Raw genomic sequence first — 43,516 nt, 5'->3', positions numbered from 1 at the left:
ACTTTTTCAACAGAATCGGCCAGAAGCAGTCATTCGAGCGTGTCTATAAAATGCGGGACGACTCAGTTGATAGCCGCATGCCATACGAATAGGCTTCGCCCATCACACCACTTGCACAAAGGATTTGAAATGCACCGCAGCCGCCTTGCCTTGGCCCTGATGACCTGTCTCGCAATACCCGGCTTCGCCTCTGCCGCAACTGCCAAAAAGGGCACAACGAAGACTGAACTGCCTGATTGTTCAGCCGTAACGTTCGATGGGTCCAATCTCACAAAGGAAGAGAACGACTACTTTTTCTCTAACCAGAAGGACATTTCGACAGCACAGATTCTGCGCTTCGCGCTTGGTAGCGATGCGATTTTGGCCGACTTCTACGCACGCCGGAAAGGCACAGACTTCAATGCCGATGTTCTTAAAATCAAGGATCTAGCTAAGCAGAAAGGGCTTGCATTGCAGATGACCCATGACCTTACCGTGGCTGAAAATGCGTTCATTGAGCAGAACAAGAACCATAAGCGGACCAAGGACACCGCCGATACTCTCTTCTGCCGTATAGACGCCATTGGCGACACCGCGACGAACAGCTACAACACCTATGCCACAAGCTACCTCAAAGGGCTTAAAGCGAAGCAGGAAGCCATGCATGGTCAAGTAGGCTACTTCGATGTGACGGTTAATGACTGCACCATCAGCAAATCCATCGACACCGGCAACCGCTACTCCGCCGTGAAGCCAGATCCTGATGCGCGATTCCTCACCGTGAACGCGACCTTCAAGAACACTGACAACGAAGGTCGGCTACCACTCGAAGGCAGCTTGTTCATCAGCAAGGATGACAAAGATTTCAAATTCGATACGACTGAAACCATCATGAGCGATGGCTACGGAATCCGTTTGCGGTCGCTGAACCCTCTCATCAAGCTCAACACGAAGATCGTCTACAAGGTGCCTAACGAACTGTCTGGCGAGGTTTATTGGAAGCCCGGTAGGAATGCCGAGGATAAGAAGCTCTGGTGTACCTACCTCCCGTCAGCCTGATTCGTGCCATAGCCAGCCATCTGTTGGTTACGGATTTATGTTTACAATTTGGCAGACTGCTGCTGGACGTGAGGGGCTGCTACGGGTCGTTCTCTGCCGATCATGGTTAGGAAGCGTGCTGGTCAAATCCAATGCAAACGCCTGGTCAAGTGGAGTGCAATTTCGCACAACAACGCGGATTGAACTGATCGTGCGTGCCCCTTCGGGGGCGGCTTTCGTGAATCAAGCCCTGGCGATGAAGCTGCCAGGTCTTGCCCCTTCGGGCTTCAATCCTCACGCCTTCGCCCATTCCGGGCTGCGCGCTCCGCTTACCTCCGGCCTTCGTCCTGCGCGCCGTCCTGCAGGACGACTTGCCCGACCTTCCACGTTCACCAGGTGGCTCATCATCATCGTTCGGTAGCGGATCGCCCCAATGGCCTATCCGCCGCCTGGCCTTGCCTGCAACGGGCTTTCGCGGCATATCCTCGGCCCGGTGAAGCTGGGCCTGCGGTATTCCACGGTCCCATTGCACGCGGCCAGGCTCTGGATAGTCCGGGCTTACCGCGACCGACCGACGCTGACGAGCAGACCACCAGCGGCAGCGCGTTCCAGATCGAGGGGGTTTGCTGCGCCCGCTTCGCGGACGGCTGAAAAGCGTTTGTTTACCGCTCTAACACTCGGCCTCGGAGCAGCCCGCGAGAGCGGCGGCGTCAAGCAAATCGCCGCTTTTCTCGCACGCGAGAATCAAGGGTGTGCGTGTTGCCGGGTTGTCAGATCGAGGCCGACAGCGCGCATGACGGCGAGCATGGTTTTTAGGGTTGGATTGCCCTTGTCACTGAACGAGCGGTAAAGCTGCTCACGGGATAACCCGGATTCTTTGGCCAGCTCTGTCATGCCTTTAGCTCGGGCAACAACGCCTAGCGCTTTGGCAATGTAGCCAGCGTCGCCGGTTTCAAAAGCATCGCTCATAAAAATGGCAATGCTTTCAGGATCGGTCAGCGCTGCCGCTGGATCATATTCATAGATTGGCTCTTTCATTCGTCCTCACTCCACTGACTGGCAAGCATCTTGGCGGTTTCTATATCGCGTGCCTGGCTGCTTTTGTCGCCGCCGCACAACAACAGCACAAGCTCATTGCCGCGTTGCTGAAAATAGACCCGGTAGCCGGGGCCGTAGTGAATACGCAACTCGCTAACGCCCTGACCGACCGGCTCAACGTCACCCAAAAGGCCGTTGGCTACCCGGAAGACCCGCGCCGCAATGATCGCCTTTGCGCGGTGATCTTTGAGCTTGCGTTCCCACGTCATGAACGTGGCGGTTTGTTTGATCGTTTTCATAGGCTGATTGTAGTTTATAAATCACGGCAAGGCAAGCACTTTATGTACAATAACATTTTACAAATAGTTGACGTTATGCGCTGCATTTGAGATACTTACCACGTCGAAGCAACACCGCCTCGATAGCCCGGAACCAGCGGCGGCAACCGCTCCGGGAATTCTGCGAAGGAGATTCAAAAATGCGTCTATCCAGTAACTTCCGTAACCCTTGCATGATCCGCAGCGATGTAGCCTTGAGCAATGAACAGATTGCCAGCGTTGCACCTTCGATCTTTGCCGAAGAAGCGCACGACAGCCGCTCCGATCGTTACCTGTACATCCCAACGATCAAGGTGCTCGACGCACTGCGCGCCGAAGGCTTCCAGCCATTCATGGCGTGCCAAACCCGCGTTCGTAACACCGACAAGCGCGAACACACTAAACACATGCTGCGCCTGCGCCATGCCAACACCATCATGGACAAGGAAGCGAACGAAATCATTCTGCTGAACAGCCATGACGGAACCAGCAGCTACCAGATGATGGCGGGTATGTTCCGGTTTGTTTGCGCCAATGGCCTGGTAATCGGCGATTGCTCGATTGATCAGAAAGTACGGCACAGCGGTCGCGGTGACGTAATCAGCGACGTGATCGAGGGAGCCTATGAAGTGCTCAATCAGTTCGACGCCGTGAACGATCAGCGCGAGTGCATGAAGCAAATCAAGCTGCGCCCGGACGAGCAAGAAGCCTTCGCCATGGCCGCGCTGGCCTACCGCTACGACCCGAAAGAGGGACCGGCGCCGGTGACGTCCAGCCAGTTGCTCAGCCCGCGCCGTGTCCAGGACTACGACAACGACTTGTGGACTACTTTCAACCGCATTCAAGAAAACTCGATCAAGGGGGGCTTGCGAGGCCGTAACAAGCAAGGGCGCCGGGCGACTACCCGCGCCGTTGGTGGCATTGACCAGGACGTGAAACTGAATCGCGCCCTGTGGGTTCTGGCCCAGGCCCTGCGCACTCAGCAGGCCGCTTAATCACCCAACCGGGCGCCTAGTGCGCCCGGTTCTTGTGCGGTAGGAGATACAGCCATGTCCAAAGTTTTCTATGTACCCGGCCAAACTTCGATAATCGACTATGCCCGCGAGATCGGCCCGAATATGTGGGCAACCCGCTGCAGAATGCTGATGCTGCCCGAGCTGCGTGTCTGCCACCCCGGCGCAGTGCTGGGCGATGAAGAGGCGTTCTTGCTGGCCCAGGAAGCCGCGTTAGGTACGCAGCCCCAAGAAATCACCGAGGCGCGCTATGACTACGCGCTGACCCGTCTCCCGGTGTTGGACCTCGCCGCTGACGGCAAAACTTACTCGTTCAAGCTGGAAAAATACGAGGCTGGAAATCTGACGCGCATCTACGCGCTCTGTCATGGCCGCTACTGGACGTTCCTAGGACTGGCCACCCTCACGCATCAGATGATTATCCAGCGCGTCACCATGAGCGCTACGGGAACCCTGTTCGCTGATCGACAGGCTCACGGTTCACCACCACACTAAAACGCTAAAAGCGCCTGGCAGATCTGCGGGCGCTTCACCTACGGAGAAAACGAATGCAGCCAAAGTACACAGCCGCCCAATGGGAACAGGTTTCCCCGGCCTTTCGCGGTTTGGCTGTCGGCACTGTTGAGATGGCCAAGGCGGTATTGGTTGACGGTGTGCGACCTTCGGATCTGGCGCGACAATCTGACGTGTCCCGCCAGCTTGTCTATGCCGCCGTGCAACGGGTTCGCAAGATCCTGGAGGAACACCAGGCGCAAGAGTTGGTGCCGGTGATGGTTTGGCTCCCGCCTGAGCTGGCCGAGCAGGTTCGGCAAATGGCAGCGCCTTATGACCAGCCAGCAGGCAAGGGGAAGGCCAGCACGAAATGAGCAAGAGTAAGGACGAGATCCGCGTCGAGCTGGAGCGCATGACGCAGGTTTACCAGGGCGAAAGCACTTTGTACGCGGCACAGCCGTTACCTTCGCGTATGCCGTGGAAAAAACGCCCATCGCTTCTGGATCGTGCATTCAGTGACGAACTGGAAAAAATTAAACGTGATCAACCAAAGGAACCCCACCATGCCGCTGATGATTGATGCTGAACCGCTGCTGTCTTACTTGGCTGCCGTCGATGAAGCCAACGCGCCTCGGTATGTCTAGGCGAAGGCTTATCGCGAGCTGCCGCAACCGGTGACCCAAGCGCAAACCGACCAGTTCCAGGCGGACTACCAGAAGGCCAGCACTGAATGGGCGAACGCATGCGGTGTTCTGGTGCACTGGCTGGGCGTGGAAGTCGAGCGCGCCAAAGCCGGAGGATAGGGCGAGGCGTTACGAATAACGGGGCATTTGTTATATACCATCCCTCATCTAAGCCCACTTCGGTGGGCTTTTTTGCACCGCTGGGGAGTGGCGCTATCAAGTCGAAAGGGCAATTTCTCGCAGGCGAGAACGCACATTTTAAGTAAATTATAATTTTACATATAGTTTACATGATGGGCGAGTTTTGAGATACTAACCCCGTCGAAGCAATACCGCTTCGACACCCGGATCCAGCGGCGGCAACCGCTCCGGGAAGTCTGAGAAGGAGCAACAACATGGCTACTCGCGTATTTGGACCTAGTGTAGAACCTGGCGGCATGGACCACGACGAAGACTTTGCCGCCCTGCGCGCCGAGATCGAGGCAGAGCAAGAAGCCGAAGATCGTGAATTCGCATTGGCCTATTTGGATTGGCTCACCATGAGCGACTTCCGCGCCTTCACCGCTGGCATCCGCCAGGCGGCATGATCCCAAACCCACCGCCCCGGCAACCGACCTGGTTGCCGGACCACCAGTTAGGGAAGGCCGCGATGAGCAACCAATACACCGTAACCTGGACGGTGGACGTCGAAGTAATGGGCGACCACAAAGACGCTGCACAGGCCGTAGCTGACCTTTATTTTCAAGAGCGGATCGCCGCAGGGGAACACGGTAGCGCCTGCTCGTTTACCGTGGCCGGTTCGGATAACTTTCCGGTGGAAATCGACCTTGCAGATAGCTTGTCGGATCTCGAAGGCGACGACACACAATAATCACCTGGTGCGGTGGCCACCGCGCCAGGGATACCCCGCGCTACGTTGAAATCTGACGAATCCGCGGGGCTCTACACCCCCACTTTTTAAGAGAATCTGCGCTCTAACTGGGGAGCCCACAGAATTCGGAAAAAATCGTACGCTAAGGGTTTACAGGTCGGGCGCTTGGTTCTGTGCTGGATCGAGCGGTTCAATCAGCCTCGACCCTTGGTTCTTCACATTTCCGACCCCTCGACCCACCGGGAACCACTCAAAATCCTCAGTCGGGCGGCAACACGCCTTGGCGATCTGTTCGGCGCGGGCCGCTGTCAGGTCCGGTTGAATCCATTCACGGGCGTACTCCGGGGCTAGCACCAACGGCCGTCGATCATGGATATCCACCATGCCGGAATCACTGGCGGCGGTAATGATCACAAAGCCGTTGCCGTCCTGGTGTTCAGTTCCAGGATGAACCTGGGCGAGCGCGGCAAAAAACATTGGTGACTGACGTTTCAGTCTAATGAAGTAGGGTTGCTTAAGCTTGGGCGCGGCGGGGTCTTGCACCCACTCGTACCAGCCTTCAGCCGGAACCAGAGCACGCCCTTGCGGCCAGAGCTGCTTAAAAAACTTGCTAGTGGCTACTGTCTCGACCCGTGCATTTATGGGATCAGGCCTTTTACCCTTGGCCCAAAAGGGGGACCAGCCCCATTTCACTGAGTCGATGTGCAGGCCGCCACTCGCGCAGCGCAGAATCTGCACGCGAGTAGACGGCGCGATGTTGTACCGATCTATTGGGACCGTATCTAAGCCACTGAATAGCTCGCCTTGCGGGGCCAATTCCTCGATAAAAACGGTCATCCCCTCAAATTGCACGAAACGCCCACACATGCTGTCACCTGTCGAAAATTCCCCTACAAAAGATTGACCGCAAGCGCGGCGCTTAGTTAACTGTATATCCGTACAGCTTAGCAAAAGGCACGCATCATGAGCGTCACCATTCTCGGCCCGCTGGCAGAGGCGGGAATTCAACTACCCCTTTACTCGCACAAAGTCCCGGCAGGCTTTCCTTCCCCGGCAGCCGATCATATCGAGCAAAAAATCTCCCTCGACGAACTGCTGAACATTCGGGCACCGCATATGTATCTGGTGCGCATCAGTGGGCGCAGCATGGAAGGTGCCGGAATATTCGAGGGCGATTTGGCCGTGGTGGACAGGTCTATAGAGGCGAAGCACGGGCACATCGTCATCGCCTGCGTGAACAATGAACCAACCTGCAAACGCCTGTGCCTGAAAGGCTCACGGGTGATTTTAATATCCGAGAACAGCGACTACCCGGCACGGCACATTCTGGAAGGTGAAGAGTATTCAACCTGGGGCGTCGTGACTTTTAGCGTGCGCAGCCATGGCCACTAAGCCTGACCCGGTATTCGCGTTGATCGACGCGAATTCTTTTTATGCCAGCTGTGAGAGAGTGTTTCGACCTGACTTGGCCAAGGTGCCTATTGTGGTGTTGAGCAACAACGATGGTTGTGTGATCGCCCGCAGTTATGACGCCAAACCGTTCGTGAAAATGGGTGCCCCATATTTTCAGATCAAGAATGACCTGCGGCGGCATGGAATCCAGGCCTTTTCGAGCAATTATGCGTTGTACGGCGACATCAGCGAACGAGTCATGACATTAATAGAATCTATGGTTCCGGCTACTGAGATTTACTCAATTGATGAATGTTTTGCCGATCTGACTGGGTTACCGGGCGACCTCGATGCGCTGGGCCGAAGGATACGGGCGGCTGTTTACCGCTGCACGGGCATTCCGGTTGGAGTCGGCATCGCCAAAACTAAAACGCTGGCCAAGCTCGCCAATCACACGGCCAAAAGGCTACAGGCGGAAACAGGAGGGGTGGTCAACATCTGTGAACCCTTCCAGCGGGACTGGGTGTTGCGCAATACCGACGTGGCTGAAGTGTGGGGAATCGGTCGTAATATGAAGATTCATCTGGAGGGGATGAATATCAAGTCGGCAATGGACCTGGCTAAAGCCGATCCGTGGATGCTGCGCAAGAAATTCAGCGTGGTGATCGAAAAGACTGCCCGCGAACTGGGCGGCACGCCGTGCCTGGAACTGGATGAACCGGACCCACCCAAGCAGGAAATTTGCTGTAGCCGCGCCTTTGGCAAGCGATTAAAGGAATTGCCACCGATCAAAGAAGCGGTGGCCACGTACATGATGCGGGCCTCTGAAAAGCTTCGTGCCCAACACTCCCTATGCAAGAAAATCCGGGTCAGCATCCGCACAGGGATGTTTAGTCCCGAGGAAGCCAAGTATGCCAACGGGGTGCTGGTTGATCTGCCTTACCCAACTGATGATGTTCGTCTGCTGACCAAGGCGGCTATAGGGGCGCTCGACCAGATATTCCGGGTCGGTTTCAACTACAGCAAGGCCGAGGTGCTATTACTCAATCTGTGCCAGCGCGGTGAATTTACAGACGATCTGTTTTCCACGTCCCAGCCACAAACCGCTGAAAGAGTGATGGGGGTACTGGATGAAATTAACGGACGCTGGGGCAGAGGGACGTTGCGTACTGCGAGCGTGCCGTTCCAGCCCGATTGGGGGATGCGCCGGGAGATGATGAGTCAGAGCTATACCACACGGGTTGATCAGCTTTGGCGTGTGTCGTAACGAACCTGGGGGTGTACGCCGGAACCCCCAACCTAGGGTTTGGGGAGCAACGGAACAGAAAGTGCACTTTGTTGGAAACGACGCCAAGTAGATGCTCGTAGCGAGCAACCCGCGACACGCGCTGATACCCAACCCCGCCGCTGTGCGTGTTCGGCTTCGCCGAAACGGCTCTCGTAAACCAAGCCCCGGCCAAAAGCGCGCCGGGTCTTGGCCCTTCGGGCTTCGATCCTCACGCCTTCGCCCGTCCCGGGCTGCGCGCTCCGCTTGCACCAGGTCAACGTCCCCCACTCGGTTTATATCGTACGATACAGGGAAAAATCCGATAGCCCGGGCCAGCCCGGGCAATGCAACAGCCCGCGTCCTGGATCTGCGCACGACTCAGGAAATCACCCTGCAGTTATCCACCGTCCGGGCAAGAAGCCTCCCGGCCCGTGGATAACTGCATCGCTCGCTCTGGCCTCTGACGGGCCCCGCTCGCTGGGCGATTTTTGTGTGCGCTGGCCGTTGCATCGGAATGCCTTCGGCGACCAAGGGGGGGCCCCCCTTGGATCCGCAAGTTGGAATGGTTCGGGCTTCGCCCGCGATCTGCGCGGGCCTATTCGCCGCTCTCAGCCGTCACCTCTGGCGGGACTTCGACCAGCTCTTTCGAGTCCACAAACGGGACTGCGCACTCAATACATTGAATGCGACCGCTAAGCCCCGGTTTGCCCCATAGATTCAGGTGGCAACTCGGACAGGTGTACTTGCGCTTGTTCTTCGGGTCTTCCTTGCCAGGATCTGGCTGCAGCAAACCCGCCGAAGTCAGCGCCGATATGTCTATCGTTGGGTCTTCTGCCGGGCCTGGCACCGGCTCGCCACCAGGCCCGTAGAGCAGCACTCCCGACATAGGAACCCGCTTGGTTACTACGTCGATCCACGACAACATGCGGCCCTGGTCGATCAATTCCTTGCAGGAAAGATCGAACGGCCCGCCCTCGATGATGTAGTGCGTCATCTGTTGGCCATGACGTTTCCCGCCAGGCTCACCAGTGTCGGACGGCATCAGCCCGATGGACTGCATTTTGTTCGCCCATTCCGCGTTGTGATAACCGGAGCGCGAGCGTCTGCCGAAATGGGCCTGCCACTGGTGGACTTGTTCATGTGCCAACGTCGAAAGCGTCTGCTCAACGCGACGGTGCGCGAAATAGGCAGGGTTCAGCGCAATCTCATCGCTCTTTCCGTCGCCATTCCGGCGAAGAAAGCGCGACTCAGAGTAGTACCCGAACGTGTTGCTTTTGCGCTGCAACGTGAACAGGCAGCCAGGGAGCTGGCCATCAAACAGCACCTCATTGAAGTACGCATAGGCGCCTTCGATTTCTTCGTACAGTTCCTGACTGGCAGTTGCGGTCATGTGTCCTCCTTTTCTCGCACGCGAGAAATCCCCCCTGGCCTGATCGCCTACGGGGGGAGGGTTGTGGCAATACGGAAAGGTTATCCTGTATCGTACGATACAGGATAACCCCCAAAAAAGGGGGCGCACCCCCTCACATTGTTGCCAGTCGATACCCGATGAATGCACCCACGGCACCGGCGACAATCGCTGATACCAACGCCGTAAGCGTGAACGCCAAGAACCAACGGCGCAGCCCTCCGGCTGCGAGGATCAGCGGCGCCGAACTGCGGTTCAGCTCGTTACCGATCCTGGCGGCGGCCTCACGGCCAGCCTGCAGCAACGCGACCTGCTGGGTTTCCATCATTGACTCGAAGTTCAACCGCGTCTGCAGCAACGCCTTGGCCGCGCCGTCCTTGATCGCCTGGTCCAGTTTCGCCCCCAGTTCGCCGTCCACTTCTTCGAGACGGCGCACCAGGGCGTCAATGTCTTCCATCATCTGAACCGCCAACGCTTCGCGGGCGGTTGTCGGATCCTTGGCCATCGCCGTTACTTCCCTTTCCCGAACAGCGCCGCGTACACGTCATCGAGGTTCTTCCAGGCCGACTTAGCCAGGCGCTGAACCGAGATCATCCGTATAGCGTGTTCCTTGTCTTGTTCGGTCTTCGCGTCTTTCAACTGTTCGCGGTATGGCGTGGTGTCTTGCACGACCTCGGAAATGTTTTTCTTGAGCGCACGCAGCCGCTCGAACACCTCGTTGGAATAGATCACCGCGTCAGGGTTGAGGGTGAATTTATTCTCCAGCTTGTGAAAGCCGTACACCGCCGAGAAGGTTTGCGGCAGGTCGTCTGCATCGTCGATCTGCACCTTGTTGAACACGACCAAGATTCGCTTGGCTGGTACGCCAAGCGCGGAAAGCGTCTTGATTGTGTTGATCGTGTCGGCCTGCTGTTTCTTCTCGCTGACTGTGGGCACCAGGAAGTAATCGAACTCTTCTTGCGAGCCAGCGAACTGCCCCATGTACTTGAAGAAATCTTCGACGTTCGACGCCCCCACGTCGACCACCGCTTTGCTTTCTACCATCAGCCATTCTTGCAGCTCGCCGAACTGGCGACCCTTCATGCGCTCGATCTCGGCGGCAGTATCAGAAGCCCCTGCGTTGATCGTCTCAATGGCGAAGCGCGGCGCGTCCATCCGTGGCGACAACAACTGATCGGATACAGTCGTCTTGCCGGTGTTACCGCTGAAATTCACTACGGCGATTTTGCTCATGTGCGTCTCCTTCTGCTTGGGCTCGCACTTTCGTAGCGCGCCAGTTCTGAGGCGTTCACATCATCCCCAGGGTTCATGATTTTGTTCAATTCGGTCGGCGCCATTGGTGCCGGTGGTTCCTCACTTTCCGGCTTTGTATCGTACGATACAGAAACCGGTATTTTGGCTGGTGCCTCTGGCACTGCCGCCGCTGACTGCAAACTCGGCTGGCTTGCCGGTGCTTCGACCGTTCCGGCCTTGACCGACTTGCGATACCGATACAGGTAACTTTTCAGCGTCTCCATGGTGATCTCGATCCCCTGCGCCTTGAGCACATCCAGGATCGCTTGCCGTCTCACTCCGGCCTTCAATTGCTGCTCGATAATCGGCATCACCTGGCGTATTTGTGCCGCCTTGGTTTCCGGTTCAACCGCCTGCAATGCAGTCGCTAGGTCTAGCTTTGCCATATTGCACCCTATATGCACCCTTGTTGCTCTCTGTGTGCATCCTACTCACCCCCTATACATAGTCAAGCTAAACCCTTCTGCAGTCATTTTGAAGCCTTACAGCACCCATATTGCACCCTATATGTACCCTACCCTACGGTCTTCGACCTAAATGATGGATACGCCCTTAACAAGAGCATAATTTTTGATCCTTAACAGGATCAAAATCTTAATACACATTACGCACCTCCCTAGCGGGAGGTCAGCCCAGCATATACAGTGCTTCAAGTGGGTTTTGCCTGAATGCACATGTGATACACATGTATTACAGATATACCGTGTTGGCCATATTTTACTAGTGTTTTTTGTATTACATTTGTTATACATGAACTCGAAGACCTGGACCCCCCCATTTCAAGGGGGGATTTTGACCGCCATGAGGGGGCAATGTGGGGAAGACCGTACCGATACGTTTGAACGATGAGCAGCTGGCCAGGGTCGAGGAATCGGCTGCTTTGGCAGGCTACAAACACCTGTCCACCTACATGCGTGATCGTCTGCTTGAGCCGTCCAAAGTGGACAGCCACCAGGGCGGAATCGACCAGTGGGCAGACCAACAACGAATCATGAGTTTGCTCGAATCACTCGACCAGGCGCAGGCCACTAACCGAACCATTCTGGCCATCGTGGTCTACCTGCTGCGACAGAACAGCACGCAAGGAAAGCTCAACGAGCTGCGCGCCGAACTGTCCGCATTGGGGAGCAACGAGGAAGCATTAGCCGCTCTGTTGCCCGAGTTGGCTAAGGACATTGAACGTCTATCAGGAGAGGACTAGTGCACAAACAAGAAGTCGATAGCGCAACATTGACGGCGGGGATTGCTCTGCCAATCGCCGGTTGGGTCGGCGGCGCCTACCTGGCGCAGATGCCGTTTACACCATTCCCCGGCGCCTTCCGCGAGACATTGCACCAGACACTACAGAACCCAATCATGGCCGGATGCACGGTGGCCACCTCCGTGGTGGCCGGTGCCCTGGTCTACTACCTCAATGAGTATTGCGACGATGGGTTCCGTGGCGAACGGTTCATTGAGCATTTGCGCGGTTCTCGCATGCGAAATTGGCACTACGTGGACAGCAAAGTCCGTAGACGTAACGCCCAAACCAACCGTGAACGCCGCAAAAGTGGGCTGGAAAACATCGAACCGATCATGGTCGGCAAAGTGCCGATGCCACTGCACCTTGAAGATCGAAACACCATGATTTGTGCGTCCATCGGTGCCGGTAAGTCCGTCACCATGGAAAGCATGATGGTCTCGGCGTTGAAGCGTAACGACAAGATGGCCGTTGTCGATCCCAACGGCACCTTTTACTCAAAGTTCAGTTTCAAAGGCGATGTGATTCTCAACCCCTTCGATGCTCGGTCAGCAGGTTGGACGGTGTTCAACGAGATCAAGGGTGTTCACGACTTCGACCGTATGGCGAAATCCATCATCCCGCCGCAGGTGGATCCAGGTGATGAACAGTGGTGCGCGTATGCCCGTGACGTACTGGCCGACACCATGCGTAAGCTCAAGGAAACCAACAACCCGAACCAGGACACGCTGGTAAACCTGCTGGTTCGGGAGGATGGGGACACCATTCGGGCGTTCTTGGCCAACACCGACTCCGAGGGCTATTTCCGCGACAACGCTGAAAAGGCGATTGCCAGTATTCAGTTCATGATGAACAAGTACATTCGCCCGCTGCGCTTCATGACCAAGGGTAGTTTCTCGATCCATAAGTGGGTGACAGACCCGAATGCGGGCAATCTGTTTATCACCTGGCGGGAGGACATGCGCTCGACCATGCAGCCATTGGTGGCCATGTGGATTGACACGATCTGCGCGACCATCCTCAGCTATGAGCCCATGACCGGGAAACGTCTCTGGATGTTCCTGGACGAGCTGCAGTCGCTGGGCAAACTCGAATCGTTCGTGCCAGCAGCCACCAAAGGCCGGAAACACGGCCTTCGTATGGTTGCCAGTCTGCAGGACTGGTCGCAGTTGATCACCAGCTATGGCCAACACGATGCAGAAACGGTGCTGTCTTGCTTCCGTAATTACGTGATTCTTGCCGCATCCAACGCACAAACCTCGGACAAGGCCAGCGAGATCCTTGGCCAGCAGGAAGTCAGGCGTATGCGTGTCTCTTTCAGCAACGGCCGCAGCAACCGCTCGCCAGAGATCAAGAAAGAGCCCGTGGTCATGGACTCCGAAATCTCAAACTTGAAAGACCTTGAGGCTTATCTGAAATTCGGTGAGGACTTCCCTATCACCAAAATCAAGCTGCCCTATGTGAATCACAAAGAGAGAGCGCAGGGAATAGTCGTTGCCGGTCAGGCGGCGTAACGGAGGTTGCATGCTCAACGTCACGCCGATTCGAGGAAACAACCAGTACGCTGCAGCACGCTATTTTTCTGCTGCAGACGATTACTACGCCAAGGAAACACCGGGCGAGTGGCAAGGCGAAGGCGCCGAACGGCTCGGCCTGGTCGGCCCCGTCGATCAGCTGCAACTGGCCAAACTGCTTGATGGCAAGTTGCCGAACGGCGAGCGGATCCACACCACGTTCAATGCCGAAACCAACAAGCGGCGCATGGGCTTGGACATGACATTCTCGGCGCCGAAATCGGTGTCGATGCAAGCACTAGTCGCCGGCGACAAAAATGTCACCCTGGCTCACGACCGGGCGGTGGCCAAGGCCATGCACCACGTCGAAAAACTCGCCCAGGCACGGCGCAAGGAGCAGGGCAAGTTCCTGCGCGAACGCACCGGGAACATGGTCATCGGCAAGTTTCGCCACGAAATGAGTCGCGGCAAGGATCCCCAGCTGCACACCCATGCGGTAATCATGAACATGACGCAGCGCGCCGATGGTAAATGGCGTGCCTTGTTCAACGACGATATTTTCAAGGTTCAGCATGAAGTTGACGCCATGTACAAAGGCCAGTTGGCCTTGGAGCTGCGTGAGCTTGGCTACGAGATTCGCGTACTGGATGGCAAAGGTAACTTCGAGCTGAATCACATCTCCCGGGAACAGATCGAAGCTTTCTCCAGCCGCAGCAAAGTCATTGAGGAAGCGCTGGCCAAGGACGGGAAAACCCGGGCCGACGCGACCACCCTTGAAAAACAAGTCATCTCCATGGCGACCAGACCGCACAAGGACGAACGCGACCGGGATCTGGTGAAACAGTATTGGGTGACGAAAAGTCGCGCGCTGGGAATCGAATATGGCCCACACAGTCGGCTGGATGGCCGCGAATATGGTGAATCTGGCCCAGCGTCAGGCGCAGGCGCTCCATCTGATCCCAACCTACCCGCAGGGCTGACACCGGCCCAAGCCGTTGTGCAGTACGCAATCAATCACCTGACCGAGCGCGAGCAGGTCGTTACCGAACAGGATCTAATGACCGTGGCGCTTCGGCGTGCCGTTGGATTGGCCGATCCCGATCAGGTAAGGGGTGAAATAGACCGCCTGGTAAAACAAGGCACGCTCATAGAGTCGGCACCGGCCTACGCAATGGCGCAGCCCACGGAGAACGCGCCTGTTTTGTCGCCTGCAGGTTGGCAATCTCACCTGCAGGAGTTGAAAGGCTGGACGGACAAGCAGGCAAAACAGTACGTGGCCACCGCCATCAAGCGGGGTTCATTGGTGCCAACCGAAAAGCGCTACACCACGCAGAAGGGCTTGAAACGCGAGAAAGCCATTCTTGCCATTGAGCGCACTGGCCGGGGCCAGGTTACTCCGCTCATGTCTCAGGAACAGGTCGCTAAAGCACTCGAAGGGTCAACCCTCACCGCTGGCCAGCGGCAAGCCGTCGAGGCCATCGTCAGCACGCCAAATCGGTTTGTGGGTATTCAAGGTGATGCGGGGACGGGCAAAACCTACTCTGTCGAACGGGCCGTGCAATTGCTCACATCCGTCAACGAGGCAATGAGCTACGGCAAAACAGAGGATCAACCCGGCTACCGGATCCTCGCGTTAGCTCCGTATGGCAACCAGGTTGCCGCACTCAAAAATGAGGGGATGGACGCTCATACCCTGGCCAGCTTTTTCAACACCAAAGACAAGACCCTGGACGAGAGGACAATCATTGTTCTCGACGAGGCCGGTGTCGTCGGCGCTCGCCAGATGGAACAGCTCATGCGCCTGGTGGAAAAGTCCGGTGCCCGTCTTGTCCAGCTGGGCGACACCAAACAGACCGAGGCCATCGAGGCGGGTAAACCATTCGCCCAGCTCCAGCAGAACGGCATGCAAACCGCCCGGATCAAGGAAATCCAGCGACAGAAAGACCCCGAACTGAAAATTGCCGTCGAGCACGCTGCCGATGGCAATACCCCCATGTCCCTGCAGCACATCAAGCACATTGAGGAACTGCGCAATCCTACCGATCGACACCAGGCGATTGTGAACGACTACATGCAGCTCACTGACCAGGAGCGCAAAGAGGTGTTGATCGTTGCCGGTACGAACAAAGACCGGAAAGAGATCAACACATTGGCGCGCAAGGCCTTGGGACTTGAGGGCCAAGGGACAAAGTTCGACACGCTGAACCGCGTTGACATGACCCAGGCAGAGCGCCGCTATGCCCCGACCTACCAGCAAGGGATGGTGATTCAGCCGGATAAAGACTACAAAAAGGCGGGCTTGGTCCGTGGCGAAATCTACACCGTCAAGCAGGCGCTGCCGGGGAACATTCTTGTAGTGACCGGCGCCGATGGCGAGAGTCGCCAGATCAACCCTCGCCAGGTTACAAAGCTCAGCGTCTACAAGATGGAACGCCCGGAACTGTCCATTGGCGACCTGGTACGCATTACCCGCAACACCCCATCACTCGACCTCACCAACGGCGACCGGATGCGTGTGGTAAGCACAGCCAACGGCATGATCGAGCTGGCGTCGACCAAAGAGCGCGACGGAAAGCCGGAGCGCGTGGTGAAGTTGCCAGCGAACAAACCGCTGCACCTGGAACACGCTTACTCCGCGACGGTTCACAGTGCGCAAGGCCTGACCAATGATCGCGTGATGATCTCCGTCAACACCAAGAGCCGTACCACTTCGCTCAATCTGTTCTACGTGGCCATCAGTCGGGCACGGTTGGAGGCGAGGATCTACACCGACGCTATCGCCGGTTTGCCGGGGGCCATTGCCAAGCGCTACGACAAATCTACGGCACTGGCTCTGCAGAAAGAGCGTGACGCGCAACGTCTGCAGAAAGCACACGCCCCGAAAGCCCTTGTGGACGGGCCAAAAACCGAACGTGCACTCGAACGCGAAAAACGTTCACGGCCCAACAACCCAAGCGACGGCAGGGAACGCACGATGTAGAGCACAAAAAAAGCCACAAGGGGCTTTTTATCGCGTGCGAGAAATCAGACTTAGAAGGGATGCCTACAGAATTCGGAAAAAATCGTATGCTAAGGTTTTCCGACCTGCCGTAGTGGCCTGAATTTCCCCTCTTCCAGCTTGCGGCTTTGCCGCCAGACGTAATCGCCGGTCAGGTTGATGTGCTCCCAGGGCGATGCGCGAGTTGGCGCAGGTGATGAACATGGCGCGAGGTGCCTGTTCGTGGGCGAGCGTCTTGAACAGGGCTGCCTGCTGAGGATAGACCTCGTCGCGAAACCGCTGGAAGCCCTCGACTATGTTCCGCAGGGCCTCTTCGGCACTTTCACCTCCTTGATTGTCATGCTCGTTGCTCATGTTGCCAACCTAGGTCGTCGTAGGGATTTCGCCTGTGCCGATCATTATCCACTGATTGCCGGCGCTTTCATTCCTAGAGGACTGTCGTGACAGCCCGCCGAGTCACACCTCAGAGCAAGGCGGGGTCATACCCTTTCAAGAGATAAAGACGGGTCGTGCTTGCGCTGCGTCAACGAGTCCTCTAGTAGCTGCATCGCTTCGGCCAGCGCTGCGTGTTGGCAGCGCAATTCTGCTAGAAATGATCTGTTTGGCTTCAAATCGGGAAAGTAACGCGCCAGGTCAGGCCGGTATGATTCCATCATGCACTTTACGGCCAAATGAAGGTCTTCCTTAGTCACACCAGACGCGACCGCCAATGTCCCTTGGATCTCGGCCGACGATGCCGTTTCCATCCAGAACAGCAGGTCCAGGTAATTGTTCAGCTCTCGTTCTTTGCGTTCGTCCATGCTGCTAATCCTCAAATGTCCATTTCGTCTGGCGTGTTGACATCGTCTATCGAGCGGCACTGTTCCGCTTTGCACAACAATCCGGAACCCGTCGGTATGATTGAGGCAGCAGCTATGTAGCGTTCGCAGCTGAATACCATTTCCGGCATTCTCGATTTACCTCAATTAAGGATGCCTTGTAGTTTAATTATTTGGCCTAAAATCTTGTTGACTAATAGATTAAATAATCTATTAGTTAATTAACTAAGCGGAACACCTTAATTATTAACGCGCTCGAAAATTTTTTCAATTTTCCCTTTTAATACTTGCGCAGTAAAGGGCTTGATTACGTAACCGTTCACTCCCGCTTGGGCGGCTTTGATGATCTGTTCACGTTTAGCTTCGGCGGTCACCATTAAAACCGGAAGGTGCTTGATACGATCGTCAGCACGCACATAACTCAAAAGATCGATACCGGACATACCCGGCATATTCCAGTCAGTGATTAGAAAATCGAAGCTTCCGTTTTGCAGCATCGGTAGCGCAGACGTTCCGTCATCTGCTTCAAGCGTGTTAGTGAATCCAAGATCACGCAACAGGTTTTTTATGATCCGTCGCATCGTTGAAAAGTCATCAACAATGAGGATTTTCATGTTTTTATTCAACTCAACCTCTAAATAATATTAGCTATGCTCATCAATTAAACGCAATTTTCAACTTAAATAACAAAGCGCGCACTGTCTCGCCGCATTGGCGAGGTTAACAATCGCTCTCCAAAAAACTCCAAGTGCCCGCGCGGGCTCACGGGTAATGGCCAAGCATCTATTTTTTTCGCGATAGACTTGAATGCCAGGGAACACTGAGAACGAGGAAAAGCATCGTATACAGCACGCTGTTTTCTCACAGCCTTGCGCATGCATTCATCATAAGGCACGGCACCAACATATTGTAAGCTCACGTCAAGAAAAAGATTCGTAACACGGGCCAACCTAGCAAAAAGATCGGGCCCTTCTTGGGGACTTTGTGTCATGTTGACGAGTATGCGGAAACGATTCATGCCGTAAGAATGGCTGAGCATTTTAATCAGCGCATAGGTGTTGGCAAGTGAAGTTGGCTCGTCACACACGACCATCAATACTTCGCGGGATGCACGAATACAACTGATAACCGAGTCACCTATACCGGAGGCCGTGTCGATGACCAGCACGTCGAGCTTCTCGTCGACATCGCTAAAGGCTTGAATGATTCCGGCGTGCTGAGCTGGCATTAAATGACTCATCCTTTGGCAGCCCGAAGCTGCCGGAACGATGCTGATTCCGCGAGGCCCTCGCAGAAGCACATCCCGCAGTTCGCACTGCCCCTTGATCACGTGGGCAAGGTTTTTTTGGGGGACTAATCCGAGTAAAACATCTACATTTGCCAGACCGAGATCAGCATCAAGCAGCATGACCTGTCGGCCACGCTCAGCCAATGCCAGAGCCAGGTTTACTGCTACATTGGTCTTACCGACGCCACCTTTTCCACCTGTCACAGCAATGACCTGCACGGGATGCATGCGGCTCATTTCTCTTATCTCCTAGCACTTCGGTGGTGGCCGCCTTCTGTTTTCGACATTTAATACAAGGCGGCTATTCTGATCTGATCGTGGTGAAGGCACTATTTTATCGTTTTGCTTGGGCGAACCAGAGTCGCACTAAAAACATTAACCATCTGCAGCTTTACTTATTTGGAGCCCTTAAAACCTTCACGTCTGGCTAGACAAGGCAAAAAACGTACCAATCTTCAGCTAGCTACGCAAAAGCAATGCGGGCCTTCAAAACAATCCATTCTATCTGCACTACGGTGTTTCCAGCGGCGGAATTTTGACTTATAAGGCGATTTTGCGTGCCATAATTTAAGCGAATAACGTCCAATGAAGGCAGCCACTTGATCAGAAACGAATTGTAAAACCTCGTCGACTTGCACCTTAGCAGCTGTATTTTCTTCAAGCTAACCCCGACAATAAAGCTGGCGCATGAATGATGATCGGTTACTTTTACAAATATTAATTTTCTAATTAAACATCGTTTTTATTTGTCAATTTCCTGGTGTTAGCCAGCCTCTCACATTGTAAGTTTCGTGTAGTTTACTAGCTATTTCTGCGGCTTCTGATTTGCTTCTGTAAGGCCCAACGACAATAAAATTGTTTTCCAATCGAATTGTTGGTAAGCGCATTCCCTTAATCGCTGCGGCAGAATTTTTACGGGTCAACGCGCTAGATAACGTAATCTCTATCACCCAAATTTCGGCGTTTTCGACTAAGCGGCCTTTATTCTCTGAATGTTTTATTAATGCGCTGCATTGAAAGCATAACTGATACGATAGCGGCGTTAAAACCGGCCTGAGAGAGCAGAGATGAAACGGTTTTTCCGATACATTGCTAGCCATTTTTTTTCTGCGAAAAAACATCACCAGCAATCCCGCCAACCCTATAAATCCACCTGCTACCAGCAGGTACCGTAACCAAGCAGTCATGGAGTTTATGTCTCGGGAATCAGCGTTACCTGATATATTTTCTAAATCCGTAAATTTAGATGAGGTGAGAGTGCCTAGATTGCTTTGTAGATCGCCAAATTTCTGACTTAGCACTGTTCTTGTAGAGGCCTCATCAGCATGGTTAATCCCTGATGCACTGTTTAAATGTATATGATTTTTCTCAGAGCACCACACAATAGTATTTTTTGTAAAAAACACCACGCCGAGCACTAATACTTGTATGGCAACCCCAAATATAATAACTTTTGAGCTTAGATTCCACATAAATACTACCTATAGAAGTCTGAAGTAGAGCAGTCTATCCAAGGCCCCACAGCACGGCCTCTTCATCAAAATGATCCCGCGAAAAGCGACACTTTTTCAAAAAATACGTCAAAGCTTTTCAGCGATCAGTGCCTTTAAGACGAGTTTCCTTCTCACAGGCGCACCTCTCCTGCGATCAAAAACTGATTTTGACCATCCATGGGCTTGACAGAGCAAACTTCAGGTAAGTTACTTGGGGCTTTTAACCAACCCTCTGCAGGGTTCGTATTTTCCTGCATCCGAGGGAAATTGAGGATCGTGGACTCATCAGGAATTCGATCCCGATGCAGTCCTACGAACTGGCGCAGAATTGTGGTCTCGTAAAGTGCACCGTGCATCGCAGAATCGCTGTAGCAGAAACTGCTTTGCATTTGGTGAACCCTTAAAATGGCCATTAACGGATACGCCGGACGACCTCCTTCGCCCATCGGATAATGCGACTCGATCAACGCAATCAAGTCTTTCCGGGGCCCGACCCGATCCATTTCAATCAGGAAACGTTCGCGGCGGGTCTGCTTACGCTTACCAGCGTACTCGGCGTCAGAAAAGGACATCTGCTTCATGAGTTCCACAGTTCGATTCGGAGGACGTGCTATATCACCAAGTGCGGAGGGCTTCTTCAGGCTCTCCCCCCAGCGCAGTGGCATCCTAACATCAATCCAGGGGCTGGACGTAATATTGGCGTCAATATAAAGACAAATTTCTAATGAAAGACCGACACCATCGAGGGCTTCTATCCTATCCAGCAACGCCTCGAATTCCCTCTCCTGCATTGGCCAGCTAAGCCAACTCAACGTTGATGCTGCGACGAATGCGGAAAGCCAGCCAGCTGCTGTCTACGCCAGCAGCTGCGTGGCGTCGGCCCGATGATTGTCACCGCATCGTCGTTATAAACGGTGGCCGACAGTTTGCCGCCTCGCCAGGGCTGGCACCGAAGCAACGCAGCTCTGTCGGTAAGGATCGATGCTTGGCTCAGCAAGCGCGGCTATGCATGTTTGCGAACACTGATGGTTCATGGCGCACGCTCTGTTTTGCGTACGGCCAAGTCAAAAGGCGATCGACCTAGCCAGTTGGCCGCCCGCCTAGCCCATCATGGCCCGCATCGAAACGATGCAGTATCTAGAGGCCGAATATACGTAAGCAGGCGGCACGGGGCCAAAGCAAAGTGGCTTGCAATGAGGAGGATTCCATTGACGGCTATTGGTTAATGCATTGAGGCTCTCGATGAGCTCTCAGCCAAGCCATTCAGGTGGAACAAGACGACCGAATCGGTTATCAGCTCTGTCACGATAAAAATAAACTGTTGAGCTATTTTTCAGGGGGCAAGATACATTTTTCACCAATCCTTACCCATGGAGAGCCTGTATATGCTTGTTGTTCCTCTACTGTCTGAGCGTGTAAATGGCCGTACGCGAGTCAGCTGGCGGCAAATGGTTCAGGCCGTCTATGACAGCCCTACCTCAGAACAGGCGTATAGGTACATGTGTCTGGCGGATGGCTATCTCCAAGCCCTCAACGATGCTGAACTGATTGATGACGCTCAGTATCTGAGCTTGTACGACTTTTTGCAGAAAGCTCGAATCAGGCCGATCCCAGAACTGATAGAGTAGCTCGCCAGTCTCGGCTTATAAGATTCAAAATTAGCCTTGCCATCGCTGTGGCGAGAGAGCAGGAAGTTCAGTCATGCCCCAGTTGTCAGACGATCGAGCGAATACAACCTTTGAACCGATGGAGCTGCTCAGTGCCCTCGACCGCTCCATGGCAATTATCGAGTTCGCCCCCGATGGCACTGTGCTGCGCGCCAACCGCAACTACCTGAAAATTTTCGGCTACCAGGAGCAGCAGATCCGTGGCCTTCACCACCGCGCGCTCTGCCAGGCCGACTATGCTAACTCGTCGGCCTTCAATACCTTTTGGAGCAGGCTGCAAGAGGGCCAGTCCATCAGCGGTCAGTATCTGTACCTCAGTTTTGAGGGTCATCTGGTGTGGCTGGAAGCGAGTTACACCCCGGTGTTCGCAGCCGATGGCCAACTACTCAAGATCATCCAGTTCGCCTCGGATGTCAGCACTCGGGTCAAGGCGGAACGCTGCGATAACGAGCGTACGCAGCTGTTCACTCAGATCGCCGAGCGCACTCACAACTCCTTGGTGATAACCAACGCTAAAGGTGTGGTGGTCTATATCAACGAAGCCGTCACCCATCTGCTTGGCTACCAGCCCGAGGAAGTGCTCGGCCAGCCTGCTGCGCTGATGCTCAACATGGTATATCCCGAGCGCAACCCGCTGACTTACATCCGCCAGCACCTAAGCCACGGCCTCCCCTACCGTGGCGAAGAGTTGATCTACAGCAAGTTCCAGCAACCGCTGCTGTGCGTCTTGGGCGTCAGTCCGATCTTCGATGATCAGGGCGCGCTGAGCCATACCCTCAGTGTGATTACCGACATCACCGACAACAAGATATGTGAGGTTCTACAGCAGAAGGCCTTGGAAGCCATGGCCCGCGAAGCGCCCCTGACGGAAGTGATGACACTGATCTGCCAAGCGGTCGAGCGCATCGCACCCGACGTGATTGCCTCGATATTGCGCGTCGATGAGCAAGGTCGTCTCAGGCCTCTCGCTAGCCCGAGCTTACCGCAAAGTTACTCTCAGGCCCTCGATGGCATGGCAATTGGCCCGAATGCTGGATCCTGCGGCACTGCCGCCTTTCGCGGCACGTCGGTAATGGTGAGTGATATTGGCAGCGACCCGCTGTGGGCTGACTACAAGAATCTAGCCCTGCCGCTGGGCTTACGCTCCTGCTGGGCAACCCCGATTAAAGCCAGCAACGACCAGGTAATCGGCACATTCGCTTTCTATTACCGCGAGAACCGCAGCCCGAACAACTTCCACCTGCGCCTGGTGCAGATGTGCACGCACCTGTGCGCCCTGGCCCTGGGGCGCGAGCGCGCGCGCCTGCAGATTAGCCAGTTGGCCTTCTACGACAGCCTCACCAGACTGCCCAACCGAAACCTGCTGCTGGCACAAGCCAATCAGGCGATCGCTAGCGCCAAGCGCCACAACCAGTCGCTGGCAGTGTTCTTCATCGATCTCGACCGTTTCAAGCAGGTTAACGATTCACTCGGTCGCACGGCCGGAGACGAGTTGTTGTGCGTGGTCACCGAACGTTTGCGCGAGCAAATTAGTGATGCCGATCTCCTCGGGCGCCTGTCTGGAGACGAATTCATCGTCGTACTCAACTCCTGTACCCTCGTCCAGGCAGCCGACACCGTGAAGCGCCTGCACGAACTGCTGTCCATACCCTGCCAGATCGCCGGAATCACCTTGACGCCGTCAGCCTGCATCGGCATCAGCCTGTACCCGGATAACGGTCAAGATATGGAGACCCTGCTGCATCACGCCGACCTCGCCATGTGCCACGCCAAGACCAGCGGACGCAAGCGTTTCAGTTTCTTTCGCAATGAAATGAACCTGCTCGCCCAGGAACGCTTGGCCCTCGAGGCGGCGCTACGCGAGGCGGTACGCGCGCAATGCCTGTACCTGCACTATCAGCCTCAGGTTGACCTGAAGAGCGGGCAGATCCATGGCATCGAAGCGTTGGCTCGCTGGTACGACCCGGTGCTCGGCCACATCTCGCCGACGCGCTTTATCCCTCTGGCTGAAGAGTGCGGCCTAATCGACGAAATCAGCCATTGGGCGCTCAACGAAAGCTGTCGCCAGCTCGCAGAATGGAGGCGTCAGGGACTGAATATACCAACCGTCTCGGTAAACCTGTCGTCGACCAACTTTCACAACCTCGATCTGCCGCGATACCTCGTCGAGACGCTCGAGCAACACGCCCTGCTGCCGGGCGACCTGATCCTGGAGATCACCGAAAGCGTGATGATGGACACCAACCTCAGCACGATGCGCAACTTACACGAGGTGCATGCTCTGGGCATCGGCCTGGCCATGGACGACTTTGGCACCGGCTATTCGAGTCTCGGTTACCTGAGGAGTATCCCGCTCAGTGCGTTGAAACTGGACAAAAGTTTCGTGAATGGCATGGAACACGACGTCGCCGCGCAGGCTCTCACCCATGCAGTGATCTGCATCGGAGACAGCCTGAACCTGACAGTAATCGCTGAGGGCGTGGAGACCGAGGCGCAACGCTTTTTGCTCGATGCTCAAGGATGCAAGGTGGGGCAAGGCTACCTATTTTCCCAACCGCTACCACCAGAACTATTGGCGGACTGGTTGAAGACGTCCAGGGTAGCCCTATAAAAATCACCCTACCAGCAAGCTCTGAAAGAAAGCCTCTGATAGAGCATCTCTAAGTACGCCGGCAAACTTAAGCAGACCCACTGCGAGCGCTTCCTGATAGAGATGGATCTCTATCTTGTACGATAAAACCGTAGGTACCCGCTGCACTGCATCGAACAAGCGATGGATGGCACCCCTTTTATCCTGGTACTGGAGGAAGGGCAAAAGCCGCACGGAATGAACACGCTTCAGCAAAGTCGGCTTTGCGTACGATTTTTCCCGAATTCTGCGGCCCCCCCTAGAAGCGGCCTGCGCCGCCAAAACCCGTTGGCTGATGCTCCGGTACTTTCCGCTCCAGAGCTTTATCTTTGACCACTACCACCCCGGCATAGGCATACCGAATAGACAAATCCTTGCCTTGTTCGATAAGGCCGGACTTGGCACCGCTGAGCTTGAATCGATCATGCTCAACAAGATAGGTTTGCTGACCATCGGTTACCGCTTGAACCACCTTATTCGGTGCAAACGAGACGATCTTGCCCTCGTATGTTTTTCCGTCCTCGGCCTTCTTGATGGCGGGCGTGTCACTCTTCCCACTCATGCCCGTAACGTCTTGCTTTTCCATGTGTGCAATCCCTCTCTCAGTATTTTGCCTTGAAGGCTTGACCTTGATCCCAGCGGCTTTGCCAATGGATTAGGTAGGTTTCCGCGAGTGCCGGATCATTCCAGACCACCAGGGCGTTTTCGCTGTTGCCCTTGGCCGCTGCTGCGGTGAAGTTGAAGCTGCCTGTTTCTACCGCCATCCCATCGACGACGATGAACTTGTCGTGATGAATCGGGTACGCCTTGATCGTGCGGGTCGGGATACCAGCTTTCGCCAGAAGTGTCAGTGCATGACGACCAGCGCCTGAGCGCTGGTCTTCGAGGTTGCTGCGATAGTCCGCGATTACTGCCACGTCAACACCACGTTGTTTCGCGGCGATCAGCGCACGGGTTACGTCAGGACTGGTGAGCACGTACGCGGCAACACGGATAGAGCGGGTTGCCGCGTCAATGGTGCGCAGGACTAGTTTCTGTGCCGAGCCCTCGGGCGAGAAACCGACCTCGATACGACGGCTCCCGTCACCCTCGTTGTCAGCGGCCAGGGCCAGCGTTTGCACGCTGCCCCCGGCGACCAGTGCCAACACCAATACCAACGGTTTGAATGCCTTAGAAGCCATTTTCTACAGGCCCCCAAATATCGTTGGCCTTTTTAGTCAAGCCTTCATCGTCCTTGCAGGACTCAACAGCCCGCCCCCGTGCGTCTTTCGTGCGCGAAGGGCTGAAATGGCCGTTCCTGTAGCGCTTGGTGCTGAAATATTTCTGGATGTACTTGTCGCAGTCACCATCGCGGGTCATACCCAGCAGGCAGAGCACAGCACCGCAAGCGTCGGGGTTGCTGTCCTGGCCATAGGGCGGTTGGACCGGTTCATCAGCAGCGGCTGTGCCTGACAGCAATAACGCTCCCAGCAAAAGAGCGGATAGAAGTTTTTGCATAAATCCCCCTTTTCTCGCGTGCGAGAAATTCAATTGATGATCTGTACGAAAGATGGCTCGGCTTGCGTTTGCCCTTGGGCGGATGCAGGCGCGGCGGCTGGTTTGGGATCAGCGAAGCGTTTGAACTGTTCAACCGGCGCGGCGTCGCCAGTGTCCAACGCAACTTGAATCCTTGGCTGTTCAGGGGCTTTCGGTTGGTCAGGGCTCGTCGGTTGCATCGCCGCCAGTTGGGCGGGTTGCGGGGCCTGGCCGTTTTCGTCGGTCACAATCACCCATGGGTCACTCTGTTTTGCCGAAGCCGTACGAGCGCGCGCAGGCGCTTTTCGTGCCCCTGGTGATGCAACCGCTACGGGTATCGCCTCATCGCCTGCAGTGGCCTCCACAGCAGGCACAATCGGATCAGCACTCGAAGGATTCAGGGCACCGACCACAACTTTCTGCACATAGGACAGATCGCCCTCTTTGTCCGGCTGATAACCACGTACAGGGTTCCCGCTGTAGTACATCGACAGCGAGTCTCGCAGGGCTTCTTGTGGGTTCGGATTTGCCGTCAGCGCCTTGGTGTAGTTCTTGACCATCAGCTCGCTAATCGCCTGCAGGTTGCGGCAGGGCTCGAACGCTTGGGCATAGCTCAGGCCAAGAGCGCGCATGTTCGTCACCAGGAGCTGGCCAATACCAACCGAGAAACGGAAGCCTTCGCGCTCCAACCGTTCGGCGGTGGCCACCGCCTCACGCAACGACTGGGGCTGACGCTCCAATCGGCCATCGACAACCCCAATCGCGTAGGGGTTGTAGGTTGATTCATTGCCAATCAATGACTTTAGGGTCTGCGGATGCACGGCAGGCGCGCACTTAGCGGCCAGCTCAGAGAATGGCACCGGGGCTTGTTCATCGGCCCAGGCCTGGCCGAGAGTGCAGGCCAGTGCCAACAGCGTTACCGCGAACTTAGGCAGCTTTTGCATATTGAACCTCCGAGATGTAGCGACGGCCATCAAAGCCGTACTCCCACTGAATGACGACATCGATCAGTTGCCGCGAGTATTCGATCAGTTGCGACTTGTTCATTTCGGCGCCGCCACGCGCAGCCATTGACGCTAAGCGGTCGAACATCATGTCCGGCGAGTCCGAGTGAATCGAGGAAAGCGAACCGCTGTGACCGGTGTTCAGCAGCTCCAAAAACGGGAAGGCTTCGCCGCCGCGGATCTCGCCCATAATTGCCCGGTCGGGGGTCAATCGAAGGATCGACTCAAGCAGGTCAAACGGTGTGACCTTGGCGCGACCTTGACCGCCGCGTGAATAGATCAGGTGAACCACGTTCTTGTTGGGCGTGCGGATCTCGCGGGTATCTTCAATGGTGACGAGACGTTCATGCGGATCAATGTGCTCCAACATCCCGTTGAGCCAGGTGGTTTTACCCGCGTTGGTCCCGGCTGAAATCATGATGTTCTTGCGGGCTTTCATGATCCCGATGAAGAACTCTTTCCAGCGCTTAGCGCGGTACAGCGCTATCAGGTGATCGTCGGAATAATCACTGTGCAACCGAGGCTCGTTGATATGCTCGAAAGCCCCGGTGTCCTGGTATTCGTCCAGGGTGATTTGTTTGATACCGGGCTTACGGATACAGACGATGCCGCCAATGTGCTGTTCGACCGCAGGCGCCAAGACAACCTGCACGCGGTAATCACCGCGCTGGTTGTCTGGCACACCTTCGGCGAGGTTGATCGGAATACGGCCCGACAGGATCGGCGTATACGAGTCAACCTGTTGACCGGTATGAGCAGCGATCACCTCACCGAGCGAGGTAATCAATCCAGTTGTTACCCCCTCGATCTGCACCGGCTTCATGAACCGACTGCCGCGATACCCGGCCCAGACATTGCCAGGGCCATTGATCGCAATTTCGGTCACTTCTGGATCGTCCAGAAGCGTGACCAGGTTTTTCAGCTTGGCGCGGAACGATGCAATCTCAGACATACCGCTTCCTCACTGGATAAAGGTGACGCCGCCACTCTTGGCGTGCTCGATCTCGGCCTCGAACTGCGAGGTGAAATCCAAATCGCGCTGTAGGTAAATCACCACACGCGAGCCATGTGGCACGGTCAAAGTCGGTTGGATACTGGCGTAGCGACCCAGGATCGTTTGGGCTGACTCAGACGCGGCTTCCTGTACTTCCGTGCGATAGCGTGACGCCGAGTTTTCCTGATCGCCGGACGACACGCCGGTATTCGAGGCACCGGCGCCGATGATCGAAACCGCTGCAGCAACACCGAAGATTTGCCCCCAATGGTTATCGACTACGCCACCTTGGCCAGCGGTGCCCAACTGGTCTGAGCCCGCGCTGTTGATCGCGATCTCCATTGCTGGGCGTCCCGGCAGGTTCGGCGTACGCAACCAATTCCAGATGGTGAACAACCGTTCTTGACCAGGGCGAAGACTGGCGTTGTAGCTGCCGCAAACCGTCGAGCCCCACGGAATCAGAACCCGGCGACCGACCGCCGCGTAAACGTCCTGTTGAATGTCTACGCAGATCTGCCCCGGCAACTGGCTTTGGGCGCGGGGCTGCAACACAGCCTCGATGACAGCGCCCTGCAGAACCTTGTATTCCAGGTTTTCCATCTTGCGCACCTTGGATACCGCAACCCCATCGGTAAAGGTCGAGGCGGCGTAAGCGCTGTTCGCATTCGACGAAGCAGGCGCGTTTCTATCGCCCCCTCCCCCCAAAGACCCAAACCCACCCTTCTGCCCCTCCGCTTCCTCCTTGAAGCCGTCTTCTTTCGCACTGGCGAAGATGGCCGACCGTTGACGTGCGGCCTGCATCTTTTGTTCTTCAAGCTCACGCTGCAGCTCAATGGCTTGCCGACGCTTCTCGGCTTCGCTCATACCGGCTTGATCTTGGCGATCTACCACCGTGCGCGGCGTATCAGCGGGTTCAGCGCTGCCGTCATTGCTGACAGGAGCGACCTGCGCCGCCTGGCGCTTGGGGGTCGGATCCTGTACACGACGCGGTTGTGCAGCGGTGATCGCGTCATTGCCAAGGGCGCTCCCTGCAGCAGGTTCATCACTGTGTTTCAACCAGTAGACGAACCCACAAAGAGCAACCGCCGTGACCGCCATAGCGATGCCGGAAACCTTGTTTGAACCAGGCTTTGCCTTGAGCATCGAGTTCGACTGCGATTCGTTCCACTCACGAAGTTCGTCCTCGCGGGATTTCTCCGGAACGGGTTTGTTTTCATCATTTTTCATGCTCACGCCCCCCCGCCATCACGAGCGCCCCGAGTAACGGTGCGCTTGTATGGGTTCGCCAGGTTTTCCACACAGACATGGGCGTTGCCGTCACGCAGGACAAACATGCTGTCCAGGCGCTCTACGACCACGTAATCACCCTCACGGCGCTTGTTGACCATGGCCTCAGTGCCATCGGGCAACACGCGATAGAACTGCGGCATGTCGGCCCCTTTCTTGAGCAGGAACTTGGTGAACTGCCCATCGTCCATGACCGACTGCAGGCCAATGGCGTTCTTGTCACCCGCATAGCCGTAGTTTATGTTCGGAGAGCCTGGCGTGCCGGTGCTGACCACTGGCGCAGGTTCAGGGCTCTTGACCTCTGTGAAAGAGGACAAGCGGCTACTTGGATAGATAAAGCGCACCAGGTACGACTGACCGGTGCGTTTCTTGGTGCTACTGAGTTGGAAGTAGTAGGTGCGTTTGCTGGTGATAATGGTCATGTTGGTATCCGCATTATCCTCGACCGGCTTAATGAACACCCGATTGCGGAACGGGATGGTTTGCCAGGCGATAGTGTCGCCCAAGGCAACCACCTTCACCATTTCATCAGCCTCGAATTCGATCGAAGTTTGATAGTTATAAGAGCCAACCAGTTCGTAGACTTGGTTCGGATCATAAGGAACTTGTTTAACCCGATTATCGGTCATAAGTGGGGTTGGCAACTTAGCTGCGTGTGCAACTCCACCCAAAAAACACAAACTCAGGGCGATAGCGGTCGGAAAAATGCAATGTTTTTTCATGGTTTCAGTTTCCTTGAATTGAGTGAATTACCGGCGGCTCAGTTCTTCACTTTTACGATAGAGAGTAATCACAGTTCCAAGCGGGTTAACCCAGCGATCACCGAGCTTACGCGGCACCAATGTGTGCGCTATTTTCACGTTTGCTGTGTAGTTGGTTGGGATTGGGTCATCTTTACCAGACTGATGGAAGTACGAAGTAAACGAGACTTGATAAACATCGCCTACTTTATTGATACCGTATGCTTCGGCCTCAATCCACTCTTTATCCCCCAACAAGGAGTAAGGATTCTTGGGATTGTCGGGGCTGATATCGTGCTCGTACTCGCGAGCAACCTCAGGCGTCGAATACAGGTGGCAGGTGTTGGAAAGCACTTGCCGTCTGCGCGGGTCGAAGGTGTTGCACGCATTCACAAAAGCGTACAGGTCAGACTCAATCAGTGCTTCTTCGGACGAGACGTTATCTTTGTCAATGACACGCATTTTCAACACTTCGCCATCTGCACCAACCGTCGCGACCACGGGAATCACGGTGTGAAGATCCGACAGGACGTAGACCGCAAATGCCAGCCCAACAATTGAAATCGCCTGCGCACCGTTCAGGAAAAGGGAGCGATTACGTTCCTGTTTGACCTTCTGCTGTTCGCGCAATGCACTGCGGCGCAAGGCTTCATCATTTTTAAATGTCTTGTCCATTACATTTTCACTCCCAAAGTTCTAACAGCCATCATCACCAGCGATGAGCCCCCTACGGTTGCACCAGAGGACAACGCAGCGGCCCAACCGCGAACTTGCAACATGCAGATAATCAAGACCCCTTCCACGATCAATAATGTGCCGTACTGTTGGGCAGTCATCAGAGCCGCATCACTGATGGTCGCGGTTTGAGCGACTTCGTTAATGGCGTCTCCGAATACGGAATAACCGAACCGGATAATAGCGATGGACAGAATGTAGATAAGCGAGAAATTCAACATCTTGCTTAGCCAATTCATTCCCCACCCCCGCGTTTGTGGAAAGAAGAAAAAGGCGACCAGGATCGGCAGAATCGACATGCTGATAGCTGCGCCGAACTTGGCAATCAACATATTCAGCACGGCGACCACGAACAGAATGCAGTTAATAACGAATAAGCCGTAGCCCATCATGATCATTGCAAACTGCCGCCAACTGACGTTCATCAGAACGCTGGCTACTTTCCCGACATTTACATATAAGGCGTCGAGCATCGACGTGGAGCTAACGCCACCGCTCATGATCTTCGCGGCAATGGACTCTGTAGCACCGCCCCATGCCTGGTAGAACGCAAGCCCACCAGAAGACCAATTCAGCGTAAGGAACACCATTCCAGTGAGGAACATCCTTTGCGCCAGATCCCAATACTTGACGGCCTGGCCGTTGTAGATCGTGAACCCCAAAACCACCCAGTAAGCAACGGCGACCAGATACACGATTGGCGAGATCAGTTCCGCCAAGTCGGGAAACACCTGGCCGACGAAGCTTGTTGTCACTTCGTCAGTGGCACCGATTAAGCCTTCAAGGGTCAGCTGCGCCATGGGTTCGATGCTCCGTACACACCCTTGAAGTGGGAGAGCACTCCGGGGTCGCGGAAATCACTGGCACTCAACTGCACACCGGTTTGTGCCTTGATCTCTCTGGAGGTCTGCTCGATGCAGCCTTGAACCAGCGAACCGCCGTAGGACGATGACTTCATGTAGATCTCAGCGAAGCAAGTGCCCGGGAACCAATTGCCAACATCGCGCTTAGTTGCGCTCAACAGCGGGTTTTTCCCGACGCTGATCGGTGCCGTTGGGGTGCCCGGTTCGACTGGTTCAGTCGAGAAGTACGACGCGGTGTTGATGTAAACCAAGCTACCCACAACGACCACGCCAACGACTACCGAGAGGACGTGATGCAGTTTGAATTTAGGCATTGGTGCGCTCCTGGTCAGCAGTGACAAACGGGGTGAACTGGCAAGCGCAAGGCGACTTATCAATCTTGCCGGTGTTGGTGACACAGCCCGAGGCCGCACTGACCACCACGGCCAGCAGCACCACTTTCCAGAGCTTGAATACCACCCACAGCGGCAGCCAGATCGGGAGGGTGACGACTTTGAAGATGAAGACAAATGCTTTCATGGGGTTACTCCTTTTCTCGCACGCGAGAATTACTGTTCTTTCCACTTGAAGAATTTTTCGTTATCCGCCGTTGCCTGGTTTTCGGCGTTGTTCAGGTTCGCTTGCAGGTTCATGTTCAACGCTGCCAGCTTCGACTGAGCCGAGGACAACATGCCGTTCTCAGCGGCAATACGGTTTTGTAGATCTGCGGCATCCTTGGCGTTGGCGGTGTGATCGACTTGTGCCGAGAGCGTGGCCAGGTTGTTCAGGTGGACTTGCACCTCGCTGTAAAGGGCGTCACCACCAGACATTGCAGCGCGAACGGCGTTAGAGCTGAGCTGATAACCCTGAGCCCGTTGGCCCTGCGGGTTGTTGAACAGTTCCTGCGGCAGGGTGTTGATCAGCTGTTCGTAATACGACTGCTTGCTGCCATAAGCGCCGGAGCCTTGACGAGAAACGACTTCCTGCCATGACCCAGGCACGACCGAGGCCGAGTTGATGGCGTCATTCAGGCCGATAGCGCCGCGACCATACGAGCCCTTGAGGCTTTCCAGGGTGCGGTTTTGCGTCTCATAGGACTGTTTCAACGTATCGAACTGCTGCTTCAGAAGAGCGTATTCGTTGGCCAATGCGAGCCAGGTGCCGGCGTCACCAGTTGGAACGCCGGTAGCGTGTGCTTGGCCGCTAATAGCCATGACCACCGCCGTAACGAGGCTCAGCTTTTTGATAGTCGTCATCATTTGACCGCCTTCAAGTTGTGAGTGTTTTTGGCTTTGGCTTCGGCCATGAAGACCGGCACCCATTGCTCTGGATCGTCAGAGCCCAGGCGCTTGATGATCGACTCCATCAGAGCCACACCAACATCGTTCGAGGACAGCACGGGGATGAAGTCGGACAGATCGGCTCGGTCATCCTTCGAGGTCAGATCGAATACAACCCTGATCGACTCTTTGCCGCGACGGATAAGGAACTTGCGGGAGCCCTGGCCGATTTCGCGGATCCACTTGAGTTCAGCGGCGGTCAGGTTTTGATGATCCTCATCAGTAGCCGCGTCGTTCGACAGATAGACCTTGGTGGCACTCTGTTTGTCGATTGAGTCGGTTTCACTGCGGAAGTACTTCGCATCAGGCGTGACAAAGATAATCAGGCCGTTTTTGCGACGGATCTGCATGATGAAGTTGTCGATTCGCTTCTTCCAATACTCGTTCTTCACCAGGTTTTGCCCTTCCTCCAGTACCAGGATGAAAGGCGTGCCATCCATTGCTTGCTCGATGCGATGCAGCGGGTAGCTCAACACGACCGGAAGTTCTGGCCGCGCCTCACCGCCCTTGAGCAGTTCCATCATTTCAAAGCAGTAATGCCGCGACTTGTTCAGGTCGATAGAGTCATTCACGTTGTCGAAGACACCGGCATTCGCGCCGGTGACACCCTTGGCGCCGTGCCAGATGGCCATAACATCGGCCAGTTCACCCTGGCCATACGTCCACACTACGTTGCGGAACCGGCGATCCTCGAACGGCAGGTTGTAGTTTTCGTCCACCAGAGCCTTGAAGCGCTTGATGTCATCAGCGGACGTAGGGGTTGATGCGTAGCACTGACGCATCAGTACCTGCAGATCCACCAGGAACGCACGGTTTTCAGCGGTGTCTGGCAGTTTGAAGGGGTTCCAGTTCATGCCGCTATGAGGGGAAAGCGTGGTATGCACGCCCCCCATAGCCGCCATGAACACCTTGGCACCAAACCTGTTATCGAACCAAAAGACTCGCGGCTTTGCTTTGTCAGCCTCACTGACGAGAAAACTGAGCACTGTCGTCTTACCCGAACCAGTATCAGCAGCCATAGCCATGTGTCCTGCAACCATCCCTTCCAGCTCACGGTGGAAGTTGAAGTTGTAGGAGGTGCCGCTTTCGGTTTCAAAAACGGTAACAGCTGGCCCCCACAAGTTGCCGTCTCGGCGGCCCTTGGCGAAATTGTGCAGCGAAGCAAACCCCGCGAAGTTGCTCGACTTGATCTTGCCGCGACGGCCAATCAGGTTTTGTGCTTGGCCAGGCAGCTGGGACCAGTAGAAGGTTTCCAACCCCATCCACTCGCGCACCGATTTGACGTTCAGATCAACAAAGCAGTTTTCCACCAGGCCCACGGCCTTATCGAGTTCCTTGGTGTTTTGCTTGCGGTTCTCATCCGAGTCCATAGGCAGAGACGGCACATGCACAAAGATGGTCAAGTGGTGCAGGCCGTTGACAGCATCACCACGGCGCAACGCCCGGATACCCTCAGTCAGTTCCTTGCTGTCATCGTCGGCAATGCCGTGGGTGTCCGAGACAGTCAGGCGCCGCTGTTCTTGCGTCATAGCCGATTCAGCTTCAATTCGGTTAGAGAAGAAGAACGATTGCGTGATGATGTATTCCACCGGCTGCTGCAGGAACTTGTTCATCATCCGCGACGGGGTTCTGCGCGGCCATTCAGCCATGCTCAACATCGCACCGATACGGGAACTGGTGCTGCCGCGTACTTCGCACATGGTTGCCAGCACGCGAAAGTTAAGGCGCGCGTATGGCAACGTTTCGCAGAGCTTCTGATCGCTCAGGGGGATCTTGCGATCCTCAAGGTTGATCAGGTAGTTGAAGAACGTACTGAGTTCAGAGAATTCTTCCCCCAGGTAGTCATTCACGACCTCAGAAGGGTATTCCTGGTGATCGCCGTTGTGCTCTTTGAAATCCGCCCAGCTCCAACGAAACCGGCGCACAGCGTCGTACACCCGGTCACGGTCGATCATGTGCGAATCGGATACAGGGTGCCGCTGCACTTTCAGGCGGGTCGCGCCGTACTCGGACAAACCACCCAGCAGCAAATTCGCCGCCTTGTAGAGATCGTCAGCCATATCGTCGTAGGACTCAGCATCCTGCTTAGTCGGGCTTGTCCCTGTAATAAGCGCAATGCCGCGATCCATCAGCCCTGGAACACCAGACCGGAAACGGTTGCGAACCAGCGAGATATAGATCTCGTTGACGTAGAACCCTTTATGTTGATACCGGGCACGCCAAGCTGCGTTGAGTTGCTTGGAGAACCAGGTACCGCCCTCGCCTTCCGGGAAATCGGTGACCTTGCGGCGCACGGTATGCACATACAGGCCCAAGTTACTGGACGCGATAGTACGCAGCAGCGTGTTACGGCGAACTTCAAACTGTTTGACCTGTTCATCGGTCAACGAATCAAAGAGCAAGCCATCAATCTTGATAACTTGCACTAACGCGCTTTCCTTGGTCATCACCATTTGACCATCGTAGTGATAATCATACGGCACCATTTCGCTGACTTCCAACTCCAGCAGATCCTGTTCGGATCCTGCTGGCTGTTGAACGCCAAGCGACAAGTCGAGATTGCGCGTCAATTTCTTAAACGCTTTATCAACGAGGCGCATAACTCCGATACCCCCACACGTTCCTATTCCGAGAGGCCCGTAAACGAAATGCAGATTGCAGGACGCCAAACAAGTAAACGTCTTTGCTGCAGATGTAATACGAAAAGCCAAACAGTAGTGGTATTGCCCCAACCGGCCATAACGAGCGAATTACCAATGCTGTTATGAGCGGCCCAAAGATGCTGATAAGAATGCTCGATAGCGTGAAGGCGCCGACCATAGATGGCCGAGCCATCGCTAAGACGAGCACCTCACCCTCATCGGGTGCGTGCTCGACCGCACTCATTGCAGTGAGTTTGCTGCGCCGGACTTGATCTCGGCGACGATATTCGGAGCGAAGAACACCAGGAACACACCGGCGACAGTCCAACCGAAGGTTGCCCACTCGACACGGCCCGACTTGGCCCGGAAGCCCTGCACCACGATGGCGAGGATGCCCAGATAGTAACCAATGTCGAAGATCAGGAAGCTAACAATGTCTTTGAGCAGGTTCTTGACCGAACTCATGTCCAGCGCCGCGTTGGCAAACTCAGGGAGAAGGCTCAGGGAGAACAGCGACCCGAAGACGACGATCTTTTCTGCCTTGGCAGTCCAGTCTTTACGCATCAGGGCCGCGTGGTTCATTCCGTGTTTCGGAATGAAGATATTGCGGAGGGTTGTTACGGTGTTGCTTTGTTGAAGCTTTGTTACCCAGGATTGTTTGTTAATGGTTTCTGACTTACGGAAAGTCGATTTTCCAGTTTCGAGTTGCATATCCTTGCCTCTTGATAGTCATGACGGGGAATCCCCGTACGTTATGGTTATTTCTTTGTTCGGGTTGTTAGGGCAGGTCTCTTTTATAAAGTCGATGGCGGTATCGGCATTCTTAAAAAGTCTGGTCATCCCTAACGCAGTTACAACGGAATACACTTGTCCAGTTGACGGACTTTCGATGATGAGTGCCCACTTGCGCACATCGTCCAAATAGCGCTCTTGCAAATGAACTCGGTAATCCGGCTGGGCGTTGGCGAAAACTGCCAGTTCTTTTTTGTCTAGGGATTGCATCATTTCCTCTGGATAGCTCAGTGCTAAAAACAGAGCGGATACTGGAGTCCCTGACATTTTTCTTCTAGATCCCACCTCGCATTTTCTTCCTCTTTTGTGTTTTGTTTAACATTTTGCATGTTTCGTGGCTCACTATAATCATTTCATTTCACGAAATCAACATTTCGTGGCGTGTTTTTTGGATCCCATCGAAAGAACGGACGAGCGAATGCCCCAGGAATGAACCTGCGCACTGATGAGCATTGATAAGTGATTGAGAAATAAGGCGTTTCACGATCTATCCCTTGAAGCCAGTGTGTCGGCCTCATGTCGTGCAATAAGGAAGGCCCGTAATAGAGCCTTCATCGCGGGTATGACTGTGAGAAATAGTCTTTGTTCAATCAGTGGGGGGGAGTTCAGGCGGACGGAAGGACGGGGGATGTCGAGGGCAAGGGCTGACCGGGAGCCGCCCCGATCAACCCTCTGGCCAGCTCTGGAGCGCGCAAGGAAACTGATCCCGCGCTACCAAAAGCGACGTGGCGCGAATTCTAGCAGCCGAAAAACGAATTCTCGCGTGCGAGAACGCATCACTGCGATCTGTGGTTTCTTGCGTGCGAGAAAAACAAAGTAAACCCTTTTTAGGGGTTGACCAACGGGTTTACCATCTGCACACTTGAATCACGGTCCACTATCGGACAAGTCGGAGATCATGATGAAGATCACAACTGTAGCGAATCAGAAGGGCGGCGTAGGTAAGACCACATTGGAGGTTCACCTAGCCTCGTACGCGGCAGAAGATGGTAAACGAGTCCTGGTCGTTGACCTCGACGAGGGCGATCTTTCGCAGTTTTTTGCCCCTGCCGAGGATGGCGATGATACGCCCTATCTAATGTCCAGCCAGCTGTTTAATGGCGGGCATGATGGACTGCTGCCACGCCAGGTCGGCCCCAACATCTGGCTGATCGAGGCTGACGTAGCGCTGCTCGACGTGGACGATATGGCTCTGGATGTAATCCACAATCTGCGGCCAGCGCTGGACCGGTTTACCGACGACTTTGATCTCTGCATGATCGACACCCCGCCCAACCTTCAACGTCGCATGGTTGCAGCCTTGACGGCCTCCCATGCCGTAGTGGCACCGTTCAACATCAGTGCCTTCACTTTGGCTCGACTCCCGAAGCTGATGAACACCATCGAAACCGTGCAAGAGCAGTACAACCCTGAACTGCGTTTCTTGGGTTACTTGCCGAACCTGGTGAACAGCCGTTCGCCCGAGGAAATAGACGCCCTCCCCGGCCTCCGCGAGAACTACGGCAGCGCCATGTTTGCAGAGCAGATCATCTACCGGCCTTGTATCAACAAGTCGCTGGCCGCTGGTAATCCGGTCTGGTGGAAGGCACGCAGCGGCAGTCAGCGCGAAGCTGGCCGGGAAATGAAACGGGCCTGTAAGGCCGTGCTCGATAAAGTTTGGGCTGAATGAGGGCTATGTCATGACAACCAAGAAACCCAATGCATTCGGGGGTGCGGTCAAAAAGCTTTCTGACTTTCAGAAGCAAAAAACGGCAGTGCTGGAAGGTGAACGCATCATCAAAGTCAGCCCCGGCGAGGTTGAGTGCAAGCCGCAAATCCGAGGCAAGGACAACCCAGGTTTCACACAAGAATCTCTGATGGAGCTGGGCGACGACATTGAACAGAACGGACAGGCCGAGGCTGCCGTTCTCCGGCCTCACCCAAACCCTGAAAACGGCTTCAAGTACCTGATGGTCGCGGGCGAGCGGCGGTTGCGGTCTTGCGCACTCAAAGGTCTTTTGCTTGAAGCCGTGGTGCGCGACCTCACAGATGCCCAGGCCAAACGGATTCAGCGCTCTGAGAATGTCCAACGCGAAGGGCTGATGCAGATCGAAATAGCCCTGTCCCTGAAAGCTGACAAGGAAGAATTAGGCACCCTGCAGGCAGTTGCTGACGAGTGGAAAAAGAGCGTCAGTTGGGTGGCTGAACGCCTGTCTTACCTAGATGCCATCGAGGCCGGGGGAGCGACCCGCACAGCGGTACAGAACGGTGTAACCGCTGACGTGTCGGTGGTAAACGACCTGGCGCGCCTTGAACGTCTCGACCCTGCCGCCGCCGCCGGTGTAGTGCAGCGGGCCGAGGCTGATCCTGACTTGAACGTACGCAACGAAGTACGCACGCAACTCAAAACAACCAAAGCGCTCAGGATCGGCGGTGGCAAAGTCAAGCCCAAGACACCCGGCAAAGCGACGGAACTCGACCTGCTGAAAGAACAAGTCGCCGTACTGACCGAACAGGTGAAAACCTTGGAGTCTGAGAAGGTCTATCTCGCTGAGGAACTGGAGAAAACACGGCAACAAATCGCTGACCAGTGGAAACCCGCAGAATGACTACCCGTCCCGTTGACCAGGACTTACGGATACCGCCCGGGGACTTCGAGCGGATCCGCAGTAACTCAAAGATGCACAGCCGCAGCCTCGACGTGGCCTTTGAAATCCTTGTTGAGGGCAAGAAGCTCGTGGCGGTGGCCAACGCGCACGGCCTGACGAAACAACGCGCTCTGGCTATCCGCGACAAAATCTACTCAGCCTATCTACTCCAGGCTCCCGAAGGCTGGACATATGCGCAGATCTGCGCGCCCGAAGAAATGATCGATCGTTTTGTCAAAGAGGCTGACACCGTGCGCTTGCAGTATTGGCAGAACAAATCCATGACGAAAAAGGACCATGACGCATGACCGACAAAACCACACTCGATGCACTGACCAAACTGCTGCAGTAAGAGACACGTTCCCGGCACTGGACCGGATTCATCGGCGCCGCAACAAGTAAGCCACCTCGAATGGAGAACAGCCACATGGAACAGACCGACCAACATCCTTTGATTGGCAAAACAGTGGAATTTCAGACCAACCTCACCTCATTCGGAATCGGCCATGTCATCGCCGTAGACCTGGCCACTGAACGAGTCAGCGTGATCGACGACGAGGGGCAACGGTGGAACGGCAATATGGATCAGATCGAAGATGTTTCTTTAGGGCATACATGAACTGAGACAGTCAGAAGCAAACAGGCCAGGGTTTTACTTCGATTAATGATACGTTCAATTTGATACACTATTAAATGAACACTCAAAATGATACGAAGGAGTAGAGCCCGTCATGTTCATCCGTTCTTATCTGCGCGCCTCGACCATCGAGCAAGACGCGAACCGGGCCAATGCTGCGTTGGAACAATTCGCAGCTGAACATGGTCACCTCATTGCCAACACATACACAGAAAATGCCAGCGGCACCGAAGCGAATAGGCCCGAGCTTCTTCGCTTGCTCAAGGATGCGCGCAAGGGTGACGTGCTCCTGGTTGAAAGCATCGACCGGCTGTCACGCATGGAAGATCCTGATTGGCGCATGCTCAAGGCTACTATCGACGCAAAAGGACTTTGCATCGTCGCGCTCGATCTGCCAACCAGTCACCTGGCGTTGAGAGTCACCCAAGGCGACGAATTCACCAGTCGCATGCTTGGAGCAATCAATAACATGATGATCGAAATGATGGCGGCTATTGCTCGGAAGGACTATCAACAACGCCGTGAGCGGCAAGCCCAGGGAATTGCCAAAGCCAAAAATTCGGGCGCATATAAGGGCCGACCCATTGATGCCGATCTGCACAAGCGAGTAGGTGAGCTACTGGCTGCAAATTTGGGCATTCGAGCAACTGCCCGTCACGCAGGTTGTTCAACCACGACCGTTCTCAAAATCCGTGATCAGGTTCAACAGCTCAGTTAATTGAGCCGGTCGGAAGTGACTGACTAGCGAAGGCGAAGCCGTAGTCTGTCAGGCGCTTACGAGTGGCCGCCGCCGGCAGGCGACTTTGACTGATTAACAGCAGGGCAGAGGACGACAGTTAGAGATCATAAGAGGCAGGACTTCTAACCCCTTGATTTACGGGGCCTCCAGAGCAGTAGATAGCTCAACCTATGAGCGAACCTTCGGTCATCAACTGTGAACCAACCTCGCTCATACGCTGTGACCTAACCTAGCTCACGTAATGAGCTACCCCGTGGATGAGCTAACCCTCGCTCATCGGTGCTCGATAGCAAACATCCTTGAGCTACCCGTAGCTCACAACATGAGCTACCCCTAGCTCATTTTTTGCGCGCTATCCGACAAGTCTGTCAGATAGCGAACAAATTTGATCTACCCATAGAGCACAGCGTGAGCTACCCTTGGCTCATTCTTGCTCGCTATCTGACAAGTTTGAGAGATAGCAAACAACACTTTTTGACGATCTGACAGGAGGGTCAATGTCTGAGGAAATCCGCAATCTACACCAACCCGCACCACGCGGGACTTGGGTTCAGACAGAACGTGCTGGCCACGAAGCATGGGCGCAACTGATTGCGCACGCTCCACGTGCGGCCCAGCTGCTGCACATACTCGTGGCCAACATGGATAAGAGCGGTGCCCTCATTGCCAGCCAAGCCACCTTGGCCAAGTTGATGGAGACCTCTACAGCCACGACAAAGCGAGCTTTGTCGGTACTGATCGAGCAGGCTTGGATTCAGACAATACGGCTTGGCAGTGATCGAGGCGGCGCACTGGCTTACGTGGTGAACAGCAGGATCGCTTGGGCTGATAGCCGCGAAAACATTCGCTTTGCACGGTTTAATGCTCGAGTACTTGTGTCCTCGGAAGACCAAAGCGACCTTGGAACCGGCAAGCTGTTGAAGGCGCCTGTCATGGCACCAGGAGATATTCAGTTGCCATCTGGTGACGGCAAGAGCCCGCCAGTTCAGGAGACTTTGGAAGGCATGCTGCCTGATTTGCCATCGATCACTGATGATCCGGAAGCCTGAAAACGACGAAACCCGCAGCACGGCAATGCTTGCGGGTTTCTAGGTTTCTGCGAAGGAGCAAAAGACCGTTCCGACATGCTACCCCGGCGCCCGGTTTTTTCCAACCACTCGTACCCCATGTCGAAGTCGAACATTTCGTAGCTGCGAAATTGCACTCCACTTGACCACCTGACTGCATCGGTACTGACCACTCGTTTGCATTGCACTTGACCAGGCGTTTGCATTCGATCTGACCACCGAGTGCATCGGATTTAACCAACACTTAGTAACCATGATCGGCAAAGAGCTGCCGGTGGCGACAGTGCGACAGGCAGAAATCGGCCAGGAGCGGACGGTGGACATAGTGATGGAAGATGGTTAGCGTCACCGATGCTGCTTTCGAATCTAGAAGGCCGCAGAGCTTGCCGTCACCCCTGTCGTGTTTCTCTCTGGGCGATGTCGCGTTTACCGCGACCATGGTTCAAGCCGTTCGCTTCGCTCACTAGGGACGGGCTAAAACCCGCACCTTAACCAAACATTATGCGCAATATGGAAAGTGATATGGCCACTATTTATGCTTATGTAAAAATTTATGACGATATTGCGCATGCTCATGATTTCATGAGGGGCAAGCTCTTCATGAATATAATCAGAGCTTTTAAAGAGCATCGAGACGAAGCAGGTGAGCTGAGAGGAGATGAATGCGAAGGAATAATTGCATGGCACCAGCCAGAAAATATACAAATCGCAATCAATGGTCATAGTATCCCCAGTGCTGATATTGCCGCACCTATTCCAATTCACTCAAATGAAGTCCTACGTAAAAACGCTTTTTGCATTTACTCATTAAACAGTCGTGGCCATGATTCTGTGACCGCTGAAACTCTAGGCGACCTAAAGGCAACACTACAAATACATGAGTCATGTTTTGGACTTGGCTCTCACTGCGTTGTAGTTCTAAACGCAACCGAATTTAAATCCAGAGTTGAAAAAGCAGTAAGGGCACTTGGTTATTCTGGCTCACTTTGCCTTGTCGACTACTTTGATGAGAAAACATTCAGCGGCAATCTACCCAAGGATCGTTTTGGCTATCAAAAGCGAAGTTTTTTTAAACACCAGCGAGAGTACAGGGTGCTTATTGATACTGAGCTTGAAGAGCCAAAGCCAATATTTCTAGAGGTTGGTGACTTGAGTGACATATGCATCATAACAACACCAGTGGAGTTTAATTCAAGCCTCCAGCTCAAGCTCCCTGACGGCAGTTGCGCATAAATCGCTCACTACGCTCACTGGGACCGCGTTCCGCGGCCCCTTTACCTAAACGTTAAGCGTCATCGGCAGTATAGAGGTCGGCATGAAGCTAAATAAAATGGATGTAGCTCGTCGCCAGCTTGCAGTAGCCATAGAGCTATTTCTTGCTGATGGAGATTTGATCTCGATAATCACTCTGGCAGGTGCGGCGGAAGAAATATTTGGGAAAATAGCTTTAAAAGCAGATAAAGAGAACTCTCTGGGATTCATGGTCAGAACTCACAAGGCCCTAGGTAGCACCACTACCGAGAAAGAGCTAATAAAGCACGCAAATTTAGTTAGGAACGCTTTAAAGCATGCCAATGACGAAGGCGACGAAGAGATTGAGTTCGACGAGCGGCAAGAAGCCATCTCCATGTTGAGTCGAGCGCTAACAAACTATTTTAGAGTCAGCATTGGTGATGCCCTCCCATTAATGGAAAAAGTCTACAAACACATACATCGTATTGAGGACGCTTAACAATTGTATATGGACTCTCCCCACAAGTAGTGAGCAAAGCTCTTCCAACCCAGTCGTCAGTGCGGTTGCATTCGTATATTCGGCCTGTAATGGGCATCGCCGCCCTGACCACTCTGTAGTTCGCGCAACGGGGGCCAAGCGCTCATAGACGAAGGCAGGTAACTTCCGAATTGAACGACCGCAGTGGGTCGGCTGCCTCCGGTGGCGACAGGCAGAAATCGGCCGATTCTGTTGAAAAAGTCGGCTATGGTTTCCACGGCAGAAAAGTACGCGCTTGAGATTGAAATATTTACTTTGAGCAGAGGATTCCGGGCTCGGATTTCACGTAGCAGCGTGCAAAAAAGACGTTTTCACCAGTCAATGACCAGCTAGTTTGGGCAGACCG

Annotated in this window: 49 protein-coding genes and 2 pseudogenes; 22 read left to right on the top strand and 29 right to left on the bottom strand. The window is 54.7% G+C overall.

Annotated features, from left to right (window positions below; all coding sequences use genetic code 11):
• Nucleotides 1-129: 129 nt before the first annotated feature.
• Entirely contained in the window at nt 130-1,038 is a 909-nt protein-coding gene (locus tag ACX3YF_RS31345) for a DUF4352 domain-containing protein (protein WP_458974894.1), read from the top strand.
• A gap of 723 nt (nt 1,039-1,761) precedes the next feature.
• On the opposite strand, the gene ACX3YF_RS31340 is transcribed toward ACX3YF_RS31345, so the two are convergent.
• Both ACX3YF_RS31340 and ACX3YF_RS31335 read right to left on the bottom strand, forming a co-directional pair.
• Nucleotides 1,762-2,055 (bottom strand): addiction module antidote protein, encoded by a 294-nt coding sequence (locus ACX3YF_RS31340; RefSeq protein ID WP_032901693.1) that lies wholly within the window; start codon nt 2,053-2,055, stop codon nt 1,762-1,764.
• The gene (locus ACX3YF_RS31335; RefSeq protein ID WP_032901694.1) at nt 2,052-2,354 is read right to left on the bottom strand and encodes a type II toxin-antitoxin system RelE/ParE family toxin; all 303 of its coding nucleotides are present in this window, start codon (nt 2,352-2,354) and stop codon (nt 2,052-2,054) included. The genes ACX3YF_RS31340 and ACX3YF_RS31335 overlap by 4 nt, the downstream gene beginning before the upstream one ends.
• A 179-nt stretch (nt 2,355-2,533) precedes the next feature.
• Here ACX3YF_RS31335 and ACX3YF_RS31330 point away from each other — a divergent pair, with 179 nt between their 5' ends.
• The 7 genes from ACX3YF_RS31330 (at nt 2,534) to ACX3YF_RS31300 (ending at nt 5,431) form a co-directional block, all read left to right on the top strand.
• Nucleotides 2,534-3,367: a DUF932 domain-containing protein gene (locus ACX3YF_RS31330; protein ID WP_458974893.1), complete on the top strand. Its 834-nt coding sequence runs from the start codon at nt 2,534-2,536 to the stop codon at nt 3,365-3,367.
• Between the two features lie 54 nt (nt 3,368-3,421).
• Nucleotides 3,422-3,880 carry a hypothetical protein gene (locus ACX3YF_RS31325; RefSeq protein ID WP_122388806.1) on the top strand — a complete coding sequence of 153 codons (459 nt, stop codon included), beginning with the start codon at nt 3,422-3,424 and terminating at the stop codon, nt 3,878-3,880.
• 53 nt (nt 3,881-3,933) lie between these two features.
• Nucleotides 3,934-4,251, top strand: a complete 318-nt coding sequence (locus tag ACX3YF_RS31320) for a TrfB-related DNA-binding protein (RefSeq protein ID WP_070414885.1) — start codon at nt 3,934-3,936, stop codon at nt 4,249-4,251.
• Nucleotides 4,248-4,457: a hypothetical protein gene (locus ACX3YF_RS31315; RefSeq protein WP_458974892.1), complete on the top strand. Its 210-nt coding sequence runs from the start codon at nt 4,248-4,250 to the stop codon at nt 4,455-4,457. The genes ACX3YF_RS31320 and ACX3YF_RS31315 overlap by 4 nt, the downstream gene beginning before the upstream one ends.
• Before the next feature lie 94 nt (nt 4,458-4,551).
• Nucleotides 4,552-4,680, top strand: a complete 129-nt coding sequence (locus ACX3YF_RS31310) for a hypothetical protein (RefSeq protein ID WP_458974891.1) — start codon at nt 4,552-4,554, stop codon at nt 4,678-4,680.
• A gap of 275 nt (nt 4,681-4,955) precedes the next feature.
• Nucleotides 4,956-5,147: a hypothetical protein gene (locus tag ACX3YF_RS31305; RefSeq protein WP_147468136.1), complete on the top strand. Its 192-nt coding sequence runs from the start codon at nt 4,956-4,958 to the stop codon at nt 5,145-5,147.
• Nucleotides 5,148-5,209: 62 nt separating this feature from the next.
• Nucleotides 5,210-5,431 (top strand): hypothetical protein, encoded by a 222-nt coding sequence (locus ACX3YF_RS31300; protein WP_032901700.1) that lies wholly within the window; start codon nt 5,210-5,212, stop codon nt 5,429-5,431.
• Between the two features lie 150 nt (nt 5,432-5,581).
• Here ACX3YF_RS31300 and ACX3YF_RS31295 read toward each other — a convergent pair whose 3' ends face one another.
• A complete protein-coding gene (locus ACX3YF_RS31295) occupies nt 5,582-6,298 on the bottom strand; it encodes an SOS response-associated peptidase family protein (protein ID WP_458974890.1) in 717 nt (238 codons plus the stop codon).
• 96 nt (nt 6,299-6,394) lie between these two features.
• Between ACX3YF_RS31295 and ACX3YF_RS31290 the strand changes: the two genes are divergently transcribed.
• Nucleotides 6,395-6,823 (top strand): LexA family protein, encoded by a 429-nt coding sequence (locus tag ACX3YF_RS31290; protein ID WP_458974889.1) that lies wholly within the window; start codon nt 6,395-6,397, stop codon nt 6,821-6,823.
• Nucleotides 6,813-8,090 (top strand): translesion error-prone DNA polymerase V subunit UmuC, encoded by a 1,278-nt coding sequence (gene umuC / locus ACX3YF_RS31285; protein ID WP_458974888.1) that lies wholly within the window; start codon nt 6,813-6,815, stop codon nt 8,088-8,090. The genes ACX3YF_RS31290 and umuC overlap by 11 nt, the downstream gene beginning before the upstream one ends.
• A 595-nt stretch (nt 8,091-8,685) precedes the next feature.
• On the opposite strand, the gene ACX3YF_RS31280 is transcribed toward umuC, so the two are convergent.
• The 4 genes from ACX3YF_RS31280 to ACX3YF_RS31265 form a co-directional block, all read right to left on the bottom strand.
• The gene (locus tag ACX3YF_RS31280) at nt 8,686-9,480 is read right to left on the bottom strand and encodes a SprT-like domain-containing protein (protein WP_458974887.1); all 795 of its coding nucleotides are present in this window, start codon (nt 9,478-9,480) and stop codon (nt 8,686-8,688) included.
• Between the two features lie 133 nt (nt 9,481-9,613).
• Nucleotides 9,614-10,003, bottom strand: a complete 390-nt coding sequence (locus ACX3YF_RS31275) for a hypothetical protein (protein ID WP_440463025.1) — start codon at nt 10,001-10,003, stop codon at nt 9,614-9,616.
• A 5-nt stretch (nt 10,004-10,008) separates the two neighbouring features.
• A complete protein-coding gene (stbB, locus tag ACX3YF_RS31270; RefSeq protein ID WP_440463024.1) occupies nt 10,009-10,731 on the bottom strand; it encodes a StbB family protein in 723 nt (240 codons plus the stop codon).
• Complete coding sequence (locus ACX3YF_RS31265) at nt 10,728-11,177, bottom strand: hypothetical protein (protein ID WP_440463023.1); 450 nt, start codon at nt 11,175-11,177, stop codon at nt 10,728-10,730. Before ACX3YF_RS31265 ends, stbB begins: the two co-directional genes overlap by 4 nt.
• Nucleotides 11,178-11,605: 428 nt before the next feature.
• On the opposite strand from ACX3YF_RS31265, the gene ACX3YF_RS31260 reads away from it, so the two are divergent.
• Genes ACX3YF_RS31260 through mobF form a run of 3 tightly spaced genes read left to right on the top strand, consistent with a single transcriptional unit; the run spans nt 11,606 to nt 16,525 of the window.
• Entirely contained in the window at nt 11,606-11,992 is a 387-nt protein-coding gene (locus ACX3YF_RS31260) for a hypothetical protein (RefSeq protein ID WP_095030940.1), read from the top strand.
• Entirely contained in the window at nt 11,992-13,545 is a 1,554-nt protein-coding gene (locus ACX3YF_RS31255; protein WP_177029828.1) for a type IV secretion system DNA-binding domain-containing protein, read from the top strand. Before ACX3YF_RS31260 ends, ACX3YF_RS31255 begins: the two co-directional genes overlap by 1 nt.
• A gap of 10 nt (nt 13,546-13,555) precedes the next feature.
• Entirely contained in the window at nt 13,556-16,525 is a 2,970-nt protein-coding gene (gene mobF / locus ACX3YF_RS31250) for a MobF family relaxase (RefSeq protein WP_177029827.1), read from the top strand.
• A 192-nt stretch (nt 16,526-16,717) separates the two neighbouring features.
• Here the strand turns inward: mobF and ACX3YF_RS31245 are convergent.
• The 6 genes and pseudogenes from ACX3YF_RS31245 to ACX3YF_RS31220 form a co-directional block, all read right to left on the bottom strand.
• Nucleotides 16,718-16,897 (bottom strand): annotated as a pseudogene (locus ACX3YF_RS31245) (carbonic anhydrase); the annotation flags it as partial.
• A 125-nt stretch (nt 16,898-17,022) separates the two neighbouring features.
• A complete protein-coding gene (locus ACX3YF_RS31240) occupies nt 17,023-17,343 on the bottom strand; it encodes a hypothetical protein (RefSeq protein ID WP_077749930.1) in 321 nt (106 codons plus the stop codon).
• Between the two features lie 257 nt (nt 17,344-17,600).
• Nucleotides 17,601-17,975, bottom strand: a complete 375-nt coding sequence (locus tag ACX3YF_RS31235) for a chemotaxis response regulator CheY (protein WP_440463021.1) — start codon at nt 17,973-17,975, stop codon at nt 17,601-17,603.
• A 65-nt stretch (nt 17,976-18,040) separates the two neighbouring features.
• On the bottom strand, nt 18,041-18,886 hold the full coding sequence (locus ACX3YF_RS31230) for a MinD/ParA family protein (RefSeq protein ID WP_440463020.1): 846 nt from the start codon (nt 18,884-18,886) through the stop codon (nt 18,041-18,043).
• 512 nt (nt 18,887-19,398) lie between these two features.
• A complete protein-coding gene (locus ACX3YF_RS31225; RefSeq protein ID WP_177029824.1) occupies nt 19,399-20,121 on the bottom strand; it encodes a hypothetical protein in 723 nt (240 codons plus the stop codon).
• 242 nt (nt 20,122-20,363) lie between these two features.
• Nucleotides 20,364-20,723 (bottom strand): annotated as a pseudogene (locus ACX3YF_RS31220) (transposase); the annotation flags it as partial.
• A 1,120-nt stretch (nt 20,724-21,843) separates the two neighbouring features.
• On the opposite strand from ACX3YF_RS31220, the gene ACX3YF_RS31215 reads away from it, so the two are divergent.
• Complete coding sequence (locus ACX3YF_RS31215) at nt 21,844-24,420, top strand: sensor domain-containing protein (protein WP_177029823.1); 2,577 nt, start codon at nt 21,844-21,846, stop codon at nt 24,418-24,420.
• 277 nt (nt 24,421-24,697) lie between these two features.
• On the opposite strand, the gene ACX3YF_RS31210 is transcribed toward ACX3YF_RS31215, so the two are convergent.
• The 16 genes from ACX3YF_RS31210 to ACX3YF_RS31135 are packed head-to-tail and all read right to left on the bottom strand — an operon-like array spanning nt 24,698 to nt 36,596.
• Nucleotides 24,698-25,024, bottom strand: a complete 327-nt coding sequence (locus ACX3YF_RS31210) for a KfrB domain-containing protein (RefSeq protein WP_177029822.1) — start codon at nt 25,022-25,024, stop codon at nt 24,698-24,700.
• A gap of 16 nt (nt 25,025-25,040) precedes the next feature.
• A complete protein-coding gene (locus ACX3YF_RS31205; RefSeq protein ID WP_177029821.1) occupies nt 25,041-25,619 on the bottom strand; it encodes a phospholipase D family nuclease in 579 nt (192 codons plus the stop codon).
• On the bottom strand, nt 25,609-25,935 hold the full coding sequence (locus ACX3YF_RS31200) for a TrbM/KikA/MpfK family conjugal transfer protein (protein ID WP_177029820.1): 327 nt from the start codon (nt 25,933-25,935) through the stop codon (nt 25,609-25,611). The genes ACX3YF_RS31205 and ACX3YF_RS31200 overlap by 11 nt, the downstream gene beginning before the upstream one ends.
• Nucleotides 25,936-25,964: 29 nt before the next feature.
• On the bottom strand, nt 25,965-26,927 hold the full coding sequence (locus tag ACX3YF_RS31195; RefSeq protein WP_454864207.1) for a lytic transglycosylase domain-containing protein: 963 nt from the start codon (nt 26,925-26,927) through the stop codon (nt 25,965-25,967).
• The gene (gene virB11 / locus ACX3YF_RS31190) at nt 26,881-27,909 is read right to left on the bottom strand and encodes a P-type DNA transfer ATPase VirB11 (protein WP_177029819.1); all 1,029 of its coding nucleotides are present in this window, start codon (nt 27,907-27,909) and stop codon (nt 26,881-26,883) included. Before virB11 ends, ACX3YF_RS31195 begins: the two co-directional genes overlap by 47 nt.
• Before the next feature lie 9 nt (nt 27,910-27,918).
• A complete protein-coding gene (locus tag ACX3YF_RS31185) occupies nt 27,919-29,178 on the bottom strand; it encodes a TrbI/VirB10 family protein (RefSeq protein WP_458974886.1) in 1,260 nt (419 codons plus the stop codon).
• A 2-nt stretch (nt 29,179-29,180) separates the two neighbouring features.
• Nucleotides 29,181-29,960, bottom strand: a complete 780-nt coding sequence (locus ACX3YF_RS31180; RefSeq protein ID WP_177029817.1) for a TrbG/VirB9 family P-type conjugative transfer protein — start codon at nt 29,958-29,960, stop codon at nt 29,181-29,183.
• 27 nt (nt 29,961-29,987) lie between these two features.
• On the bottom strand, nt 29,988-30,653 hold the full coding sequence (locus ACX3YF_RS31175; protein WP_177029816.1) for a VirB8 family type IV secretion system protein: 666 nt from the start codon (nt 30,651-30,653) through the stop codon (nt 29,988-29,990).
• Nucleotides 30,653-31,513 carry a TrbL/VirB6 family protein gene (locus ACX3YF_RS31170; RefSeq protein ID WP_177029815.1) on the bottom strand — a complete coding sequence of 287 codons (861 nt, stop codon included), beginning with the start codon at nt 31,511-31,513 and terminating at the stop codon, nt 30,653-30,655. The genes ACX3YF_RS31175 and ACX3YF_RS31170 overlap by 1 nt, the downstream gene beginning before the upstream one ends.
• Complete coding sequence (locus tag ACX3YF_RS31165; protein ID WP_177029814.1) at nt 31,501-31,890, bottom strand: hypothetical protein; 390 nt, start codon at nt 31,888-31,890, stop codon at nt 31,501-31,503. Before ACX3YF_RS31165 ends, ACX3YF_RS31170 begins: the two co-directional genes overlap by 13 nt.
• Nucleotides 31,883-32,095: a hypothetical protein gene (locus ACX3YF_RS31160; protein ID WP_177029813.1), complete on the bottom strand. Its 213-nt coding sequence runs from the start codon at nt 32,093-32,095 to the stop codon at nt 31,883-31,885. Before ACX3YF_RS31160 ends, ACX3YF_RS31165 begins: the two co-directional genes overlap by 8 nt.
• 29 nt (nt 32,096-32,124) lie before the next feature.
• Nucleotides 32,125-32,877 carry a TrbJ/VirB5 family protein gene (locus ACX3YF_RS31155; RefSeq protein WP_458974885.1) on the bottom strand — a complete coding sequence of 251 codons (753 nt, stop codon included), beginning with the start codon at nt 32,875-32,877 and terminating at the stop codon, nt 32,125-32,127.
• The gene (locus ACX3YF_RS31150) at nt 32,811-35,495 is read right to left on the bottom strand and encodes a VirB4 family type IV secretion/conjugal transfer ATPase (RefSeq protein WP_458974884.1); all 2,685 of its coding nucleotides are present in this window, start codon (nt 35,493-35,495) and stop codon (nt 32,811-32,813) included. Before ACX3YF_RS31150 ends, ACX3YF_RS31155 begins: the two co-directional genes overlap by 67 nt.
• A complete protein-coding gene (locus ACX3YF_RS31145; protein WP_177029812.1) occupies nt 35,482-35,781 on the bottom strand; it encodes a VirB3 family type IV secretion system protein in 300 nt (99 codons plus the stop codon). Before ACX3YF_RS31145 ends, ACX3YF_RS31150 begins: the two co-directional genes overlap by 14 nt.
• Complete coding sequence (locus ACX3YF_RS31140; RefSeq protein ID WP_177029811.1) at nt 35,778-36,248, bottom strand: TrbC/VirB2 family protein; 471 nt, start codon at nt 36,246-36,248, stop codon at nt 35,778-35,780. The genes ACX3YF_RS31145 and ACX3YF_RS31140 overlap by 4 nt, the downstream gene beginning before the upstream one ends.
• An 18-nt stretch (nt 36,249-36,266) precedes the next feature.
• Nucleotides 36,267-36,596: a hypothetical protein gene (locus ACX3YF_RS31135; RefSeq protein WP_218168420.1), complete on the bottom strand. Its 330-nt coding sequence runs from the start codon at nt 36,594-36,596 to the stop codon at nt 36,267-36,269.
• Nucleotides 36,597-37,230: 634 nt separating this feature from the next.
• On the opposite strand from ACX3YF_RS31135, the gene ACX3YF_RS31130 reads away from it, so the two are divergent.
• From ACX3YF_RS31130 to ACX3YF_RS31095, 8 genes are all read left to right on the top strand, one after another.
• Nucleotides 37,231-37,998 (top strand): ParA family protein, encoded by a 768-nt coding sequence (locus tag ACX3YF_RS31130; protein WP_122388818.1) that lies wholly within the window; start codon nt 37,231-37,233, stop codon nt 37,996-37,998.
• A gap of 10 nt (nt 37,999-38,008) precedes the next feature.
• Nucleotides 38,009-38,917, top strand: a complete 909-nt coding sequence (locus ACX3YF_RS31125; RefSeq protein ID WP_122388817.1) for a ParB/RepB/Spo0J family partition protein — start codon at nt 38,009-38,011, stop codon at nt 38,915-38,917.
• On the top strand, nt 38,914-39,264 hold the full coding sequence (locus tag ACX3YF_RS31120) for a TrfB-related DNA-binding protein (RefSeq protein ID WP_122388816.1): 351 nt from the start codon (nt 38,914-38,916) through the stop codon (nt 39,262-39,264). Before ACX3YF_RS31125 ends, ACX3YF_RS31120 begins: the two co-directional genes overlap by 4 nt.
• A 119-nt stretch (nt 39,265-39,383) precedes the next feature.
• Nucleotides 39,384-39,575: a hypothetical protein gene (locus tag ACX3YF_RS31115; RefSeq protein ID WP_177029810.1), complete on the top strand. Its 192-nt coding sequence runs from the start codon at nt 39,384-39,386 to the stop codon at nt 39,573-39,575.
• A 112-nt stretch (nt 39,576-39,687) separates the two neighbouring features.
• The gene (locus ACX3YF_RS31110) at nt 39,688-40,311 is read left to right on the top strand and encodes a recombinase family protein (RefSeq protein WP_458974883.1); all 624 of its coding nucleotides are present in this window, start codon (nt 39,688-39,690) and stop codon (nt 40,309-40,311) included.
• A gap of 518 nt (nt 40,312-40,829) precedes the next feature.
• A complete protein-coding gene (locus ACX3YF_RS31105; protein ID WP_086799825.1) occupies nt 40,830-41,381 on the top strand; it encodes a helix-turn-helix domain-containing protein in 552 nt (183 codons plus the stop codon).
• A gap of 540 nt (nt 41,382-41,921) precedes the next feature.
• A complete protein-coding gene (locus ACX3YF_RS31100) occupies nt 41,922-42,632 on the top strand; it encodes a hypothetical protein (RefSeq protein ID WP_458974882.1) in 711 nt (236 codons plus the stop codon).
• Nucleotides 42,633-42,714: 82 nt separating this feature from the next.
• Nucleotides 42,715-43,131 carry a hypothetical protein gene (locus ACX3YF_RS31095; RefSeq protein ID WP_458974881.1) on the top strand — a complete coding sequence of 139 codons (417 nt, stop codon included), beginning with the start codon at nt 42,715-42,717 and terminating at the stop codon, nt 43,129-43,131.
• Nucleotides 43,132-43,516 lie beyond the last annotated feature (385 nt).

This window comes from Pseudomonas fluorescens group sp. PF-69 (genome assembly GCF_054481235.1).
This window is presented reverse-complemented; position numbering and strand designations above follow the sequence as displayed.

What these genes read in the sequence shown, in the direction of transcription:
- ACX3YF_RS31130 (WP_122388818.1), top strand. Translation starts at nt 37,231, where the DNA reads ATGAAGATCACAACTGTAGCGAATCAGAAGGGCGGCGTAGGTAAGACC.
- ACX3YF_RS31195 (WP_454864207.1), bottom strand. Translation starts at nt 26,927, where the DNA reads ATGGCCGTCGCTACATCTCGGAGGTTCAATATGCAAAAGCTGCCTAAG.
- ACX3YF_RS31175 (WP_177029816.1), bottom strand. Translation starts at nt 30,653, where the DNA reads ATGGACAAGACATTTAAAAATGATGAAGCCTTGCGCCGCAGTGCATTG.
- ACX3YF_RS31125 (WP_122388817.1), top strand. Translation starts at nt 38,009, where the DNA reads ATGACAACCAAGAAACCCAATGCATTCGGGGGTGCGGTCAAAAAGCTT.
- ACX3YF_RS31205 (WP_177029821.1), bottom strand. Translation starts at nt 25,619, where the DNA reads ATGGCTTCTAAGGCATTCAAACCGTTGGTATTGGTGTTGGCACTGGTC.
- mobF (WP_177029827.1), top strand. Translation starts at nt 13,556, where the DNA reads ATGCTCAACGTCACGCCGATTCGAGGAAACAACCAGTACGCTGCAGCA.
- ACX3YF_RS31210 (WP_177029822.1), bottom strand. Translation starts at nt 25,024, where the DNA reads ATGGAAAAGCAAGACGTTACGGGCATGAGTGGGAAGAGTGACACGCCC.
- ACX3YF_RS31290 (WP_458974889.1), top strand. Translation starts at nt 6,395, where the DNA reads ATGAGCGTCACCATTCTCGGCCCGCTGGCAGAGGCGGGAATTCAACTA.
- ACX3YF_RS31215 (WP_177029823.1), top strand. Translation starts at nt 21,844, where the DNA reads ATGCCCCAGTTGTCAGACGATCGAGCGAATACAACCTTTGAACCGATG.
- ACX3YF_RS31120 (WP_122388816.1), top strand. Translation starts at nt 38,914, where the DNA reads ATGACTACCCGTCCCGTTGACCAGGACTTACGGATACCGCCCGGGGAC.
- ACX3YF_RS31110 (WP_458974883.1), top strand. Translation starts at nt 39,688, where the DNA reads ATGTTCATCCGTTCTTATCTGCGCGCCTCGACCATCGAGCAAGACGCG.
- ACX3YF_RS31300 (WP_032901700.1), top strand. Translation starts at nt 5,210, where the DNA reads ATGAGCAACCAATACACCGTAACCTGGACGGTGGACGTCGAAGTAATG.
- ACX3YF_RS31240 (WP_077749930.1), bottom strand. Translation starts at nt 17,343, where the DNA reads ATGGACGAACGCAAAGAACGAGAGCTGAACAATTACCTGGACCTGCTG.
- ACX3YF_RS31330 (WP_458974893.1), top strand. Translation starts at nt 2,534, where the DNA reads ATGCGTCTATCCAGTAACTTCCGTAACCCTTGCATGATCCGCAGCGAT.
- ACX3YF_RS31325 (WP_122388806.1), top strand. Translation starts at nt 3,422, where the DNA reads ATGTCCAAAGTTTTCTATGTACCCGGCCAAACTTCGATAATCGACTAT.
- ACX3YF_RS31340 (WP_032901693.1), bottom strand. Translation starts at nt 2,055, where the DNA reads ATGAAAGAGCCAATCTATGAATATGATCCAGCGGCAGCGCTGACCGAT.
- ACX3YF_RS31200 (WP_177029820.1), bottom strand. Translation starts at nt 25,935, where the DNA reads ATGCAAAAACTTCTATCCGCTCTTTTGCTGGGAGCGTTATTGCTGTCA.
- ACX3YF_RS31295 (WP_458974890.1), bottom strand. Translation starts at nt 6,298, where the DNA reads ATGTGTGGGCGTTTCGTGCAATTTGAGGGGATGACCGTTTTTATCGAG.
- ACX3YF_RS31155 (WP_458974885.1), bottom strand. Translation starts at nt 32,877, where the DNA reads ATGGGTGCCGGTCTTCATGGCCGAAGCCAAAGCCAAAAACACTCACAA.
- ACX3YF_RS31315 (WP_458974892.1), top strand. Translation starts at nt 4,248, where the DNA reads ATGAGCAAGAGTAAGGACGAGATCCGCGTCGAGCTGGAGCGCATGACG.
- ACX3YF_RS31115 (WP_177029810.1), top strand. Translation starts at nt 39,384, where the DNA reads ATGGAACAGACCGACCAACATCCTTTGATTGGCAAAACAGTGGAATTT.
- ACX3YF_RS31230 (WP_440463020.1), bottom strand. Translation starts at nt 18,886, where the DNA reads ATGAGCCGCATGCATCCCGTGCAGGTCATTGCTGTGACAGGTGGAAAA.
- ACX3YF_RS31280 (WP_458974887.1), bottom strand. Translation starts at nt 9,480, where the DNA reads ATGACCGCAACTGCCAGTCAGGAACTGTACGAAGAAATCGAAGGCGCC.
- ACX3YF_RS31275 (WP_440463025.1), bottom strand. Translation starts at nt 10,003, where the DNA reads ATGGCCAAGGATCCGACAACCGCCCGCGAAGCGTTGGCGGTTCAGATG.
- ACX3YF_RS31265 (WP_440463023.1), bottom strand. Translation starts at nt 11,177, where the DNA reads ATGGCAAAGCTAGACCTAGCGACTGCATTGCAGGCGGTTGAACCGGAA.
- ACX3YF_RS31095 (WP_458974881.1), top strand. Translation starts at nt 42,715, where the DNA reads ATGAAGCTAAATAAAATGGATGTAGCTCGTCGCCAGCTTGCAGTAGCC.
- ACX3YF_RS31165 (WP_177029814.1), bottom strand. Translation starts at nt 31,890, where the DNA reads ATGCCTAAATTCAAACTGCATCACGTCCTCTCGGTAGTCGTTGGCGTG.
- umuC (WP_458974888.1), top strand. Translation starts at nt 6,813, where the DNA reads ATGGCCACTAAGCCTGACCCGGTATTCGCGTTGATCGACGCGAATTCT.
- virB11 (WP_177029819.1), bottom strand. Translation starts at nt 27,909, where the DNA reads ATGTCTGAGATTGCATCGTTCCGCGCCAAGCTGAAAAACCTGGTCACG.
- ACX3YF_RS31335 (WP_032901694.1), bottom strand. Translation starts at nt 2,354, where the DNA reads ATGAAAACGATCAAACAAACCGCCACGTTCATGACGTGGGAACGCAAG.
- ACX3YF_RS31140 (WP_177029811.1), bottom strand. Translation starts at nt 36,248, where the DNA reads ATGCAACTCGAAACTGGAAAATCGACTTTCCGTAAGTCAGAAACCATT.
- ACX3YF_RS31145 (WP_177029812.1), bottom strand. Translation starts at nt 35,781, where the DNA reads ATGAGTGCGGTCGAGCACGCACCCGATGAGGGTGAGGTGCTCGTCTTA.
- stbB (WP_440463024.1), bottom strand. Translation starts at nt 10,731, where the DNA reads ATGAGCAAAATCGCCGTAGTGAATTTCAGCGGTAACACCGGCAAGACG.
- ACX3YF_RS31100 (WP_458974882.1), top strand. Translation starts at nt 41,922, where the DNA reads ATGGCCACTATTTATGCTTATGTAAAAATTTATGACGATATTGCGCAT.
- ACX3YF_RS31170 (WP_177029815.1), bottom strand. Translation starts at nt 31,513, where the DNA reads ATGGCGCAGCTGACCCTTGAAGGCTTAATCGGTGCCACTGACGAAGTG.
- ACX3YF_RS31180 (WP_177029817.1), bottom strand. Translation starts at nt 29,960, where the DNA reads ATGAAAAAACATTGCATTTTTCCGACCGCTATCGCCCTGAGTTTGTGT.
- ACX3YF_RS31150 (WP_458974884.1), bottom strand. Translation starts at nt 35,495, where the DNA reads ATGCGCCTCGTTGATAAAGCGTTTAAGAAATTGACGCGCAATCTCGAC.
- ACX3YF_RS31235 (WP_440463021.1), bottom strand. Translation starts at nt 17,975, where the DNA reads ATGAAAATCCTCATTGTTGATGACTTTTCAACGATGCGACGGATCATA.
- ACX3YF_RS31320 (WP_070414885.1), top strand. Translation starts at nt 3,934, where the DNA reads ATGCAGCCAAAGTACACAGCCGCCCAATGGGAACAGGTTTCCCCGGCC.
- ACX3YF_RS31105 (WP_086799825.1), top strand. Translation starts at nt 40,830, where the DNA reads ATGTCTGAGGAAATCCGCAATCTACACCAACCCGCACCACGCGGGACT.
- ACX3YF_RS31345 (WP_458974894.1), top strand. Translation starts at nt 130, where the DNA reads ATGCACCGCAGCCGCCTTGCCTTGGCCCTGATGACCTGTCTCGCAATA.
- ACX3YF_RS31160 (WP_177029813.1), bottom strand. Translation starts at nt 32,095, where the DNA reads ATGAAAGCATTTGTCTTCATCTTCAAAGTCGTCACCCTCCCGATCTGG.
- ACX3YF_RS31225 (WP_177029824.1), bottom strand. Translation starts at nt 20,121, where the DNA reads ATGTGGAATCTAAGCTCAAAAGTTATTATATTTGGGGTTGCCATACAA.
- ACX3YF_RS31305 (WP_147468136.1), top strand. Translation starts at nt 4,956, where the DNA reads ATGGCTACTCGCGTATTTGGACCTAGTGTAGAACCTGGCGGCATGGAC.
- ACX3YF_RS31135 (WP_218168420.1), bottom strand. Translation starts at nt 36,596, where the DNA reads ATGTCAGGGACTCCAGTATCCGCTCTGTTTTTAGCACTGAGCTATCCA.
- ACX3YF_RS31185 (WP_458974886.1), bottom strand. Translation starts at nt 29,178, where the DNA reads ATGAAAAATGATGAAAACAAACCCGTTCCGGAGAAATCCCGCGAGGAC.